Origin of the sequence: Methanolacinia paynteri, from assembly GCF_000784355.1 — an archaeon.
GTDB lineage: Archaea > Halobacteriota > Methanomicrobia > Methanomicrobiales > Methanomicrobiaceae > Methanolacinia > Methanolacinia paynteri.
The window spans coordinates 1-41,073 of record NZ_AXDV01000012.1; the positions used below are offsets into that span (position 1 = coordinate 1).

The 41,073-nt window shown below is 49.6% G+C and carries 38 protein-coding genes, 2 tRNA genes and 3 rRNA genes; 28 read left to right on the forward strand and 15 right to left on the reverse strand.

From position 1 onward, the window contains the following. Window positions 1-96 (forward strand): 23S ribosomal RNA (locus METPAY_RS15230); the annotation flags it as partial. Window positions 97-221: 125 nt separating this feature from the next. After that, a 5S ribosomal RNA gene (rrf, locus tag METPAY_RS00845) occupies window positions 222-343 on the forward strand. A 330-nt stretch (window positions 344-673) separates the two neighbouring features. Here the strand turns inward: rrf (METPAY_RS00845) and METPAY_RS00850 are convergent. Next, the gene (locus tag METPAY_RS00850) at window positions 674-1,195 is read right to left on the reverse strand and encodes a GNAT family N-acetyltransferase (protein WP_048148302.1); all 522 of its coding nucleotides are present in this window, start codon (window positions 1,193-1,195) and stop codon (window positions 674-676) included. 151 nt (window positions 1,196-1,346) lie between these two features. Here METPAY_RS00850 and METPAY_RS00855 point away from each other — a divergent pair, with 151 nt between their 5' ends. Beyond that, complete coding sequence (locus METPAY_RS00855) at window positions 1,347-1,601, forward strand: hypothetical protein (RefSeq protein ID WP_048148304.1); 255 nt, start codon at window positions 1,347-1,349, stop codon at window positions 1,599-1,601. Here METPAY_RS00855 and METPAY_RS00860 read toward each other — a convergent pair. Further along, complete coding sequence (locus METPAY_RS00860; RefSeq protein WP_157198966.1) at window positions 1,594-3,009, reverse strand: MFS transporter; 1,416 nt, start codon at window positions 3,007-3,009, stop codon at window positions 1,594-1,596. The two genes, METPAY_RS00855 and METPAY_RS00860, sit on opposite strands and share 8 nt — an antisense overlap. Window positions 3,010-3,264: 255 nt before the next feature. Here METPAY_RS00860 and METPAY_RS00865 point away from each other — a divergent pair, with 255 nt between their 5' ends. The 11 genes from METPAY_RS00865 to METPAY_RS00910 all read left to right on the forward strand — a co-directional run bounded on the left by METPAY_RS00865 (window position 3,265) and on the right by METPAY_RS00910 (window position 9,529). Then, window positions 3,265-3,960 (forward strand): HFX_2341 family transcriptional regulator domain-containing protein, encoded by a 696-nt coding sequence (locus METPAY_RS00865; RefSeq protein ID WP_048148309.1) that lies wholly within the window; start codon window positions 3,265-3,267, stop codon window positions 3,958-3,960. A gap of 75 nt (window positions 3,961-4,035) precedes the next feature. Beyond that, window positions 4,036-4,107 (forward strand) — tRNA-Cys (locus METPAY_RS00870). A 92-nt stretch (window positions 4,108-4,199) separates the two neighbouring features. Next, a 5S ribosomal RNA gene (gene rrf, locus METPAY_RS00875) occupies window positions 4,200-4,321 on the forward strand. Between the two features lie 341 nt (window positions 4,322-4,662). Further along, window positions 4,663-5,370, forward strand: a complete 708-nt coding sequence (locus tag METPAY_RS00880; protein WP_048148311.1) for a DUF432 domain-containing protein — start codon at window positions 4,663-4,665, stop codon at window positions 5,368-5,370. A gap of 2 nt (window positions 5,371-5,372) precedes the next feature. Further along, on the forward strand, window positions 5,373-6,218 hold the full coding sequence (locus METPAY_RS00885; protein WP_306413892.1) for a mechanosensitive ion channel family protein: 846 nt from the start codon (window positions 5,373-5,375) through the stop codon (window positions 6,216-6,218). Window positions 6,219-6,338: 120 nt separating this feature from the next. Beyond that, window positions 6,339-6,638, forward strand: a complete 300-nt coding sequence (locus tag METPAY_RS14810; protein ID WP_157198967.1) for a hypothetical protein — start codon at window positions 6,339-6,341, stop codon at window positions 6,636-6,638. 16 nt (window positions 6,639-6,654) lie between these two features. Next, window positions 6,655-7,020: a NifB/NifX family molybdenum-iron cluster-binding protein gene (locus tag METPAY_RS00890; protein ID WP_048148355.1), complete on the forward strand. Its 366-nt coding sequence runs from the start codon at window positions 6,655-6,657 to the stop codon at window positions 7,018-7,020. A 27-nt stretch (window positions 7,021-7,047) separates the two neighbouring features. Then, complete coding sequence (locus METPAY_RS00895) at window positions 7,048-7,383, forward strand: NifB/NifX family molybdenum-iron cluster-binding protein (RefSeq protein ID WP_048148314.1); 336 nt, start codon at window positions 7,048-7,050, stop codon at window positions 7,381-7,383. Window positions 7,384-7,407: 24 nt separating this feature from the next. After that, complete coding sequence (locus METPAY_RS00900) at window positions 7,408-8,259, forward strand: nucleotide-binding protein (RefSeq protein ID WP_048148316.1); 852 nt, start codon at window positions 7,408-7,410, stop codon at window positions 8,257-8,259. Further along, the gene (locus METPAY_RS00905) at window positions 8,256-9,125 is read left to right on the forward strand and encodes an ATP-binding protein (protein ID WP_048148318.1); all 870 of its coding nucleotides are present in this window, start codon (window positions 8,256-8,258) and stop codon (window positions 9,123-9,125) included. The genes METPAY_RS00900 and METPAY_RS00905 overlap by 4 nt, the downstream gene beginning before the upstream one ends. Continuing rightward, entirely contained in the window at window positions 9,122-9,529 is a 408-nt protein-coding gene (locus tag METPAY_RS00910; protein WP_048148319.1) for a DUF134 domain-containing protein, read from the forward strand. The genes METPAY_RS00905 and METPAY_RS00910 overlap by 4 nt, the downstream gene beginning before the upstream one ends. Before the next feature lie 38 nt (window positions 9,530-9,567). Here the strand turns inward: METPAY_RS00910 and METPAY_RS00915 are convergent, their stop codons facing one another. The 3 genes from METPAY_RS00915 to METPAY_RS00925 all read right to left on the reverse strand — a co-directional run bounded on the left by METPAY_RS00915 (window position 9,568) and on the right by METPAY_RS00925 (window position 15,745). Next, window positions 9,568-9,840: a nucleoside triphosphate pyrophosphohydrolase gene (locus tag METPAY_RS00915; RefSeq protein WP_048148320.1), complete on the reverse strand. Its 273-nt coding sequence runs from the start codon at window positions 9,838-9,840 to the stop codon at window positions 9,568-9,570. 165 nt (window positions 9,841-10,005) lie between these two features. After that, window positions 10,006-12,669 (reverse strand): hybrid sensor histidine kinase/response regulator, encoded by a 2,664-nt coding sequence (locus tag METPAY_RS13985; RefSeq protein WP_052418606.1) that lies wholly within the window; start codon window positions 12,667-12,669, stop codon window positions 10,006-10,008. Window positions 12,670-12,739: 70 nt separating this feature from the next. Further along, window positions 12,740-15,745 (reverse strand): ATP-dependent helicase, encoded by a 3,006-nt coding sequence (locus METPAY_RS00925; RefSeq protein ID WP_048148322.1) that lies wholly within the window; start codon window positions 15,743-15,745, stop codon window positions 12,740-12,742. A gap of 153 nt (window positions 15,746-15,898) precedes the next feature. Between METPAY_RS00925 and METPAY_RS00930 the strand changes: the two genes are divergently transcribed. From METPAY_RS00930 to METPAY_RS00945, 4 genes are all read left to right on the forward strand, one after another. Further along, on the forward strand, window positions 15,899-16,591 hold the full coding sequence (locus tag METPAY_RS00930; RefSeq protein WP_048148323.1) for a type 1 glutamine amidotransferase: 693 nt from the start codon (window positions 15,899-15,901) through the stop codon (window positions 16,589-16,591). Between the two features lie 222 nt (window positions 16,592-16,813). Continuing rightward, window positions 16,814-18,244, forward strand: a complete 1,431-nt coding sequence (locus METPAY_RS00935; protein WP_048148324.1) for an amino acid permease — start codon at window positions 16,814-16,816, stop codon at window positions 18,242-18,244. Window positions 18,245-18,390: 146 nt separating this feature from the next. Further along, complete coding sequence (locus METPAY_RS00940) at window positions 18,391-19,710, forward strand: APC family permease (protein WP_048148327.1); 1,320 nt, start codon at window positions 18,391-18,393, stop codon at window positions 19,708-19,710. A gap of 280 nt (window positions 19,711-19,990) precedes the next feature. Beyond that, the gene (locus METPAY_RS00945; RefSeq protein WP_048148329.1) at window positions 19,991-20,704 is read left to right on the forward strand and encodes a hypothetical protein; all 714 of its coding nucleotides are present in this window, start codon (window positions 19,991-19,993) and stop codon (window positions 20,702-20,704) included. A 211-nt stretch (window positions 20,705-20,915) separates the two neighbouring features. On the opposite strand, the gene METPAY_RS00950 is transcribed toward METPAY_RS00945, so the two are convergent. After that, window positions 20,916-20,988 (reverse strand) — tRNA-Thr (locus METPAY_RS00950). Between the two features lie 143 nt (window positions 20,989-21,131). Here METPAY_RS00950 and mmp10 point away from each other — a divergent pair. After that, complete coding sequence (mmp10, locus tag METPAY_RS00955) at window positions 21,132-22,367, forward strand: methyl coenzyme M reductase-arginine methyltransferase Mmp10 (protein WP_048148330.1); 1,236 nt, start codon at window positions 21,132-21,134, stop codon at window positions 22,365-22,367. 15 nt (window positions 22,368-22,382) lie between these two features. On the opposite strand, the gene METPAY_RS00960 is transcribed toward mmp10, so the two are convergent. Next, entirely contained in the window at window positions 22,383-23,717 is a 1,335-nt protein-coding gene (locus tag METPAY_RS00960; RefSeq protein ID WP_245611488.1) for a Glu/Leu/Phe/Val family dehydrogenase, read from the reverse strand. A gap of 76 nt (window positions 23,718-23,793) precedes the next feature. Here METPAY_RS00960 and cobO point away from each other — a divergent pair, with 76 nt between their 5' ends. The 3 genes from cobO (at window position 23,794) to METPAY_RS00975 (ending at window position 26,797) form a co-directional block, all read left to right on the forward strand. After that, entirely contained in the window at window positions 23,794-24,309 is a 516-nt protein-coding gene (cobO, locus tag METPAY_RS00965; RefSeq protein ID WP_048148334.1) for a cob(I)yrinic acid a,c-diamide adenosyltransferase, read from the forward strand. 75 nt (window positions 24,310-24,384) lie between these two features. Beyond that, window positions 24,385-25,578, forward strand: a complete 1,194-nt coding sequence (locus tag METPAY_RS00970; RefSeq protein ID WP_048148336.1) for a M24 family metallopeptidase — start codon at window positions 24,385-24,387, stop codon at window positions 25,576-25,578. Window positions 25,579-25,633: 55 nt separating this feature from the next. Beyond that, on the forward strand, window positions 25,634-26,797 hold the full coding sequence (locus tag METPAY_RS00975) for a TIGR04083 family peptide-modifying radical SAM enzyme (RefSeq protein WP_048148338.1): 1,164 nt from the start codon (window positions 25,634-25,636) through the stop codon (window positions 26,795-26,797). A gap of 332 nt (window positions 26,798-27,129) precedes the next feature. Here METPAY_RS00975 and METPAY_RS00980 read toward each other — a convergent pair whose 3' ends face one another. The 6 genes from METPAY_RS00980 to METPAY_RS01005 all read right to left on the reverse strand — a co-directional run bounded on the left by METPAY_RS00980 (window position 27,130) and on the right by METPAY_RS01005 (window position 34,571). Beyond that, on the reverse strand, window positions 27,130-28,035 hold the full coding sequence (locus METPAY_RS00980; RefSeq protein WP_048148340.1) for a UbiA family prenyltransferase: 906 nt from the start codon (window positions 28,033-28,035) through the stop codon (window positions 27,130-27,132). Between the two features lie 98 nt (window positions 28,036-28,133). After that, a complete protein-coding gene (locus tag METPAY_RS00985) occupies window positions 28,134-28,955 on the reverse strand; it encodes a helix-turn-helix transcriptional regulator (protein WP_048148342.1) in 822 nt (273 codons plus the stop codon). Between the two features lie 127 nt (window positions 28,956-29,082). Continuing rightward, a complete protein-coding gene (gatE, locus tag METPAY_RS00990; RefSeq protein ID WP_048148343.1) occupies window positions 29,083-30,915 on the reverse strand; it encodes a Glu-tRNA(Gln) amidotransferase subunit GatE in 1,833 nt (610 codons plus the stop codon). Beyond that, a complete protein-coding gene (gene gatD, locus METPAY_RS00995) occupies window positions 30,905-32,149 on the reverse strand; it encodes a Glu-tRNA(Gln) amidotransferase subunit GatD (protein ID WP_048148345.1) in 1,245 nt (414 codons plus the stop codon). Before gatD ends, gatE begins: the two co-directional genes overlap by 11 nt. After that, a complete protein-coding gene (argH, locus tag METPAY_RS01000) occupies window positions 32,146-33,624 on the reverse strand; it encodes an argininosuccinate lyase (RefSeq protein WP_048148346.1) in 1,479 nt (492 codons plus the stop codon). Before argH ends, gatD begins: the two co-directional genes overlap by 4 nt. 518 nt (window positions 33,625-34,142) lie before the next feature. Further along, the gene (locus METPAY_RS01005; protein ID WP_048148348.1) at window positions 34,143-34,571 is read right to left on the reverse strand and encodes a hypothetical protein; all 429 of its coding nucleotides are present in this window, start codon (window positions 34,569-34,571) and stop codon (window positions 34,143-34,145) included. Between the two features lie 184 nt (window positions 34,572-34,755). Here METPAY_RS01005 and METPAY_RS01010 point away from each other — a divergent pair, with 184 nt between their 5' ends. The 4 genes from METPAY_RS01010 (at window position 34,756) to METPAY_RS01025 (ending at window position 38,029) form a co-directional block, all read left to right on the forward strand. Further along, on the forward strand, window positions 34,756-35,781 hold the full coding sequence (locus METPAY_RS01010) for an ABC transporter substrate-binding protein (RefSeq protein ID WP_048148359.1): 1,026 nt from the start codon (window positions 34,756-34,758) through the stop codon (window positions 35,779-35,781). 92 nt (window positions 35,782-35,873) lie between these two features. Next, window positions 35,874-36,671: an ABC transporter permease gene (locus METPAY_RS01015; RefSeq protein ID WP_048148349.1), complete on the forward strand. Its 798-nt coding sequence runs from the start codon at window positions 35,874-35,876 to the stop codon at window positions 36,669-36,671. After that, a complete protein-coding gene (locus tag METPAY_RS01020) occupies window positions 36,671-37,432 on the forward strand; it encodes an ABC transporter ATP-binding protein (RefSeq protein ID WP_048148351.1) in 762 nt (253 codons plus the stop codon). Before METPAY_RS01015 ends, METPAY_RS01020 begins: the two co-directional genes overlap by 1 nt. Window positions 37,433-37,510: 78 nt before the next feature. After that, window positions 37,511-38,029 carry a 50S ribosomal protein L16 gene (locus METPAY_RS01025; RefSeq protein ID WP_048148352.1) on the forward strand — a complete coding sequence of 173 codons (519 nt, stop codon included), beginning with the start codon at window positions 37,511-37,513 and terminating at the stop codon, window positions 38,027-38,029. A gap of 122 nt (window positions 38,030-38,151) precedes the next feature. Here METPAY_RS01025 and METPAY_RS01030 read toward each other — a convergent pair whose 3' ends face one another. Together METPAY_RS01030 and METPAY_RS01035 are read right to left on the reverse strand one after the other, a co-directional pair. After that, window positions 38,152-38,934 (reverse strand): DUF169 domain-containing protein, encoded by a 783-nt coding sequence (locus tag METPAY_RS01030; RefSeq protein ID WP_048148361.1) that lies wholly within the window; start codon window positions 38,932-38,934, stop codon window positions 38,152-38,154. Between the two features lie 34 nt (window positions 38,935-38,968). Continuing rightward, window positions 38,969-39,664, reverse strand: a complete 696-nt coding sequence (locus METPAY_RS01035) for a flavodoxin family protein (protein WP_084600639.1) — start codon at window positions 39,662-39,664, stop codon at window positions 38,969-38,971. 98 nt (window positions 39,665-39,762) lie between these two features. On the opposite strand from METPAY_RS01035, the gene METPAY_RS01040 reads away from it, so the two are divergent. Together METPAY_RS01040 and METPAY_RS01045 are read left to right on the forward strand one after the other, a co-directional pair. After that, window positions 39,763-40,266: a MarR family winged helix-turn-helix transcriptional regulator gene (locus METPAY_RS01040; RefSeq protein ID WP_048148354.1), complete on the forward strand. Its 504-nt coding sequence runs from the start codon at window positions 39,763-39,765 to the stop codon at window positions 40,264-40,266. 117 nt (window positions 40,267-40,383) lie between these two features. Beyond that, a partial coding sequence (locus METPAY_RS01045; RefSeq protein ID WP_245611489.1) for a fumarate hydratase occupies window positions 40,384-41,073 on the forward strand: 690 nt, incomplete at its 3' end.

The following is a 41,073-nucleotide window of genomic DNA, read 5'->3' on the forward strand; positions in this document are numbered from 1 at the left end:
GCACGAGTAAAAGACTCGTTTGATAGACTTGGGATGTACGCACGAAGGCAACGACGTGTTCAGTCCACAAGCACTAACGCCCGATAATTCAGCAATTGGCTAATACCGCTGAAATCCAGACGAAATCCTTATGTGCACACACTATACAGTCAGATATTTATGATGAGGGTCAATTTGATCTTTATCAGGTGCAAACGCCCGGTTCATGACCGGAGTCTGACGTTTGCGGCCATAGCGGTGGTGTCACACCCGGACCCGTTTCGAACCCGGAAGTTAAGACCACCCACGCAGGATGCTGTACTGAGATACGCGAGTTCTCGGGAACCATCCCCCGCTGCAATCCCGGTGATGGATTGTGAACTGTTCTTACGTGAAATTTTGGAGAATACCAGTAGGTATGATTGTTTTATTGTGACTTTTGATTGAATACCAACAGGTATGGTTCTTTTGTTGTGACTTTTTTTCTGTGAGCGTGAGCTTTGTTTTTTAATAATAGAGAAGGGAAGGGGCACATCCCCCTCCCTTCAACCTTCCCCCTGATCGCGATAGGTCGCCGTCGGAAAAGTTAAATTCTCCCCGGCCGAGGCTACCCGAACGGGTAACGTCCAGGCCGGGTTATCATCATTGCGAAAGTTCGCGAAGCGAACTGAGCATGGGGTTGCCCCGAAGGGGCTTAGACCTTCCCGACTAAATGAAAATAATAGACAATCAAACCCGATTCTTCTTCGGATCCTGATCTGGAAAATCCGTTTCTCTCTAAGACTTTTATTGAAGGATAATTCTCAGGTTCTGTTTTGGCAACAACAGCCTCCTTAAAACCAGATTCTTTGTACCATTTAAGGAGTGCTTCTACTGCTTCCGTAGTATAACCCTGATTTTCGTATTGTTTTAGAACTGAATAACCCAGTTCAAAATCCCCGTTCTCATGGACGATAAACCCCCCGCTTCCTATTAATATCCGGTTTTCTTTATCTGAATTGCTAACCCAGTAAAAGCTATATAATTTTTTTTCTTTAAGGAGGGCCTGGAAAGTCAGGTTCACATCGGTTGTAACAGATTCATGCGGCCAGTTTTCAGGTATAAAAATACCTGACAGGGCATCTGGGAGTTTCCCATCATTTATTTCGTAATTTATTATATCTTCAGTAACAGGAATCAGGATTAATCTTTTAGTTTGTATTATCTTGAGTATCATAATTCTGGAAAATTGTTTGTTTTTATAGATATTAGACGATGCTTATTCCGTAATTAGTTTCATGATTCATATTCGGTCCAGTAAGATAATTAAAAATTATTTTCATATCTTTGGATAAAATTTATATTGTTATATTGAGCATTGCATTGCTATGACTGTTAGAATTCATGAGCAGAAAAAATTAAAAGAATCTGCCATTGAATTATTCAGCCACTACACCGATATCGAGATTTTAAAAAGCGAACTTGAATCTCTCGGTTTTCTGGAAAGAGTTGAAAAACCAACACTTGTTGTAATGGAAAATCCTGATCTTGAATTATATGTCCAGATTGAACTAATCCCGGAAAATAATGTTAAAGGATATGATATATTAACTTTTGAAGAAATCGAGGAGGCTCTCAGGTAAATCCTGATTCCTGTTTGATCTTTCCTCGTATGAGAATTATTGCAATATTTACAAGACAAATAAATGCAAGAATTAAAAAGATTAGATCTGTACTTTTTAGCAGGAGATCGGGAGTATAACTGCCTGATGTCGATTCTCCTGTAATTCCGGTCATTATGGCTGCTGCAATACCTATACTGACAAGATTTCCGGTCTGCTCAAAAGTGTTAGCTATTCCTGAAGCATTTCCGTGATCTTCCTGTTTAACGGAACTCATAATTGCGTTTTTATTAGGGGCTGAGAACATAGCGAAACCTGCTCCTGTTATGGCCGCCGCAACTGAGATCACCAAAATTGATGTGTCCTGATCTATATGTGAATACAATAAGAGGATTATAAAAATTAAAGAGACTCCGGCCGAGGATATATATTTTGGATCGATTTTATCCGATAATTTTCCGGTAACCGGAGACATCACACCCTGGATAATTGATATCGGCAGGATCACCAGTGCAGCATCGAATGATCCCAGACCTCTTCCTGCCTCCAGGTATGTACTTAGTAAGTAACTGATTGCACCGATGCCTGAATAATACAAAATATCGGATAATATTGCAAGTGAGAAGATCTTGTTGTTTCTGAATAAGGAAATCTTAAATAATGGATATTTGCTCCTTTTTTCATGAATAACGAGAAAGATGGAGAGTAATATGCCTGTGATAATCAGGTATGTGGAGTTCGTTGAAGGAATTAGTGAAAGGCCGGCTGTGAGCATGACAATCCCAGGGGCGAAGAGAGCAATCCCTTTCAGGTCAAACTTCTGTTTATCACCGGAAGTTGTTCCTGTTCCGGATTTTGAGAGGATATAACCGCAGATTCCTGTAATAATGGTCATTGGAACTGTAAACAGAAACGGGGCTCTCCAGCTGAAGAGATCAATCAGCACTCCTCCTCCCAGAAGACCTGCAATATATCCCATATATCCTGAAAAAAGAAAAAGGCCGAAGGATTCTCCTCTCTTTTCAGGACTCCATCTGCGGGAGAGCAGAACGAGTGATGAAGCCATTATCATACCGTCGCCGATTCCCTGGGTGAATCTGAAGAATATCAGTCCCGTTCCTCCCAGGTCGGACGGAAATACTGCGCACAGGAAGGACGATAAGGCAAAGAAGAATCCCCCGATGCACAGGATCTTTTCATGTCCGATTAAATCGCCTAATTTCGCAGCAGGGAGAAGGAATATCACCGTTCCGATAAGATGTGCCTGTATTATGAATCCTGATACATAAGGCTGAAAATTATACAGGACTGTAATCACCGGGATGGCAAGGGTCATGGAGGATATCATGAAATATATTGCAAATATTCCTGTCCCTGTAGCAAACGATGTAAATCCTGCTCCTGAGATGAATTGCCGTCTGTCAGTCACTGAATAATCTATGATTATCCTGAATGTATTATTTTCTAATCATATCTTAGGTAATCAGGGATTGAGTGCCATTTAAAGAATTAACCGGAGTGCCAGATTAAAATCAAAATTGCAAAACCGGAAGGGATCTGTTATATTGTTGAAATATAATTTCCTCACTTGCATGAGATATGAAATAAATTTTATCGAAACTCTTAATTTTTCAAACATTTATCACTATTTTTATATGTTTTTCAGGTGGATATATAGACCGGTATGAATACTTCTCATATTGTTTTTGTTGGACACCACAAGGAGCGGTTGATGGATTCCATCAAGATGCTTTCAAATTATCCTGTGGGGAGGATAATTCTGGTGGTGGGGGAACAGTTATCCTCCGGTGAAAGGAGGTCGAGAGCTCTTGCAGAAGAGATGATGGATGAACTTGGACAGATCTTCGAAGTTGAAATTGTTGCAATTGACAAAAAAGACATAACAAGAAGTTCCGTCCAGATTGTCAATTTAATTCGCTCCGAAATGGACTGTGGAAATGATGTTATAGTCAATATCAGCGGTTCACTGAGGACATTTGCTGTCTCTGGCTATATAGCCGGATCGATAACCGGATGCAAAGTTATAACCTCAATACCTCAGTACGATGAATCAGGAGAGGAAACCGGCGTAGAGGAGATCGTCGAAATTCCTACCCTGCCCGTATGTTTCCTGCGGGATGAGCAGATGAAGATCGTTGCAGCAGTCGAGGGTGGTGTTAACTCCCTTGATGAACTGATTATAAGACTGAATCCGTCAATTATCAAATATTCTGATGATTTTTATAAAGAAAGAAGCAGGGTCAGCCACCACCTTAAAGTCCTTGAAGACAACGGGTTCATCGTTAAGAAAAGAAACGGCAGGCAGATCAATGTGACATTGTCGGAATTGGGAAATATAATGTGCAATATCTGTTCCTGACTCAGGCGGAGTCCATCATGGAAATATAAACCGATATCTTTTATTTAGATAGTGATCAATAATTATAGGCGATTTGCCAAGGTGGCGGAGTGGCCACGCGGCTGACTGCAGATCAGCTACACCCCAGTTCAAGTCTGGGCCTTGGCTTAGCGAAGAACCTTCACAGAAGGTTTGAGCTTGCAGGAAATTTTCACAGAAAATTTCCGATGCGAAATTTCACGCAAGTGAATGAGCAATAAATTTGCGGCCATAGCGGTGGTGTCACACCCGGACCCGTTTCGAACCCGGAAGTTAAGACCACCCACGTAGGATGCTGTACTGAGATACGCGAGTTCTCGGGAACCATCTCTCGCTGCAATTCCCGGTGACGGGAGCCTGTTTTGAAAAAATTTGATTGAATAGCGTGAAGTATTGTCTATTATGACTTTTTTCTTTGGGCGTGAGCTTTTTTTATTTAATATCAGAGAAGGGATGGGGAGAAGAGCAAAGTTCCGCGCTGACATGTCATGAAAGCGCATGCCATTGTGCCAGATCATGCTCGCGGAGTGAACGCGCAAGAGTTGTCATTAAGTGTTATTGGATGTCCGGAGACCCTGACGATCTGCTGAATTGAGAAATTATATTTAGGAAATTCGTATTTCGTCCGTTTTTGTGCAGAAAGCTCCAAATATTTTAATATCTGGTGATTGATATCATGAGTAAATGTATGGGACATACCGTTATCCCTGCGCAATAGAAGAGGAATCCGTTTCAGTAGAGGTTACCGAAGAGAACGGATTATTCATATACCGCAGAATATGCGGTGACGATACCCGGGAACTCGTTATTTCCCCCAGGGACGGGGAATTGATAATCAACCCTGTTGAGCCTGTAAATCTCCCCAAGAATATTACACGTTTTCTTGAGATAGAGTTCGATAAGATCGTAATGTCCCCCGAGTCAGAGGATACTTATTACCTAACTTTTCCGGTAGAGATCGGTGTCTTCCTGAAGTCAGGAAAAAGTGTCTCCCTGCTTGATGTATTCTCCCAGGCTGCGAGTAAATATTCTCTGTACGGGTCTCCGAAGGAGGGCGTCGTTGTAAGATGGCATAAAAGTGTGGTCCACAGGAAGATGCCGGAGATCGACAACCTCAGGGAAGGCGTCATGTCCCTTAAGATAGTAAATCCCGAAAAGGAGATTGTCGAACTGTCAATAGGCATATTCGACAGTTACGGGATGAAGATCTTCTACAACGACTGGTATGTCACCATGTCGGCCGAGATCAAGGTTTTACCGAAAGACGAAGCGGAGACAAAATTCTTCAACGCTCCTATCGTTGCAGGCACAGACAAGACGATAGAACTCTATTACGGCAGGGAAATTCCCGTTGTCGGCAAATTCTATAAGATGAACTGGGGGTACCAGTAGTGGTGGATATCGTAAATGTATTCCTGAACACGCCTGTCGGCACTGATAACCTCTATGTCATTGATGTCATCTATTTTGTCATAATAATAATTGCAACCTTTATTCTGGCTGCTTTTATCTCCAAGAAGATCAAGAAGGGCCTCTCGGGATGGATGCCGGTCAATGACCGCGAGATGACCTCGAAAATCGTATACTTCTCGATTGTGGCCATCGGAATTCTCGTTGCACTCCCGCACCTGCACGTCGAACTCTCAGGACTCCTGATTGCCGGAGGATTCTTAAGTATAATCATAGGTCTTGCGGGGCAGACGGTTATCGCGAATTTCTTCTCCGGCCTCATTCTCTTCTTCGAACAGCCCATTAAGATCGGCGACAATATCGGTGTGGGTGATACTCTCGGAACAGTTGAGGATATCAGGATTCTCTCCACCATTATCAAAACCTATGACGGAATTTATACAAGAATACCTAACCAGACACTCTTCACCTCGAATATCACGAATTATGTCGCACACGTTGCAAGAAGATTTGAATATTCAGTCGGGATCAGGTATTCTGACGATGCAGACAGGGCAATCGAGGTCATATGGGAAGTAATAAACAAGCACCCGTTCGCACTGAAAAATCCCTCTCCTTCCATATACGTCGATGAACTCGGGGACAACGCAGTTGTCCTGATCGTCAGGATCTGGGCACCTTCCTCCGAATGGTGGGATGTCAGGACCGAACTACTGTGGAAGATTAAAATTGCTCTTGAAGAAAACGGAATCCAGATCCCGTTCCCGCAGAGGACGCTATGGTTCCCTGAGGGAACCGGCCATGAAGAATCTGCTGACAGCATTAACTAGGCAATCCTTCATTTTTCATTATTTTTGCCTGAAAAGATGCAAATTTTTAGTGCCGCAAGAAGCACCTTTATTTATTTTTGCGCATATGTGTAATATATACAATTCAACAGGTGACAAAGAATGCCAGGTTTTAACGGAGCCGGACCCTGTGGAACGGGTTCTATGACAGGATGGAGACGCGGAAACTGTGTTCCTGCGGATTCCCAAATGTCTGAAGATGAAAAGAAAGTACTAAACGAAGGAGATTTGAATTCGGCAGGCAATTCTGAAAATCTTTCTGCAGGATTCTCTGGTGTCGGCAGAGGCGGAGTGCCCTGCGGATGCGGAGCTGGCTTTTGCGGCGGATACGGCCGGGGAAGAAGTCAGGCGCAGGGAAGAAGAACATTCGGCGGACGCAGAAACGGGCGCCGCGGATTTTAATTTAAGGAGTTTTAATATGAAAGTAGCAGTTGCAATGGAAGGAGACAATGTTTCCGCACATTTCGGGCATTGTGTATCGTATGCAATATTCAATGTCAACGGTAAGGATATAGCAAGGGAAGAGGATCTAATGAGTCCGGGTCACGAACCGGGACGCCTCCCGGCATTTTTGAGCGAACACAATGTCGATTTCGTGATCGCCGGCGGGATGGGCCCCCGTGCAGTGGATCTCTTCTGCAGTTACGGGATCGAGGTAATCCTCGGTGTTTCCGGAAGTATCGATTCGGCCGTATCCGAGTTTGCAAACGGCAACCTCGTTTCAGGCCAGAGCATGTGTCATCATGACGGCAGTGAATGCGACGGCTCGCATGGAGAACATTAATTTTTGATCTTTCGGTGTTGATGAGCCATGAAGATTTGTGTAACATCTAAGGGAGCAGGAACAGACTCACTCGTTGAAGAAAGATTTGGGAGAGCTCCGTATTTCGTATTCGTCGATTCCGGGTCCGGAAAGTCCGACACGATCGAAAATCCCCTGCTGAATGAGAGCGGAGGTGTCGGACCGAGGATCGTCCAGCTGATCATCAAAGAGGGTGCAGATGTGGTGATCACCGGACAGCTTGGCGGAAATGCAACCACCACTCTTCAGGCTTCGGGTGTGAAGGTATTTTCATACGGCGATAACGGAACAGTGGCCGATGCGGTCGCAAAGTTCGAGGAAGGCAAACTCAGGCAGATGATCTGAATCCTGTCCTGAAGGGATGAAGAGATGAAGATCGTTGTTGCGAGCGGAAAAGGCGGAACCGGGAAGAGTACGGTTGCAGCCAATCTTGCATATTCCCTTCTTGATCGGCATCCGGTGACACTTGTCGACTGTGACGTTGAGGTGCCAAACCTTCACCTCTTCTTCGATTCGGAACCTGAAACAAGAGATGTCTTTACCACAATTCCGAAAGTTGATACGGATCTATGCACTCTCTGCGGGGACTGCGGGAATTTCTGTCGTTACGGTGCAATTGCAGTACTAAAGGATCGGGTGCTTATCTTCGAGAAGATGTGTCATGCATGCGGCGGGTGCATGATCGTCTGTCCGGAAAAAGCCATATCAGAGACTCCTTATCCGATAGGCCTGGTGGAAGACTCAAATCCACTTTCGGGCTTAAGGCTTATCAGCGGATTTTTGAAAGAGGGAGAGGTTCTTGCACCCCGGATAATCAGGAGTGCAAAAGAGATGGCGGAAGATGACGAAATTGTCATAATCGATTCGTCTCCGGGAATTGCATGTCCTGTAATCGAAGCGATGGAAGATACGGACTTCTGCATACTCGTAACCGAATCGACTCCGTTCGGCCTCCACGATCTCGATCTTGCCGTGGGCGTGACAAAGAACCTGGGCCTGAATACCGGGGTAGTGATAAACCGCAGCGACGGTTCCGATGAGGAGGTTCGCGATTACTGCGCGGAGGCTGACATTCCTGTTCTAATGACGATCCCGTTCGATAAAGAGATCGCATCCGTGCAGAACAAAGGCGGACTGATCAGCGAAAGGATGCCCGGCTGGAAGGAACAGTTTGCCTGCATGTACGACGAATGCCTCAGGATCGGCGGGGTAGGAATATGAAGAAAATTGCAGTAGTAAGCGGAAAGGGTGGGACCGGCAAGACGATGGTTACTGCCGGCCTTGCAGAAATCGTCAAATCGGATCTCTCTCTTGCCGACTGCGATGTCGAGGCCTCGAATTTCAAACTCCTTTATCCCGGAGAGCTTCTGTCCGCAGAGGATTTCCACGGGCTGGATGTTTCTGTTATCGACACCGAAAAATGCGTCCAGTGCGGCGCATGTCTTGAAAACTGCCGCTTTGATGCAGTGGAGATAACAGACGGCCTGTATTCGGTAAGGACTCTTCGCTGCGAAGGGTGCGGGGTCTGTGATTATCTCTGCCCTTCCGGGGCGATCTCCATGAAGAAGCGTCTGTCAGGTGAGATCTTCTGCTCGGCTACAGAGGCAGGCCCACTCGCGCATGCACGTCTGGACCCGGGTTCGGGAAACTCCGGGCTCCTGGTAAATGAGGTGAAGAAACGTGCTGCCAGGTGGGCGAACATCAGCGAATTGCTTTTGATCGACGGCCCCCCGGGGACTGGCTGCCCTTTGATTTCAACAGTCAGCGGTATGGATGCGGTTCTTGCAGTAACCGAACCAAGTATCTCTGGATTATCCGATCTCTCAAGGCTGGTCGGAGTATGCAAAGGATTCAGGCTCAGGATATTCGTTGTCATCAACAGGTATGATCTTGAAGAGTCGGTTACCCGTGAGATCGAGGAATTCTGTCGTTCGGAAGGCCTCACCGTTGTCGGGAAGATCCCGTTCGACCCTTCCGTTATTGCCGCTGTCAGGAGAAATATGCCTGTTACCCGAATAGACTGCCCCGCATCCGAAGCCATAAAAAAGATCCGTGATAACCTTTCTAAGGAGCTCGATGTGGCATGAACGATGAGGAACAAACCCCGAATTCAAACGGAGCCGGATGCCGGCGCAGAGGGCGCGGGCGGCCGAGAGTTCCGAGAACTATCTGCGGAGATACGGGCAATTTTCACTGCTACGGTCCGCTCTGCCGGAGATGCGAGGGGGAGGAGATGGTAGTAACTCTTTACCCGGAGGAGATCGGGATCATCAGGCTGATTGATCTCATGGGCTACGACCAGGAGTCCGCCGCAAAGGAGATCGGGGTCTCAAGAAAGACTCTGTGGCGCGACCTGCATGAAACAAGAAGAAAGATCGCGGATGCGCTGGTTAACGGCAAGATGATCCGTGTCGTGGGATGCCGGAGAGAGATGGAGGGCGAATGCCCTGAAAATAATATCCCGCAGGATGAGGAGAAAGATCTCTCCTAATCCTCATCAGCTGCAACCAGAACAATATTCTTTTCAAACTATCCCGCAATCTTCGACTTTTCTTTCCTGATCTCATCCAGCTTTTCCATGCTGATACCTTCGATCTCTGCAATCCTGGAAATTGTTTCAAGAAGGTCTGCAAGCTCCTCCGCATCTTCCGATTCTATATACTCGTTTGACTCTTCGAGGAGTTTCATCTGGAGAAACGGAAGAAATTCATCGTCGGGAAGACTCTCGTAGTTGCATACTTCACCTCTCGAGGTTATTATCTCCGGTATTCTGTCCCTGACGGCCTTGTTGTAGATCTTCATAAATACTGCCTTAAGGTGTGATAATCAGGAAGCCTGTTTAAAAGTTTCCTTCCGTACTGGAAGAGAACAGCAGTTGTTTCCTGAGCCGGTGCCGGAGAAATGAAAAAGGACGGATCTTGTTTAATCTCCTTTCGTTATAATAGATCCGGGGTGAGAATAAATGATTTATTCTGGAAAACGGAACAGTCCCTTAGGGATATGTATCACGAATCTCGCCCCTTCGCCGTAGCGGCCGTTCTCTTCGATCGACATGCCTGTAATCGAGAGAATCTCTCCTGACAGGAACAGGCCGAGTCCCGTGTTCTGGTAATGTTCCCTCCTGAATATTTTCTCCTTGAATTCACCGGGCACCCCGACACCGTCATCTTCGCACACGAGGTCGAGACCATCCTCCGATCTCGTGAAATAAAATTTAATTGTCGTTATCTTTTCCCCGTGCTTAACCGCATTATCAAAGAGATTGTAGATCACCTTCCCGAACAGCGGATCGGCATATACCTCCAGGTTGTCGGTCTCGTTGACAAGTTGTATCGACCGGAATCCTGAATTCCTGTAGTTACTATCTATTATCCTGCCGACATTGTACCATTCCGGCGACTGCTCGCCGAGATCCTTGTAGTCCTTCGTGAAAAGAATAAGTCTCTTTATCGTCTCTATTGCACCCGCGACCCTTTCGCACTTGTCGCCAACTTCCGTTTCTTTTGCAATCTGCCCGTCCATCTCCAGGATATCCATATACCCCTGTGCAACTGTAATCTGGTTCAGGATGTCGTGCCGCGTTATGCTCCCGAGCAGGTTGAGTTTTTTATTCACCTCTCTTAATGCAGCCTTGGCTTTCTTCTTGTCCGTAATATCCAGCGACATATTCGCAATATGTACAGGTTCACCCGTTTCAGGATCATTGATGGTGAACACCATTGCATGGACATCGATCAGATCACCCGTTCTTCTGTTAAGGTACTGGAGTTCACCTTCCCATAGTCCTTTTTCGGTCAATGCCGGCATAATTTCTGGATCCAGTTTATCTTTCAGGGAATCTGGAATGAAGTCTGTCCAAAGATATCCGTCGATCTCGTCTACACCGACTCCCAGCATCTTTGCTCCGGCCTCGTTGATGAAGTTAATAACCCCTTTCGGGTCTGCCAGGGCTATCATCTCTCCCGAGTGCCTGACGACAGACGCGAGTTTCCTAATCTCTTCGTCTTTCTCTTTCGCCTTTGTGATGTCGAGCCCCATCCCAAGGATATACGGGGTTCCGTCGATTATTTCCCTGTTTGCCGAGAAGAAGAAGGGAATTCTCCTTCCGTCTTTGGTGACTATGACCGCCTCTACATCCGAGTACCCCTTTGAAAAAGCCGTTTCTATGGATTCGGACGACTGGTCCTTATAATCGTCCCCTATAAACTCGAGCGGTTTCATCTTCCGGACCTCTTCTGCCGAGTAACCGGTTATTGTTTCAAGGTTTTTGTTCCACCTGACGAATCTGCCGTTTTCATCGAACATATAGAACATATAAAACATTCCCGGAAGGCTGTCGATTATATATTCCACATTGGCTTTTTCCCTGGCGAGGGCTTCTTCTACCTCTTTTATGTGGGTAAAATCTGAAGCACATTCTACAGCACCAATGATTTTGCTGTTTTTATCGTATATCGGAGAAGCGCTTACCCTGTAATAGAGTGTTTTCTCCCTGATTTTAAACGGGGCAACATCGGCTGCTATCACATTGCCGGTCTTTATAATTTCCTCGTATTCCCATTTTTTCATCAGTTCATCAGATTCTGTTATCAGGTCGATGAGCATAGGGCGGCGCTTTCCGTAGAACGGTATTGCATACTCGTGATCTCCTTTTCCAAGTATGTCCTGTGCAGGAATGCCGGTCAGCTCCTCCATCGCCAGATTCCAGGCGATCACCCTGCCGTCGAGATCAATTGCAAAGGTCGGCTCAGGTATATTGGAAATAATTCCCGAAGACTGGATCTTGTATAATCTGAACTCCTCTTCGAGTTCCTTTCTTCCGGTGATGTCGTAGAACATCCCGAAACTCCCCCAAATGTTCCCGGAAGCGTCTTTTATCCGGGTCATTGTGAGATCTACAACAATCAGGCTGCCATCCTTTTTTTTGTAGGTCCACTCGCGTCTTTCAGGTTTCCCGCCCGCTATTATCTCATCGAAGAGATCAAGACCTTCAATCTTTTTTCCTGTTTTTTCAAACAGTTCATCTGCTCTTTCGGAGATCTCCTCTTCAACATGGAATATCATAGGAGTCGCCTTCCCTACTACCTCTTCATGGCTGTAACCGAGCAGTTTTTCCGCACCCCTGCTGAAAAAAGTTATAATTTTGTTGACATCTGTCGTGATGATCCCGATATTGTCTGTCGAATCTAAAATCGCTCTTATAACCTGCTTTGATTTTTCGATCTCTTCCTGTGGATTTTTTTGATACTTTACGTCCTGTATTATATTTTTTATTCGCGTGAGGATTTGATCGTCATCCCCGGAGAATATAAGTCCGAACTCGTAGCCCTTATGAAGGTCCTTGAGGACCATTTTTTTATCTGCCGGATCGGCGACTATTAAAAGACGGGCAACTCTGTTTTTTTCCCTTATTTTCCTGATCAGTCCGGTCCCGCTTAGATCCTCGTTTTTGTAACCTGCAACAATCAGATCGTAATCTCCGCTTTCCATACCTGAAAGCGCCTCTTCTGCCGATCTCAAAAATGTGGCCTTTATTTTAAGTTCTGGATCGTTTAGCCGGTTAAGTCCCGCCTTTATCTTCTCCGCCATGGATTCGTCGCCGATAAAGATCAGTGAGAATGCAGACCCCATAGATTAATTGAGAGATATGGTGGGTTATATAGTTTTTGGGGTGTTTATACCGCAGGGATGCCCGGTTTCATCATTCTCCGCAGAGAATTCTGTAGTCGCAGTTCGAACAGTTATGCGAGTCATTCGGTTCGAAATCGCCTGCAAATATCCTGTCGATAATCGATTCGGCGTTCTCGAGGAAGGCGGAGATCGATTCGTAATCGGGAACGTAGTCGACCATCTTTCCGCTGCCGAGATAGAAGAGCGAAACCTTCTCCGGGAGAATGCCAGTCTTATCCTTTACGCACAATGCGTAGAGATTCAGCTGGATATCCTTCTTAGCGTCGTTCTTCGACATTGGGGTTTTGGATGTTTTGTAATCGACGACCGCATAACCGCCCGATTCCGTCCTTTCGAGCCTGTCGATATATCCTTTAAATGGGGTCCCGCAGACAGGGATCTCGAACTCAAACTCGGTTTCAAGAGGCGTATTGGGATTGTTCGCCTCCCATTCAAGATAGTTTGCAAGGTGGCAGATTAGACGTTTTTTATCCTCTTCCTCGTGCTTTCTCGATGAATAAGCATCAGGTGACCAGGATCTCTCAAGAAGATCTTCGGCTTTCTCCATCGTGGGGCAGGTTCCCTCCATCTTCATCTTTGTGAGCCGCTCGATTATCGAATGAGCGGTGGTCCCGAGGCTGAGGTAGGTCTTCGGCTCGGTCGGGATCTTTAAGATATTTTTGAATTTGAACCTGAGCGGGCAGTCTTCGTATAGTTTCAGGGCGGAGGCGGACAGTATGGTTCCGTCGCCCGGTATGATAAGCGGTTCAGGCTTTCTCCTGGATCCTTCCGGCACTTCGAACGGGATATCGAGGAACGCCCTGTTGTCGAACTCTTTTCCGTCGTCAAGATTTCTGATGTATTCCAGTGCCAGTATCTTCTGAACTGCTGATCTGTATCTTTTGTCCGCGATTGCCGCGACGGCCTCCTTCATGAGTTTATTCTCTTCGGAGAACGGGTCGCCTTCCTCTGTTGCAATCACGACACCCCTCTCCTGGTTCCCGCCTTCTATGGAAACGACCATGATGTCGGGGTTGTTCAGGTAGTCGATCTCATTCAGGAATTCCGACGGTTTCGAATCCCTTTTATTCTCCCCGTACCTTATTGCACGGGTCAGGTAGAGCTTCTCCTTCGCCCTCGTCATCGCCACATATAGAAGCCGGCGTTCTTCCTGCCTGTAAAGTTCCTTCTCGTCTTCGCCGGCCTTAATACTCTTTGAGAGGTCGGTCGGAACATGGAACGGCTTGCTTCTGTAGTTCAGCGGGAACCGGCGTTCCGAGAGATCGGTTACGAATACCGCCGAAAACTCCTTTCCCTTGCTCTGGTGGACTGTCATTATCCTGACACCCGCTCCCCCCCCTTCGCTCAACTCGAAATCTCCCGATATATCTCTCAGCAATGAGAGATGATCCAGCAGGTCGTCGATCTCTCCCGCCGGGTTTATCCGGGAGAATTCGAGTGCGATCTCGTAAAGGCTGTTTAATGCCGCGACACCCTCCCTGTCTTTACTGTAGAGTCTGCCGGTTCTGAGGATGATCTCGCGGACAAGGGCCGGAAGGGTCTTTTTGTGTCTCGCGGATGAGAGCTGTTCGACATTTTCCGCGATCTCTCGAATTACAATCGTATCTGGATCGTTTTCCGGGCCGCATTTCTTCATTGCCTCAAGAACGCAGTCTCCTTTTCCGCCTTCCCTCCGGATCTGTTTTGCTCCGGTATTGATCTCTAATATCGCCGTCTCCGATACGCCCGCCTGTCTCATCATCCTGTTGAGGGGGATGCCGGATTCGCCCGGATTTGCGATCGCTTTCAGGTAAGAGACCGCGTCTTTGATCACAGGGATTGTGAAGAATGCGGCATCGCCCGTGAAGTCGCACGGGATGTTTCTGCCGGCAAGGACCTCACGGTATTTTCCACCTTCGGATCTCTTCCTGCACAGGATTGCGATCTCCCCCGGGAGGAACCCTTCGCCCATCAGGGATTCGATCTCGTCCGCCACATATCCTGCTTCTGTATTTTCGGTGCTGCATTCGGCGACGATTACCTGGTCTCCTTCACCGCTCTTTGCTTTCAGGTTCTTTGTGCATGATCCGTCAGCACATTCCATGAGCCGCCGTGCGACTCTCAGGATCTTCCCCGGGTTCCTGTAATTCTCCTCGAGTACGACCTTCTTATGATCTTCGAAATGCCCGGAGAACTCATCGACGTTTCCATCGCAGGCCCCCCTGAACCTGTATATGGACTGGTCGTCGTCGCCGACTATGCATAAATTGTCTGATGCGAGGAGCTTGACAAGTTCGAGCTGGGCGTAGTTCGTGTCCTGGAATTCGTCGACAAGGATGTACCTGAAGCGATTCCCATATTGTCTCCTGATGTCTGGTTTGCTCCTGAACAGGCGGACTGTTTCGTGGATCATGTCGTCGAAATCGAGAAGTCCCTCTCTTCTTTTGTAATTCTCATACTCCCTGTAGACTTTAAGGAGGTCGGAAAGTTTTGCGAGATAGATCTCTTCGTCGGCGGATAATTCCTGCTCCTTCTTACCTTCGAGGTATTCTTCAATATCTTCCGCCGATATCAGTTCGTCCCTGAACCTGCTGATCCCGTCGATAATCGATTCGATCACCGAAGGTCCGTTGTTTCCGATCTCAACGGCTCCGAAACCGAAGTTGTCGATGTTCTTCATCCCCCATACGAGCTGGCTTGTCCGGCTGATCAGGCCCGAGTTGAATGAAATTCCTGTATCGAGCACGTTGTCCTCGAGGACTTCGAGACAGAAGGAATGGAATGTTGCGATGGTCAGCCGGCTTATATCCGTCTCTTTTTCGAGCCGTTCCGCCATCTCGGCTGCTGCTTTGTCGGAGAAGGTGAGTGCGAGGATCTCTTCGGGCTTTGCACCGTCGTCCCGGATCATGTGAAGGATCTTCTCGGTGATAACCCGCGTCTTTCCCGAGCCGGGGCCCGCAAGGACGAGCTGTATTCCGCATCCGTTTATTGCCTCTGCCTGTGCCGGGTTGGGTTCAAATCTGTTTCCGTTCGTCATGCAATGCGCCGGTCCGGTTTGATATCGTAGATTATGCGGCAGAAGGAATTATCATTTGCCTTCCGGAGATCCAGTACGTTCGCAGCGGCTATATTATCTAAATAGATTATTGCGGGTGGTTTTATCCGCCTGGTCTGTGCAGTATCTCCGCAGATGAGAATACATTCCCTTCTTCACGAACCTTTCGAGGATACGGGTTATATCCGTATCTGGGCGGAGGAGAAAGGCCACCCGTTCTCCGAGACCCTGCTTTATGCCGGAGAACCCTTTCCAGATACCGACGATTTCGATCTTCTCGTGATAATGGGAGGAACGATGAACATATACGAGGAGGATAAGTTCCCGTGGCTTTCAGGTGAGAAAGAGTTCATCAGAGCTGCAATCGATTCAGGAAAGAAGGTGCTCGGGATCTGCCTCGGCGGCCAGCTCATTGCCGATGTTCTCGGTGCTCCTGTCAGGAAGAACAAATATCCCGAGGTTGGATGGTTTTCCGTTGAAAAAACCGCCGATGCGGAAATGATTCCACTCTGCCGGGGAATCCCTTACAGCTTTACAGTCTTCCAGTGGCACGGGGATACGTTCGGTATCCCGGATGATGCCGTAAACCTCTTCAGAAGCACCGCCTGCGAGAACCAGGGATTTTTGTACAGGGGGCGTGTTATCGGGCTCCAGTTCCATCCCGAGATGACGGAGGAGAACCTGAAGAGCCTGACGCAAAACTGTTATGACGAACTGAAAGGCGACAGGCGTTTCATTCAGCCTCTTGCGGAGATTCTTAAAGGATCGAATATTCGTTCTGCCAACGTGGTGATGGTTTTGATTCTTAAGTATTTTGAGGATCTTTGACTGAACAAATTCTGAATATGGGTTTGATGAAATATAACACAATCCCTTTATTTTATTCTGCAAACCCTGTCTAATCAGCTAAGTTTAACTGAATCCTCATTTCTGCCGCAAAAAGAATAAATAGAATGCTTTATTAAAACGCCATCGGGAGAATCAGATTAATTATTTGGGTGTTCGGTTCTCCCGTGTGGTATCAGAGGTAATTATATTTGAGGTGATGATATGACTGAATCGAAAAAATCAGAGCGGCAGGTACTGGGTCTGTTTACCCTGTCCATGATCGGAGTTGCCGCAGTATTGTCTCTTAGAAATATTCCTTCCGTTGCCGAGGAGGGTTTTGGGTCGGTCTTCTATTGGATTCTCGGTGCAATTATTGTCTTTCTTCCAGTGGCGTTCGTGTCGGCCGAGCTTGCGACGGGATGGCCGCAGGCCGGTGGTTTGTATATATGGGTGAAGGAAGCCTTCGGGGATCGCTGGGGATTTGTAACGAGCTGGTTCTACTGGATTGCCAATGTCGTATGGTTCCCGACGATCCTTGCGTTTACCGCCGCGACGATCGCGTATATCTTCAATCCCGCCCTTGCCAGCAACGGTTTTTATACGATGTCCGTAATCCTGGTTGTATTCTGGGCATTTACCATCGTCAACTTCTTCGGCATGAAGATCTCAGGATGGGTCAGTACGATCGGTGTGATCCTCGGAACCCTGATCCCCGGCGCCATACTGATAATCATGGGCCTGTGGTGGGTGGCGTCAGGGAATCCTTTGGAGATTGCCCTTACCGGAAAGTCTGCAATTCCCGATTTCTCCAGCATTAACAACGTGGTCTTTCTGGTCGGGGTTTCCCTGTCATATGTGGGGCTTGAACTCTCATCGATCCACGCCCGGGAGGTGAAAGATCCCAACAGAAATTACCCGAAGTCTATCTTCATTGCAGTGATCCTGATCCTGCTTATCTACATTATCGCCACGATTGCAGTCGCTGTCGTGGTCCCACAGAGCGAGATAAGCCTGGTTGCCGGTCTCATGCAGGCGTTTGAGGCGTTCTTTAAGCCGTTCAATATGTCGTGGATTGTTCCGCTCATCGCAACTCTTACTGCTATCGGTGCATTTGCCCTGATCAACACCTGGGTCATCGGTCCTGCGAAGGCGTTCATGGTGACCGCACGGAACGGGGATCTCCCTCCGGTACTTCAGAAGGTAAACGGGAATTATGCCCCTGTTTCGATACTGATTCTTCAGGCGATAGTGGGATCTCTTCTTGCGTTTCTCTTCGTGCTTATGCCGAACGTGAATGCGTCTTACTGGATCATTACGGCCCTTACGTCGCAATTGTATACGATTATCTATATCCTGATGTTCGCGGCGGCGATCCGCCTCCGGTACTCCCGTCCCGACGTGGAGCGCCCTTACAGGGTTCCGGGCGGAATTGCCGGAATGTGGATTGTCGCGGGGATCGGCCTTGTAGGGTCTCTGTTGATCCTGATCGTCGGGTTTTTCCCGCCATCGCAGATCACGACAGGAAGCCTGATGTTTTACGAAGCGTTCCTTTTCGGCGGTATTATTCTCTTTACGCTGATCCCCTTCGTCATATATCATTTCAGGAAACCTGAATGGAAGCCTGAGAAGGATATCTTCCTGGACGAAGACTAAACTCTTTTTTTTCCGGGGCGGGTTCTAAACCCGGACAGGTTTATCCTGAGTTGATCCCGACAGGAAATCCTGATTATCGCGGTTGAAACTATTGAATCTGTCTCATTATGGGATATTCTTAAGAGCGTTCCATGCATCTATCTGGTATGGACGAAGGGACGACGAGAAGCGGGGGGCTCGGGTTGTTCACCGCAATCGCATTCGCGGTCGGCAATATGGTCGGTGCGGGTGTCTTCGTCCTCAGTGGTCTTGTGGTGGATGTTGCCGGGCCTTCCGCAGTGGTCTCCTATATCCTCTGCGGAATACTGGTGATGTTCTCCGGCCTGTCTTATGCCGCCCTTGCGAGCATCTACCCCGAGGACGGCGGAGGTTATCTCTTCGCCCGGAGGATGCTTGGCCCGGTACCGGGTTTCATCGCTGGCTGGGCGATGTATATCAGCCTCACGATTGCAAGCGCCTTTATCCTGCTGGGTTTCGGGATCTACGCGAATTTGCTCCTGGGAACTTCATTCGATCCAAGGTATTTTGCGCTTGCCGCTCTTGTCCTTCTCTCGTTTTTGAATATCCACGGTCTTTCGGAAGCGGGAAAACTGGAGGTGGCACTTGTTGTTTCGAAGGTTGCGATCCTCCTCGGACTTATTATCGCGGGCCTTTTTTATATCAGTGCGAGTGATTTCACCCCGTTCTTCGCCTCCGGTACCGGCGGGGTGATTGACGGAATGACGATGGTCTTTTTTGCCTATATCGGCTTCCAGGTGGTGGCGCTCATGGGCGGGGAGATCAAGGAGTCGTCAAGGAATGTTCCGCTTGCAACTCTTGCAGCCATAGGGATCGTGGCGGTGATCTACACGGGTGTTATAGTGGCGCTACTCTCCGCGAATCTTCCCTCATACGGGGAGAAGAGCGTCTTCGATGCGGCCGCGGTTCTTTTCGGGAGCCTGGGAGCCACTCTCGTTGCACTTGGAGCGGTCTTCTCCACGCTTTCGTCGGCTAACGCGAATGTAATCGGTGCATCCCGGATTACGATGGAGATGGCCTTCGAGAAGCAGCTTCCCTGTCGGTTCTCCCGCCTGTTGCATGAACAGCCGGTGAATTCGATCATTTTAGATGCTGTCCTCTGCTGTGTGCTGGTGATATACGGGAATCTCTATTTCATCGTCAGCCTGACGAACGTAACAACGCTTGTCACGATGGCGCTTGTCAACATCAGCGCCTTCATTCTCGTCAGGAAAGAGCACCTCGTCCCCCCGGAAAAGACATATTTCAGGATGCCGCTGGGAGTGCTCATCCCTGCTCTTGGCTTTGTCTCCTGCATCTTCATGCTCGCAACTCTGAATCTGCTGATAATCCTTCTCGGGCTTGCGATCATCCTCCCCGGCCTTGTCTTCTACTTCGTCGAGGACACTCCGGGAGGAGAGAGGATCAGGAGGGAGATCGGGAGGAGGCTGGGGAGGAAAGTGAAGTGATTTTGTTTCTGGATTGGGAACATTAAATTAAGCCGAGAGAGTAACTTTTACTCAAATTAAAAATTATAAAATTGTTCTTTGTCGCTTTTCAGCAGACGCCGCAGGACATCGTCATCGACCCGGTAGGGATGTTGAACTCGTATGTATAAACTGTAGTTACTGCTTGTTTATTAGAGATTTATTGGTTAATTCTTTGTGCTTTAATATGATTTTGGTTTAAGGATTTAATTGATATTTCTAGGCAGAAAAGTTTTTTCTATTGGATATAATATGTGCTAATATGACTGATATCACAAACTTTGATTTGGTTTTTACATTCTTGGGAATTATTATCGGAATGATCGGAACTTATTCAATTTTTTATTTTAGATCATATCTTTCTTATCCTGAGAAAATTGCAAATATTCAGTATTTCTTTTCTGATGAATATCTAAATAGGAAATTTCCCGTTCCTTTGAAAATAGACGATACTGTTGTCTCTAATCTCAAAGAAGCGAGATCTTTCGCAAAAAAGAAGATTGTTCCCAATGGGACAGAAATAAATGAAGAAGCTTTAAACCAGTTTATTTCTGCAACTCTTCGATCTGAGTGGGAAAACAAATTCGCTTATGAATTATCTCTTTCTATTCAGCGAGTTGGGGTTATGGTTCTGGCCGGAGCGATTTCCCTGGAATTTGTTCTTGCTGTTAATGGTAGACAAATTGTTAATGATTGGTTAATTTGTTCAGAATTAGTGAAGAAGAAAATCCGTGTTCCAACTATTACAAAAAATGGTGATGGGGATGTTGATTTTCAGCGAAGACATGGTGAATGGCTTGCATATGCATCTGCAATTTGGCTTATAAATAATTGGGAGGGTAAGGAAATTGATTTGATTAGAAAACGCCTTGGTGGCCTTGAAGTCATTAAAAAAAGAGAGGAGGATTTAAGGAATGCTGAAAAAGACATGATTCACAGAACAACAAAAAGATCTATTAAAAGATTATTAAAATAAAAATTTGTTTCTCTTCGCGGGACACATTTATTCCGGGAATTGAATTCAAATTATTAAAATAATCTTTCTCATTCAAATTTTTTATCTCGGTCTTAAATGAGGCAGAAATCACAAAGTGTGGACAATTTTTTTTATTAGTAATAATTCAATATTTATCCTGTGAAAATATTTTAGATTCCAAGTAATATCGGAAGTAAGATCTCAAAAAAAAAGCCTCAGCCGAGATTTGAACTCGGGACCTGCTGATTACAAGTCAGCCGCTCTGCCAACTGAGCCACTGAGGCGCACTAACAATTTTAGTTCTCAAAGATTAAAAAAGGTGGCGATTGGTTTCCGGTCTTTCGCCGGTTTCGTCCTTTGGCCCAAACCCAATTCTTAATCAGAGAATAGCCACAAAACCTGATCACAACAATCCGGATGTTTAAATATGGGTCGCCTGAACGTGGATATAGGAGGAAGCCCGGGGAGGGACTGCCGCGGATTCTGTAGTTTCTGTTATTTCAAGCGGCTGAAGAAGGAGGATGACCCAGAGCCGTTCGGGTGCAAATACTGTCTCCCGTTCTCGAAAGGGTGCGAGTACTGCACCAACGGCGTCCGCGAGAAGTATGAGGGATTCAAGGACCTAAAAGAGGTCGCCGACAGCGTCCTCGCCGATCTCCAGATAATGGACGGCGATCTCACCGGAATTACGATCAGCGGCGGAGGCGATCCCTCCTGCTACCCCGAGTTCCGGGATCTGATGGAAATCCTCGGAAGCATGGAGGTCCCGATCCACATCGGTTATACCAGTGGGAAGGGCTTCGACGATCCCGACCTCGCCGAATTCATGATCGAAAACGGCCTCTCCGAGATATCATATACGATATTCGCAAGCGACCCGGCACTCCGGGCGAAGTACATGGGCGACCCCACTCCCGAGGTCTCACTTGAAATCTTCAAACGACTCTGCAAAAAGATCGACGTCTACGCGGCGGCCGTAATTCTCAGGGGCGTAAACGACGGCGAAGTACTCGAAGAGACCTGCCGGTGGGTCGAAGAGTGCGGTGCGAAGGGAATCATCCTCATGAGATTCGCGAACCGCACCGACCAGGGACTAATCCTCGGAAACGCCCCGGTAATCGACGGCCAGATGCTTCATACCGTCCGTGAATTCTCTGATATTGTCTCTGACCTGAACTCGAAGTTCAAAATGAAGATCAGCGGAACACCGCTCGGCGACCCCTCCATCGGCTCGCCCTTTGCAATCATAAAAGAACCCGACCTCCTCGAAAAACTCCCGAGAGTAGAGAAGAAGGCGACAATCATCACCGGCTCAATCGCCGCCCGCCCGATACAGCAGGTGCTCGATGCCTGTGGAAACGAGACCTGGGTCTACGGAACCGAGAAGGAGATCGCCTGCCTTATTACAATCGACGACCTTAAATCCGTCGATCTCTCGAAGATCGAAGAGACCGTAATCATCCCCGGAAGGTGCTTCGTGCATGAAAAAGAAGCCGAAGAAGTCCTCTCCGCGGACGGTGTTCAGCGACGGATCGTAAGAGGCCCCGAGATGCTCACAGCCGATGCGGAGACCAGCATGGGAATGGATAAAAACGGAGTTTTGGAGATGGAGATGGAAGGATTCGCCGACCTAATCCGGCTCATCAATATGTACGGAAAGTAGATTGCTTTTTTTATCTTACACCCAGCCCCTTGCCGTCATCGCATCAACGACCTCTTCAAGTGCTATAGTGTACGCCGCCTTCCTCATCGTAATCGAATTCTTCTTTGAAAATTCCAGCACCTTATGGTAGGCCCTCGTCATCTTCTCATCCAGGCGGCGGTATATGTAATCCTCCGCCCAGTGGTCCATATTCATGTTCTGGACCATCTCGAAGTACGAGACGATCACCCCTCCGCCGTTGCAGAGAAGATCCGGGATGATATGAATCCCCTTTTTGTTCATTATCTCTTCCGCGACAGGCGACGTCGGCCCGTTCGCGAACTCCGCAAGGATCTTCGCCCTCACTTCATCCGCGTTTTTTTCGGTAATCGCGTTCTCCAGTGCAGCAGGGATGAGGACATCTACATCCAGTTCGAGAAGCTGTGAGTTAGTGATATTCTCAGTCCCCGGAAAACCTTTCACCGACCCTGTCTCCTTCTTGTGCTTCATGACTCCCGCAACATCGAGCCCTTCATCCGAGTAGATCCCGCCGCTGCTGTCCGAGACCGCAACGATCCTGCATCCTGTAAACTCCTTTCCAATAAGTGCGGCATTATACCCTACATTCCCGAAACCCTGGATCGCAACAGAAGGTGCAGCCTCACCGGTCTCTGCTTTGGATTCGGGTGAATAAGATGTCTCCTTCATCTCCATTCCGATCCCCGTCTCTTTTGCCGCCTCGCGGATACAATACCACCCTCCCCGTGCGGTCGAATCGTGCCGCCCCTCCGATCCGCCGAGTGACAGGGGCTTTCCTGTAATCGCACCGAAATGGACGCATCCCGTCTGCCTGATATATTCGTCGATCATCCATCCCATCGTCTGTTCGTTCGTATACACATCAGGTGCGGGAATGTCCCTGTCCGGGCCGATGGAACAGTCCAGCGCCTGGATATACGCCCTCGAAAGCCTCTCCAGTTCGCCATTCGACATGGCTTTCGGGTTGCATACGACTCCCCCCTTTGCACCGCCGAGAGGAAGCTCGTGTAGGGCGCATTTGAGCGTCATAATCGCTGCAAGGCCGCGTATCGTCTCGATCGTCTCGTCAGGGTGATACCTGATCCCTCCTTTCGCAGGCCCGCGGGCATTGTTGTACTGGACCCTGAAGCCCTGGAACGTTCGTATGCTTCCGTCGTCCATCCTCACCGGGAGGGAGACGTGGATCTCCTTCATCGGAATCTTAAGAAGCGATTCCAGGTTGGGAGTCAGATGCGGACCTGTTTCACAGGTGCAGATGTTCTGCTTGACCGATTCGAAGAGGTTCTGCTCCATATTCATCCGTCCTTTTTGGTAACTGAGGAGTCGCGGCATGCGGATAAAAATATTCCGTATCAGGACTACAAAGAAACTTATCCTCCGCGACTAAAACCAGTTACATGAGGAAAGGATGAAGGAAGGATATCTCCAGGTCTATACCGGCAGCGGGAAGGGAAAGACGACGGCGGCATTCGGCACCGCGATGAGATCTGTTCTGCATGGAGGCAGTGTCTTCTTCGCGCAGTTCATCAAGATGTCGGAGACGGCGGAGCTTCTTGTGCCTGACCATTTCAGCAATTTTACAATCATGCAGTTCGGCGAGGGATTCTTCCTAGACAGGGAGCCTACCGAAGACGACCGGAGGCTTGCCGAAGAAGGATTTTCAAAATGCCTGGCCGTGATGTCTTCGGGAGAATACGATCTCGTTGTAATGGACGAAGTGAATGTCGCGATTCATTACGGCCTCCTCGACCCGTCAACCGTCGTTGCGGCGATCGAATCGAGGGCTCCCGGCACGGAGGTCATATGCACCGGAAGAAATGCGCCGCCCGAACTGATCGAGGCCGCGGATCTCGTCACCGAGATGAGAAAGATAAAGCATTATTTTGACAAAGGCGTCCGTGCGAGAGAGGGTATAGAATACTGACTCTCCTGTAAAAATCCTTCCTTCCTGCCTTTGTCCGGCACTGGTAATATGTTCTCTTCTCCCCAATAATTAATCATGAATGATAAAGTCCCGCGGGACGAGCTGAAGTCGAGAATGAACCGCTTCAGGGCGGGAATGAACAAAACCCATCCCGGCTGGGAGATGGCCGCGATATTCGGCAAGGTAAACCTGTATTATTTCACCGGGACGATGCAGGACGGGGTTCTGCTAATCCCGTCGAATGGTGATGCGGTCTTATGGGTAAGGAGAAGCTGCGAGAGAGCTCTCGCAGAGTCGCAGTTTCCCGATATCAGGCAGATGAGAAGCTACCGTGATGCCGCAACAGCCACCGACGACCTGCCGCAGACAATATTCGTCGAAACCGAACTGGTTACGCTGGGCCTGATCGAGAGGTTCAGGAAGCATTTCGGGTTCATCGACGTGAAATCGCTCGACTATGTCCTCGGAATGGTCAGGGCGCAGAAGAGCGATTATGAAATATCGCTCATGGAGAAGTCCGGGAAGATCCATCGCCGCGTTTTAGAGGAGCGTGTCCCGGAGATCGTCAGTGAAGGGATGAGCGAACTCGATTTCGCCCTGAAACTATATTCGCTCATGATGGAGGAAGGTCATCACGGTGTGGCCCGGTTTGGGATGTTCGACACCGAGATACTCGTCGGTCAGATAGGATTCGGCGAGAGCTCGATCTACCCGACCTACTTCAACGGCCCCGGCGGAGCGGCGGGACTCGGACCCGCTGTCCCCCTCCTGGGCAGCCGCGAGAGGAAGCTTAAACGCGGAGACCTCATATTCGCAGACACGGGCTCGGGATACCACGGATATCATACCGACAAGACGATGACCTATACATTCAAAGAACCCCTCCCCGAAGAGGCTGTAGAGGCTCACAACGGCTGTCTTGCGGTACAGGAAAGGATCGCCTCCATGCTCCGGCCGGGAATTGTCCCTTCGGAGATATACCAGGATGTGATGGAATCCCTCGATAAGGATTTCATGAAGAATTTCATGGGCTACGGGGACCGGACCGTAAACTTCCTCGGTCATGGCGTCGGTCTTCTGGTCGACGAGATCCCCGTAATCGCGGCAGGCTTCGACGAGCCCCTCGTCGAAAACATGGTCTTTGCAGTCGAGCCTAAGAAAGGCGTAAAGGGCGTCGGGATGGTCGGGGTTGAGAATACGTTCGTCGTGACTCCCTCCGGCGGAAGATGCATCACCGGAACACATCCCGGCCTGATGCTCATCGAGTGAATTCGTTATCACTTTTTAGAAAAATATACCTTTTTCAAAGACAAAAAAATCCTTAATGAAAACGCCCTTCCACGTAATGCTGATCCCCACTCTCGGGTGCCCGTCGAAATGCCGCTACTGCTGGAGTTCGGATGTAAACTCGCCGCGGATGAGCATTGATACGATAAAGGACGTAGTCGTTTGGATGAAAGATCTCAGGGACAACCAGGTCACATTCACGTTCCACGGCGGAGAACCTCTCCTTGCCGGGGCTGATTTCTACCGCGAGGCGCTCCCTCTTCTTGCAGACGGTCTCCAGCATCTCGATCCCGCCTTTGCCATCCAGACCAATCTCTGGCTGATGACGCCGGAGATCGCCGATGTCCTTGCAAAATACAATGTCCCGGTCGGCTCAAGCATCGACGGGCCGAAGGAGATAAACGATCTCCAGCGTGGCGAAGGATACTTCGACAAGACTCTGAACGGCTACAGGACTGCAAGAGAGCACGGGCTCGATGTCAGGTTCATATGCACCTTCACCTCCGAATCCGTAGAGAGGAAGGAAGAAATATTCGAATTTTTCCTCGAAAACGGCCTGACCCTGAAGCTTCACCCGGCCCTTCCGTCCCTCAAGGGTTCAGAGCCTGAGAAGTATGCCCTTGCGCCGGAAAATTTCGGTGAGCTTCTCGTATACCTCCTCGATATGGCGCTCGAGCATTTCGGAGAGATCGAGATCATGAACATCAACGATCTCTGCAGGTGTGTATTCACGAGGCACGGGAACGTCTGCACTTTTGCTGACTGCATGGGCAGCACCTTCGCGGTCGGTCCGGACGGTAGCATATATCCGTGCTACAGGTTCGTCGGGATGCCTGAATGGGTGATGGGAAATGTGGCGGAAAAGCCATCGATCGAAGAACTGATGTCGTCCGAAGCGGGGAAGAGGATGCTGGCATTTAAGGATTACGTGGATAAAACCTGTGCCGGATGCGCACACATCAGGTACTGCCGCGGGGGATGCCCGTATAACGCAATCGCGCCTTCCGGCGGGGAAATCTCCGGTGTCGATCCCCACTGCCCTGCATACAAAAGAATATTCGACGAGATCAACGACCGGCTGAACACCGAGATGTTCGAGGCGCCGCCTGAGGATATGTATGCCTTCAGTTCGAAGCGGAAGAAGTGGTCCAAACCGGGAGTGATGTCACTCATACAGGACATGGCCTTCAGCAGACTTTAAAATAAAATTAGAGAATACGAGGAATTGAAAACTCAAAAATGCTTGATCCTGTTTTGATGATTAAGATAACGGTGAATTGAATTATTAGCAGGTGAATGGTGCCCCCCTTCCAGCCTGATAATTTGGTTTTCCGGTATGTCCGTTTGTTTGCAGGTCTATAGACTCTTTGATAAACAACTGGAGTTCATCCGTCGTTCCTAACGGAGTGATTCTCCACTTACAACTTCGTCTTATCTATTGACATTTATTATGCCGGCGAAGATTAATCGATCCGATTAATTTGATCAGACCTGTAGGGATAAAAGAATTTTATGAATGTTAAAAAATGGTGATTAGGCACATATCAAGAGGCACCACAAAGTGGCATATGCTCCCGTAAGAACGATGAATTTGCCGTCAATGAATATTTCATAGATCATTTTGGTAATATTCTCCCTGAGTGAATAGATGAGATAACACTGTACATATACCATGCTGAGCGAAAGAAACAGAACCTGATATAAAGAAAACACTTCTAATCCGAAGTAAACTATTGCCAGCCCCGCCGAAATGTTGAGCGCCGAAAGGAGTACGACCGTTTTTTCTTTACCCAGTATTACCGGAATTGTCCTGACTCCTGAAACAATGTCCCCTTTTACATCCCTGATATCAAATACGACGGTACTCGTAAAAACCAGAATGAAAAAGTACAATGCAACGACGTATGTCGAAAATCCCGGGAGGGAGGATGAAAGGTATACCGGCAGAAAGGCGGGGGGAATTGCCCATGCTACGGCAACGATCAGACTTTTAAAAACCGGGACTTCTTTGATCCTTGAAAAACCTATGCGCTTTGGAAAGATAGGAATACTGTAAAGGACTCCTGCAATAAGGGGCAATAATGTCATGAAAAGCGCTTCGGTTCCGAAAATTATACCAATCCCTGCGGCAGTGACGTATGCAAGAATCGATGATTTGTAGAGAAATGAGCCGTATTTTTTTGTAAAGTGGTACCTTTCATAATGGTTCATCATATCTTCCGCTTCGTCGGTTTTCCTGTTGAGGTTATATACGCCGTATGTTACTAGTACCATGATCAGGGCCGCAACCGGGCTGAATGCGAAGTTCTGTAGCGAACATGAAATAAAAACCATTGCGCCCCCGGCAATGGAAAGATACAAGGAGCTGTACACAAGAACTTGAATAATCCCTACAAAGTCGGGAACAATAATATTCTTTTCCAATGCAATGTTGTGCATGAAAATTGATGAAAATGTATCATTAACATTTATTGTGTCGATGAATGTTAATGAGTTGGAATAATTATGAAAATAAATTTATAAAATTATGCTGAATATTATGCCCCTTTAATGAAATCTTCCGAACCCGATCTATAATATTCAAAAAGCCTTTGTCCCCATTCAACTGCTATTCCGTCAGAATTAATAAGATCGGCAGTGAAATCGTAGAAATCGGGCTCTTTGGAATATAATCCGAGTGAGAGGTAATTATCCGTTATCGTCATTCCTATTTTAATCGGTTTGGGATAGATATAGATCATGAAATTGTCAAGATCTATTATTGTTTTTAAAATTTCTTCATATGGTTCTTCCTTCATCTTTTCTGCAATTTCAGGAGTTACAATCAGATCTACCTGAATCCCTCTCATTACGGATTTTTTTATGATTTCTGCATGTGACGGACTCATAAACGATGAAATTCCTTTTATGAACGATGCTTCATCCATCAATTTAATGAAATTAAAATGAACTTTTAATATATTATCTTCAGTGTTGTGGATGATTGTCGAATTATGAAGGTCGCCGATATTTTCAAGAAATTCGGCGGGAATGTCCCTGGTATCATGATTATACCAGAATTCGCGGTTCGAATCGGACAGGCTGATTATCTTTACAAGCTTCTCAATCTCTTTCTCAAGGATCTTTCCTATGATTGTAAGGCGATAACCCTCCTTCGTCGATTCGATATAACTCAACGCTTCCAGCTGTCTGATCTTTGGAATTATTGCCTGTGAGGAGCTTCCTGTAATGTCGCGAAGTCCGGATAGCGATTGTTCTCCTTCGCCCAAAGCAATAAGAATCTGTGTAATGAGTCTGGATCGAAAAATCCCCCTTATTTCCGCCTGACGCTCATTATATGCATCAATTACGGGATTCATTCATCTAATAATTGAAATTCCTGTAGATATATGTTTGCAGATTTGAATGCGGATGGAAACAAATTAGTCAAATTAACTGCACCTGACCAAAATTAAATAAAAAATGGTGGATTGCCTGGGAATTCTGTTACAGGACTTTCTGGAGCTCTTTTTTCAGCACTTCGCTGATTACTTTCCCGTCGACCCTGCCACGCATCTCCTTCATGACGACACCCATGAGAGGGCCGAGGGATCTCATGCCCTGCTCCTTTACGAAGTCGATCCGATCTTCGATGATCCCGGAGATCACGCCGGCAAGCTCTTCTTCCGATACCGAGGGTGCGATCTTCTCCATCGCGGCAGAAACGCTGTCGCCCTTCGATACGGCCCGAAGTATATCCGGAATCGCCTCCTTGGCCGCACATCCCTCTTCGACGGCGAGCAGTAGTTCAATGACGTCTTCGTCCCTGAGACATCCCGTATCCACGCCGTCGCGCCTCAGCTCCCTGATCGTCGAGTAGATTGTCCTTGCCGCAAGGTTCGGTTTAACTCCTTTCGATACGGCTTCTTCGAATACGCCGGCCTTCGACGAGTAGGCCATCTGCCTTGCAAGCGATTCGTCGAGCCCGAACTCTTCTGCGAAACGCTTCTCCTTCTCAATTATAAGCTCGGGCAGCTCAAGCGAATCCCAGTATTCGCCGCTGATGTCCACGGGGAGAACGTCGGTCTCCGGGTACATCCTCGCGGCTCCGGGCAGCGGCCTCATGTACGACGAGCTTCCTTCTTCGAGCATCTTGCGGGTCTCCTCCGGCACTCCGTCGAATGCCATCGCGGCACGCTTCTTAATCTGTCCGATTGCGCATTCGGATTTCTTCTTCGTATCCGCGACAAGTATGACGCAGTCCGAATCGTCGGCGGCAAGCCGGTCTTTTAAGATCTTTACCTCTTCGGCTGTCACCCCGTATGCCGGGAGTTCGTCCGTATGGAACAGACCACCGACGCCGCACTTCTTTGCATAGTCGGACATCTCCGAACCGAGTCTTCTTCCGGGCTGGATCTCCTTTCCTACAAGCCCGGCGAACCCACAGAGCTTTATTGCGAGTATGCACTTCGCCCGTTTGAGGATCGATGATCCTGTATCTTTGAACAGGTCGGTGACATCGATGACCTCCTCTCCGACCGACGCCCCTCTCTTCCTGAGCTCTTCCGCGATCTCTACCAGATTCTGCTGCCTGAGTGCCTCGCGCCGGACGACCTCGTCGATGAGGCTTAAGTCCTGCACACCTTTTATCTCGACCCTCGCACCGTCCCTGATCGAGATGTTGACATCCTGCCTGATAGTCCCTAGGCCCCTCTTGACCCTGCCGGTCGAGCGGAGGAGCATTCCGATATATGCGGCGACTTCCTTCACCTGCTCGGGCGTCTTCATATCCGGCCCGGTGGTGATCTCGGCGAGAGGAATTCCCAGCCTGTCGAGGGAGAACGTATCGCCTTCGACCCTCTGGGCTGCCTCCTCTTCAAGGCAGATCGATTCGATTCTTGCCCCGGCAGGAAGTATTCCGTTGAGAGCCACGAGTGCAGTCCTCTGGAAACCGCTTGTATTCGAACCGTCGATGACGAGCTTCCTCATGACGTGGACCTGCTGGACCGGAGTCATTCCCATCATCTTCGCGAGAGTCAGCGCAAGACCGAGCGCCTCGGGATTCATGGGAGCGGGCGGTTCCTCGTCGTTTTCGACAAGACATGTCGTATCGTATGCGTAGTAGGTGTAGATGCGGTCTTGTTTCTTCATCTCCTCTTCTGCCGCCCTGTCGATCTCTCCCATCTCGCTCTCCGTCGCCCTGAGGTATCTCTTAAACTCGCCGCATCTCTCGTCCACGCCCCTCAGCTTTGTCGGGCAGTGGCAGAAGAGTTTTTCAGCCGTATCCAGCTGCTGGTGGATCTCGATTCCGGCCATAAGCCCGATCTTCTCATAGTCCATTGGGCGTGCACCTCCCCAGTTCGCCGCGGAGATTAGTCCGCATCAGTTCTGCGACCCTGTCCGGATCGCTTTCGTTCCCGAGAACCCACATGAGTTTAACCATCGCCGCTTCGGGCAGCATATCCTCGCCCTCGATTATTCCGGCGTTCAGGAGGTCGCGTCCGGTATCGTAAACCCTGTCACATACCCGGCCGTTCAGGCACTGTGATGTCATGACGACCGAAGTCCCGTCTTTCACCAGCGATTTCAACGCGGGGATACATCCCGACGACGTGTGCCCGAGTCCGGTCCCCATCACGACGAGACCTTTGTAGCCGCTGAACGCCTCGACGACCTCGGGTGACATTCCAGGATAGAAATACAGGATACCAACCTTCTCTTCGAGCTTGTCATTCAGGACCGGTTCGGGGCCTTCCTCTTTTCTTCTTGCGGCAGAGCACGAGAGCTTCACCTCCAGAGACGGGTAGTCCACGGTCCCGATGATATCCGAGCCCATGGTGGTAAACGCGTCTCTCCTTGAGGTGTGCATCTTCCGGACTCTCGTTCCCCTGTGGATTGCGCAATAGTCGTCGTTGGTCGTTGCATGCATGACCACCGCGACCTCGCCGAGGTCCGAGACAGCCGCAGCGGCACTGCACAGGCCGTTCATCACGTTGTCGCTCGAAGGACGGTCGGCCGACCTCTGCGATCCCACGAAGACTATCGGGACCGGTGTTTCGATCATGAAGCTTAAGGCCGCGGCCGAGTACGCCATCGTATCGGTCCCGTGGGTTACGATCACTCCCCGCGAGCCTTTTTTGATCTCGTCGCAGACAGTCGATGCAAGCTTCTTCCAGATTGCAGGAGTCATGTTCTCCGAGAGGATTGTCGCCGGGACCTGTGCACTGAAATGCGCAATCTTTGCAAGCCCGGGGATCGCTCTCAGGATGTCGTCCGCCTCGAACTGGCTTGTGACGGCTCCTGTCCTGTAATCGATCTTCGATGCGATCGTTCCGCCGGTCGAGACTATCGACAGCTGCGGGAGGCTCTCGTCCTGTTCGATCTTCTTTGCAGAATGGGGCTTCGGCGCCTGTGTCTCAAGCTTCTTCAGTATTCCTGCATCGATTCCCAGGTTGTAGCCCGAATCGAGCTTGATCACCGCTTTTCCGTCCCGCTCCGTAATATAAAAGCCTTCGAGCTCTTTTCCCGCGTAGGTGCAGCCGACCCTGTCTCCCGGTTCTATATCCAAACTCAACCTCTCAGCTCCTCTGCTGCTTTTATCATCCTCTTCTTCGCCTCTTCGTTCTGTATTTTTATATCTTCTATCCATTCGGAATCTTCATTCAGTGCGGCGGTCTTCCCGGCGATTGCCGCTTTTACAGCTCCGGGAGCAGGTCCGCCGATCGCCGACCTCTCGTTAACCGAATATGCAACATCGAGAGCCCTCTTCACGTCGTCTTCGGTCATGCCGAGCTTCTTCAGCGAGAATCCTGCCATTTCGTTCGCCGCCTCTTCGAGAGTTTCGAGATCGATCTTCTTCATCCTGACGGCCCTGCCAGTTATCCCGTGCGCCGTCCTGAACGGGAGCCCAAACTCCCTGACCATGACATCGGCCAGTTCTGTGGCGGTCGAGAAGCCCTTTCCTGCCTCTTCGTTCATCCGTTCGGTATTGAATGATGCCGTATCGATCATTCCTGCGATTATCGCGAGCGACGCCTTTACGTCCTCCATTGAGCGCCACAGGTGCGGCCAGAGATCCTGCAGATCCCGGTTGTAGCTCATCGGCAGCCCCTTTACTATCGCAATCGATGCCGTAAGTGCGCCGAGAACAGATCCGGCTTTTCCCCTCATGATCTCTGCACAGTCCGGATTCTTCTTCTGCGGCATAATCGAACTTGTCGAGCAGTATTCATCCGCGAGCTCGACAAAGTTCACGAAGGACGAGCTCCACAATATAAACTCCTCGCACATCCTGCTCAGGGTCGTCATCAGTATGGAACAGGCCGAGATGACCTCTATGAATACGTCTCTTCCGGCAACGCAGTCCATCGAATTTTCGAGAACCCCGGAGAACCCGAGAAGCTCTGCGGTATATTCTCTGTCGATCGGGTAGCCTGTCGATGCGAACGCAGCCGTCCCGAGCGGGCAGAGATCGAGCCGGAGGTATGCATCCCCGAACCTCTCGAAGTCTCTTTCGAACGCCTGCTCGTAGTTCATCATATAATGTGCAAGAGTCGTAGGTTGTGCGTGCTGGAGGTGAGTGAAACCGGGCATGTAGGATTCGGTATTCTGCCCTGCCTTTTCGATCAGGACTTCCCTGACTTCATTTATCCCCGACATGATTTCGGCAAGGTCACGTTTCAGCCTGACACGTGCGCAGGTCGCGACCTCGTCGTTTCTGGACCTTCCCATGTGCAACCTGCCGCCCGTGTCGATCCCTGTCTTCTCTATGACAAGGGCCTCGATTCCTGCATGGACATCTTCGAACTTCTCGTCGAAGACCGGGTCGGGCAGTCCGTTTTCGTGAAGGTCCAGGAGGACGGCCATGATCCTCCCTGCCGCGTCTCTGCTTATGATCTCCTGTTTTTCGAGCATCAGCAGGTGGGCGATATCGACAAGGATATCGGCATCCCCGATGAACCGGTCGGCCTCACGGGACGAGAGATAACTCCAGACCTCAGGCGGCCGGCCGTCGCCGAGCCTTCCTTCCCTCAAAGGGTCTTTGCTCATGATATTCTCCACTCCTGTCCTAATTGTATGACCCGGAGCATATTTAAGGCGCCGATAAACCGGAGAGAAAGGAAGCCGGCAGGGATTTACCCCGGCGGTTTTTTTGTGCGGAAAAATAATTACTCGTAATGTTTCGCATTCTCTCGTCCTCACATGCGTCCGGGATTGCATGAAGCACTTATGGCAACCCCGGCACCGGCGGCAGGCCACCGGACGGCCCCTGCCCAGGGGCCTTGCCTTAAGATAGTCCTCTCACGGCACGCTCAGGGAACCGGCAAGGGTCCCCTGAGCTGTTGAATATAGTTTGCTATGGTATGTTCCGTTCCGTACACGCCATGAGTTTACCGCGTCCCACCGCTCAGAGGATACTCGTCTATCCCCTGAGCGGTTATCATCACAGAGAGGCCCCGAGGTCGGGGCCGATCCGCGGGCCGCTGTGCGGCTCGCGGCGAGGTGTTGCCAAAAGTAGATGGATGAAATTTATTCTGCTTCCGGTGAAGCAGCAATCAAAAAAAATTTCAGAAATTCACCCTGTAAACGGGCTTCTCCATGAAGACGAATCCCCCTCCCGAGGCGGTGACGTCAACGTGAACATCGATCGCGTCGATCTTCATTTTTTTTGCCGCTGCATAAGCCTTTTTGACGAATTCATATCCTTCCGGCGGGTTTTCTGGATCGAGATCCTGCCTGAAGCACATAGGGGAGTACGGGTACGAATGTACCCCGAGATCGTGCACCTGGTTGTATATCGTGAAAATCCCTACCGCAGGATCGGGAACCTTGATCCTGATCTTCACGTCGACAGGCTCGCGGAATCCGTCCGCCGGGACGATCTCAAACTTCATATCGAGGCTCTCCCCTTTAGAGGCGCAGTAACCGTTTTCGGGAGAGTAGCATATTGAAAAAGGAGCCGTTATATTGTGTCCGCCGTGTCCGGGTCTGTTCATTAATTAATTATCTGCTCTTTAGAAATAAACCGTTTTACATAGCGGCTCATCTGGCCTGATGTCTTTTAAGTCCAATTAGTTCTCACTGTGTTGGCCATTAAGACCAATTATTTGGTCTATAATATAATATATTATATATCCGGGGGCCGACTTTTTAATGATCTGAGATAATCTGGTGATCATTATGAGAAAGATATTGGTTATGTTTGTTATGGCAGTCGTCGTTGCGGCTGCCGTAATCGCTGCCGGCTGTACCGGGACCGGAGATTCCGGCTCGTCCGAAGCGAAGGAACTGAACTTCGGCTACCAGCCGAGTACGCACCAGATCGCGTATATGACCGCGATGAGCAAAGGCTGGTGGGATGAGACCATCCAGCCCTACGGATATACGACCGACCCCGATAAGAACGAGATACAGTTCCCGACCGGGGCCCCCGAGATGCAGGCCATGCTTGCAGGCGAGATCGATGTCGCATATGTCGGCTCCGCGCCTGTAATCTCCGCACTTTCTACGGGGCTTAAGGCGAAGATTATCGCCGCAGTCCAGACCCAGGGTTCGGCCCTCGTACTGCAGCCCAACATAGAGTACAACAGTCCTGAGGATCTCAAGGGCCTGACCATCGCAACATTCCCGTCCGGAACGATCCAGGACACGATCCTTAGAGAGTGGCTCGCCGAGAACAACCTGACTGTCGGTGAGGATACCGATGCGGGCGAGGTAGACGTCCTCCCGATGGGCCCCGGCGATGCGATCACCGCGATGACGGCGAAGCAGATCGACGGAACGTTCCTCCCGTCGCCTTCCCCCACGACACTCGTTGAGGAAGGAAATGGCAAGATCGTCGAATGGTCCGGCAGTATGATGCCCGACCACCCGTGCTGTGTTCTCGTAGTGAGCGACAGGCTGATCGAGGAGAACCCCGATCTTGTCACAGCACTCGTGAAGACGCACATAAAGGCGACCGAGTATAACCTCGCCAACCCCGACGAAGCTGCGCATATCTATGCAAATTACACCAAGAACACATATGAGATCGCGAGCGAGTCCATCGCCAACTGGGACGGCACATGGACCGCCGACCCGAACCAGATCGTGGACGGCGTGATGGATTACGTGAGCGTACAGGAGGAGCTCGGCTATATCGACAATCCGCTCACGCAGGACCAGATATTCGATCTCTCCTTCTATGAAAAGGCGACATCCGCCTGAATAACACTTTTTTATTTTCAGTTCACACTTGTATAGAGGAATCTCAGAATACCTGTCGAAAGAGTTTCTATTAACCTATGCAGGCACTGACAATGACCGGAATATTCTATAAAAAGTATAAAAAATATATTCTCCCGATAGCTGCGATTATCGCCGCAATTATTCTCTGGCAGATTATTGCGGAGTTCTGGGTGAATGATGCATTCATACTTCCGAGTTTTACGGATGTCCTGGATGCCCTATATAAGGTGACATTCGGGCCGAACGGAACCCTGTTCCCCGATATCTATAAGAGTCTTATACACTTTGCGATGGGGATCGGGGCCGCCGTTATCATCGGAATTCCGCTCGGGATTGCGATGGGATGGTTCAGGGATCTCGATACCGCACTCAACCCTATAATAGAGATCATCCGGCCGATACCTCCTCTTGCATGGATCCCGTTCGCGATTATATGGTTCGGGCTTACCGATGCATCGGCGGGTTTCATCATCTTCATAGGTGCGGTCTTTCCGATCTTCATCAATACTTATACGGGTTTTCGGAACGTCCCGAAGATCTTTATCGAAGCCGGAAAGGTGCTCGGGTGCACGGGCAACTTCAGCCTTATCAGGCGGGTGGCGCTTCCCTCTTCCCTTCCTTCGATCGTATCCGGCATCAGGATCTCGATGGGCATCGGGTGGATGTGTCTTGTAGGTGCGGAGATCTTCGGTGCGGGAGGCGGAAAGTACGGTCTCGGAAAGAACCTGTGGACTTATTATAATCTCCACCAGATGCCGAGCGTGGTCGTGTACATGATTGTTTTGGGCCTTATCGGGCTCACGATCGACCTCGTCTTCAGGTATTTCGTAAACAGGCAGGCGCTCGGCTGGTCGGAGGAGGGTATCTGATGGCATCGGTTGACATCGAATCACTTTGCAGGGTCTTTACAAAAGAGGGCGATGAATCGGCGTCGGTCACGGCCCTCGACAATATCGATCTCCATATCGAGGACAAGGAGTTTGTCTGCCTTGTAGGACCTTCGGGCTGCGGCAAGACAACTCTGCTACGGATAATTGCAGGGCTTGACTTTCCCACTTCGGGCACCGTGGCAATCGACGGAAAACCTGTCGAAGGTCCGGGACCGGAGAGAGGTATGGTCTTTCAGGAGTATTCCCTCTTTCCGTGGCTTAGAATCGCGGACAACATCGGATTCGGCCTGACTATGAAGGGTGTTTCGAAGGCGGAGAAGCAGGAGAGGGTCGAGAAGTACCTTGATCTCGTCAATCTTGAGACATTCGGCCGGGCCTATCCCCACGAACTTTCCGGCGGAATGCGCCAGAGGGTTGCGATCGCGAGGGCGCTTGCAAACGACCCCGAGGTTCTGCTGATGGACGAGCCTTTCGGCGCTCTCGATGCGCAGACGAGGAATATGATGCAGAGGGAGCTTCTTGAGATCTGGGAGAAGACGCAGAAGACGATAGTATTTGTGACCCACAGTGTCGACGAGGCCGTCTTCCTTGCGGACAGGATCATCGTCCTCTCCCCCAGGCCGGGCAGGATCAGGGAGATAATCGACGTGGATCTGCCGAGAATCCGTGACAGAACGGACCAGAAATTCGCGAATCTCAGGCGTCATGTCCTCTCGCTTATGGAAGAAGAAAAGATCTGATCGAGAGGGGATAGTTAGGTTTATTAGTTTATATCCCCATTTTTTATAGCACATTCAAATAGCGAGGAGTTTTTTAATATGGTACGAAAACCCGCAAAAATGTACAGGGCCATCTCAAAAAGGGCGTATACAAGGCGAGAATATATGGGTGGTGTGCCCGGTTCAAAGGTCGTTCAGTTCGACATGGGCAACACGAAGGAACAGTTCCCTGTAGAAGTATCTATTCTTGCAGAGGAAGCATGCCAGATTCAGAACAAGGCTCTTGAAGCCGCACGTATGGGCGTCAACCGTAAGCTCCAGAAGGATATCGGAAGGATGAACTATCATTTCAAGCTCCGCACATTCCCTCACCAGGTTCTCCGCGAGAACAAGCAGGCAACCGGTGCAGGTGCGGACCGTGTATCCGAAGGAATGAGGATGGCGTTCGGAAAGGCTGTCGGAACGGCAGCACGCGTTCAGCCCCAGCAGAAGGTATTCACAATCTACACTTCTGAGGCATATGCAGAAAAGGCAAAGGCCGCACTGCGGAGTGCAGGATACAAGCTTCCGACACCGACCCGTATCGTTGTCGAGAAGTCAAAGTCAGCACAAATTTAAATTAAATATTTTTTTGGGTTTAATGCCCGTTAAATATTTTTTAGATTCGTTTGGTTTTTTTACCTGTTCCTATATTTCCGGCAGCCCGGGTAGGGGGGGCATGGCCGAATTTCACTGGAAGCTTATGCTCTTCTTCGCGGGAAAGCCACTCCCGGCCGTTTAATGATAAACGAGTCATCGAGATTTGCTGCCATTTCGATTATGACTTTGGCAGGGATTCCGATTGCCATAGTCTCCGGGGGAAAGACCCGGTTCTGGGTCGGGTCCACCGGACCCATGAATGCGGAATCTCCCGGTGCATTCTCAGTCAGTCCTCCCGGGTACGTTATTACCGTTGAGCAGGCGGGCCCCCACGGGACGATCACGGGTGAGAAGGGGTCTTCGCGACCGAAGTGAACGAGTGCCGCCATGTTCCGGATCTGCTCGGCGTTTCCGAAAAAGCAGAGTGAGCGAACACCGGGGACCGGGTCGGGAAGGGTTTCGCAGGGCCGGACGACGAGGTATTTTCCGGGTGGGGTTACCTTCCCGAGCGCTTTGAAAGAATTTCTGGTAATCTCCGGGCTTTTCTTGAGGTACTCGGCAGCCCCGTTATGGATGTCCGCTCTTCCCGTTGAAACGAAATATTCTACGTCTTCTGATTCGGGGCGGAAACCCGTATGGGATAGTCCCCCTCCACAGCAGCCTTCACCGGAGTCGGGCCCTATATAGATCCCGGGAATTTTCGGATCGGTTGCCATCCGGTATAAGGATACTGCCAGACAACGGTTTACTTCAGGCAGGTGGAGAACCTCGCCGGGAACATTCTCTGCACCGTATACCGCAAGAGGCCGTGCGGTCAGGCGGAACGCCGAAGCGAGCCTGCCTGCAATAGTGCGGAAATCCGCACGGATATCATTGTCAGTCATGACCGGGACCTCCGGTTTTTCACGGCCGGACTCTTCATGGGTCTTCCCTGCTGTTCTCAAGCCAGCCCATCTTTTCGTACCAGTCGTATTCGTGTGCGAACCGGTCCCTGTTGTTCGTTATCAACTGGCAGAAATACTTCCGTTTCTGCCTGTGGAGTTCGTCCTGGTCGGGATAGGCGATCTCGCCCCTGACAGCTTTTACAAGTGTTTTTCCTAGGGTTCTGGCCTCAGTTTCGGCTTTTGCGAGGTTAGAGGGGTCACGCCCGAGTGCAACTCCCACGCTGCCTGCGATATTTGCGCCGAGCGTCGAGAGGGTTTTGTTCATGTATCCCACGACTTCGTTCTCCCCGGAGCCTCCTGCGGTACAGACAGAGCAGCCTATTTTACCGGTCAGCATCTGGCAGTGGATTGCATCTGCCATCCTGTCGAAGAGTGCCTTCATCGGGGCTGGTACGCAGTCGATATAGTTTGGAGCGCCCAGCACTATTCCGTCGGCGTTCATTATGCTGTCGAAGATGTCTGAAAAATCGTCCAAAATGTTGCAGTCCCCTTTGGCATAACAGGTTCCGCAGGCCGTGCAGTATTCTATATGCTTTGTATAGAGGTCGATCAATTCGGTCTTCGCACCCTCTTCATTCGCCCCGGCGAGCACGGCATTTGTAAGCCGGAGGGTGTTGCTGTCCTTTCCCCGCGGGCTTGCATTCAAACCAAGCACTTTTATGTTTTTCATAGAGATACTTCCTAAAAATAGTTGACTGTGCAACTAATGGATGGTTAGTTTGAACTCATAAATAGTTGACGAGTCAACTTATGTAGGACCTTTAGACCATGACAGCGGACGATGAGAGGGGGCTTTCCTCCTGGGTAGATAATTGCGATATTCCGGCACCGATGATCTCGTTCCTGTACCGCACGATCCAGATTCGGTTTTCACAGGAACTTGTTCCTTTCAATATCGGGTGGGGCCATTTTACGATCCTGAAATCGCTGTATTACAGGGAGGGACGCAGCCAGGACGAACTGGCCCGTTCACATGGTTTCGACAAGACTATGATCTCGAAATCCATCGTCAGGCTCGAAAGAGAGGGTCTCGTCTACCGCGTGGTCGATCCCGCCGACAAACGGGTGAAGCGCCTGTACCTGACGCAAAAAGGCAGGGGGATCGAACCTGACCTGGTGCGAATCGGCAATGAGGTGAATGCAATGCTCGTGGATGGATTGTCCGGGGGGGACCGGGAGGAGTTGATTGGTATGCTCAGGAAAGTTTCTTCGAATGCAGCGGGTACTTTTGGGGCGAATTCCGTGAAAGAGATGTCTGATAATTTAAAATAAGTTGTTAGAAGTCATTCGTGATGCACGCCCCCTTTAGATCACCCATCACCCCGGCATCCTTCAGAAAAATTATCATTCTATTAGCCGGATAATCTGATAACACGCTTGCGGAGAATAATGAAAAATATGCCGGAGAAAAACCTGAGGGAAAAAGTGGCCGAAGCCGCGGAAGAAGCGATAAGGGGGGCGGAGATCAGGCTGCCGCCCGACTTTCTGCGTGCATTCGAAAAGACAATCGCCCGTGAAACGCGGGAGGTCGCGAAGTCCGAGTACGAAAATATCATGGAGAACATCAGGCAGGCGGAGACGCTCGGCCTGCCCCTCTGCCAGGATACCGGGCTCCACATATTCTATGTCACGATCCCCCCTGACGTTCCTTTTACAGACGATATATATCTCGGAATCCGTGACGGGGTAGAAAGAGCGACGAAAAGCGTTCCGTTAAGACCCAACGCCGTCGATCCCCTTACACGCCACAACACCGGCAACAATCTCGGGGACGAAACCCCCGCCATCCATGTCCGCCCCGGCGACAAGTTCACCATCACCGCGATGCCGAAAGGCGGAGGGAGCGAGAACATGTCGCGGATGGCCATGCTCCTTCCCTCCGAGACCGCGAAGGTGAAGGAGTTCGTCGCAGAGACCATGCTCATCGCAGGAGGGAGGCCCTGCCCGCCGGTCGTCCTCGGCGTCGGCATCGGCGGAACCTTCGACAGCGTAACCGCTCTTGCGAAGGAGGCCCTTCTCCAGCCCGTCGACGAGATGACCGACTTCGAGCAGGAGATTTGCGACGCCGTAAACGCCCTC

Excerpts from the sequence above, each read along its gene's own strand:
- METPAY_RS00935 (WP_048148324.1), top strand. The coding sequence starts at position 16,814 with ATGACTGAATCGAAAAAATCAGAGCGGCAGGTACTGGGTCTGTTTACC.
- METPAY_RS01025 (WP_048148352.1), top strand. The coding sequence starts at position 37,511 with ATGGTACGAAAACCCGCAAAAATGTACAGGGCCATCTCAAAAAGGGCG.
- METPAY_RS00855 (WP_048148304.1), top strand. The coding sequence starts at position 1,347 with ATGACTGTTAGAATTCATGAGCAGAAAAAATTAAAAGAATCTGCCATT.
- METPAY_RS00975 (WP_048148338.1), top strand. The coding sequence starts at position 25,634 with ATGAAAACGCCCTTCCACGTAATGCTGATCCCCACTCTCGGGTGCCCG.
- METPAY_RS00915 (WP_048148320.1), bottom strand. The coding sequence starts at position 9,840 with ATGAAGATCTACAACAAGGCCGTCAGGGACAGAATACCGGAGATAATA.
- gatE (WP_048148343.1), bottom strand. The coding sequence starts at position 30,915 with ATGGACTATGAGAAGATCGGGCTTATGGCCGGAATCGAGATCCACCAG.
- METPAY_RS00985 (WP_048148342.1), bottom strand. The coding sequence starts at position 28,955 with ATGAATCCCGTAATTGATGCATATAATGAGCGTCAGGCGGAAATAAGG.
- METPAY_RS00980 (WP_048148340.1), bottom strand. The coding sequence starts at position 28,035 with ATGCACAACATTGCATTGGAAAAGAATATTATTGTTCCCGACTTTGTA.
- METPAY_RS00850 (WP_048148302.1), bottom strand. The coding sequence starts at position 1,195 with ATGATACTCAAGATAATACAAACTAAAAGATTAATCCTGATTCCTGTT.
- METPAY_RS01005 (WP_048148348.1), bottom strand. The coding sequence starts at position 34,571 with ATGAACAGACCCGGACACGGCGGACACAATATAACGGCTCCTTTTTCA.
- mmp10 (WP_048148330.1), top strand. The coding sequence starts at position 21,132 with ATGGGTCGCCTGAACGTGGATATAGGAGGAAGCCCGGGGAGGGACTGC.
- METPAY_RS00865 (WP_048148309.1), top strand. The coding sequence starts at position 3,265 with ATGAATACTTCTCATATTGTTTTTGTTGGACACCACAAGGAGCGGTTG.
- METPAY_RS00880 (WP_048148311.1), top strand. The coding sequence starts at position 4,663 with ATGTATGGGACATACCGTTATCCCTGCGCAATAGAAGAGGAATCCGTT.
- METPAY_RS14810 (WP_157198967.1), top strand. The coding sequence starts at position 6,339 with ATGCCAGGTTTTAACGGAGCCGGACCCTGTGGAACGGGTTCTATGACA.
- METPAY_RS00970 (WP_048148336.1), top strand. The coding sequence starts at position 24,385 with ATGAATGATAAAGTCCCGCGGGACGAGCTGAAGTCGAGAATGAACCGC.
- METPAY_RS00905 (WP_048148318.1), top strand. The coding sequence starts at position 8,256 with ATGAAGAAAATTGCAGTAGTAAGCGGAAAGGGTGGGACCGGCAAGACG.
- METPAY_RS00895 (WP_048148314.1), top strand. The coding sequence starts at position 7,048 with ATGAAGATTTGTGTAACATCTAAGGGAGCAGGAACAGACTCACTCGTT.
- cobO (WP_048148334.1), top strand. The coding sequence starts at position 23,794 with ATGAAGGAAGGATATCTCCAGGTCTATACCGGCAGCGGGAAGGGAAAG.
- argH (WP_048148346.1), bottom strand. The coding sequence starts at position 33,624 with ATGAGCAAAGACCCTTTGAGGGAAGGAAGGCTCGGCGACGGCCGGCCG.
- METPAY_RS00890 (WP_048148355.1), top strand. The coding sequence starts at position 6,655 with ATGAAAGTAGCAGTTGCAATGGAAGGAGACAATGTTTCCGCACATTTC.
- METPAY_RS01030 (WP_048148361.1), bottom strand. The coding sequence starts at position 38,934 with ATGACTGACAATGATATCCGTGCGGATTTCCGCACTATTGCAGGCAGG.
- METPAY_RS00940 (WP_048148327.1), top strand. The coding sequence starts at position 18,391 with ATGGACGAAGGGACGACGAGAAGCGGGGGGCTCGGGTTGTTCACCGCA.
- METPAY_RS00910 (WP_048148319.1), top strand. The coding sequence starts at position 9,122 with ATGAACGATGAGGAACAAACCCCGAATTCAAACGGAGCCGGATGCCGG.
- METPAY_RS01035 (WP_084600639.1), bottom strand. The coding sequence starts at position 39,664 with ATGAAAAACATAAAAGTGCTTGGTTTGAATGCAAGCCCGCGGGGAAAG.
- METPAY_RS00960 (WP_245611488.1), bottom strand. The coding sequence starts at position 23,717 with ATGCCGCGACTCCTCAGTTACCAAAAAGGACGGATGAATATGGAGCAG.
- METPAY_RS00930 (WP_048148323.1), top strand. The coding sequence starts at position 15,899 with ATGAGAATACATTCCCTTCTTCACGAACCTTTCGAGGATACGGGTTAT.
- METPAY_RS01010 (WP_048148359.1), top strand. The coding sequence starts at position 34,756 with ATGAGAAAGATATTGGTTATGTTTGTTATGGCAGTCGTCGTTGCGGCT.
- METPAY_RS01020 (WP_048148351.1), top strand. The coding sequence starts at position 36,671 with ATGGCATCGGTTGACATCGAATCACTTTGCAGGGTCTTTACAAAAGAG.
- METPAY_RS00900 (WP_048148316.1), top strand. The coding sequence starts at position 7,408 with ATGAAGATCGTTGTTGCGAGCGGAAAAGGCGGAACCGGGAAGAGTACG.
- METPAY_RS00945 (WP_048148329.1), top strand. The coding sequence starts at position 19,991 with ATGACTGATATCACAAACTTTGATTTGGTTTTTACATTCTTGGGAATT.
- METPAY_RS01015 (WP_048148349.1), top strand. The coding sequence starts at position 35,874 with ATGACCGGAATATTCTATAAAAAGTATAAAAAATATATTCTCCCGATA.
- METPAY_RS13985 (WP_052418606.1), bottom strand. The coding sequence starts at position 12,669 with ATGGGGTCTGCATTCTCACTGATCTTTATCGGCGACGAATCCATGGCG.
- METPAY_RS00925 (WP_048148322.1), bottom strand. The coding sequence starts at position 15,745 with ATGACGAACGGAAACAGATTTGAACCCAACCCGGCACAGGCAGAGGCA.
- METPAY_RS01040 (WP_048148354.1), top strand. The coding sequence starts at position 39,763 with ATGACAGCGGACGATGAGAGGGGGCTTTCCTCCTGGGTAGATAATTGC.